The following is a 55,515-nucleotide window of genomic DNA, read 5'->3' as shown; positions in this document are numbered from 1 at the left end:
GTCTTCTGCCGCGGCGGCTGCTGGACCCCGCCCGACATCGTCGGCCTGTCGTCCGACCGTGCGGTCTATGAGCCCGCCCTGCGCCAGATGCGCGAGGCCGGCGCCAACATGGTCCGCGTCGGCGGCACCATGCTGTACGAGGGCGACGCCTTCTTCGAGCTGTGCGACGAGCTGGGCATCCTGGTCTGGCAGGACGCGATGCTCGCCAACTTCGACTACCCGACTGACCCGGCCTTCCTGGAGAGTGTCCGGGCGGAGATCGCCCAGCTGCTCGACCGCACCCAGGCGTCGCCTTCGCTGGCGGTGCTGTGCGGCGGCAGCGAGATGGAGCAGCAGGCGGCCATGCTCGGCCTGCCGCGCGCCTCCCGGACCCAGCCGGCGCTGGAGGCGGTGTGGACCGCGGAGGCGGCGGCGCGGCGGCCCGACCTGGTCCTGGTGCCGAACTCGCCCAGCGGTGGGGCGCTGCCCTTCATCGCCAACGCCGGGGTCAGCCACTATTACGGCGTCGGCGCCTATCTGCGGCCGCTGGACGACGCGCGGCGGGCGGATGTGCGCTTCGCCAGCGAATGCCTCGCCTTCGCCAACGTGCCGGAGGGCGACCCGCTGGGCGTGCCGGCGCTGCATCATCCGCGCTGGAAGGAACGGGTGCCGCGCGACCCCGGCGCCTCCTGGGACTTCGAGGATGTGCGGGACCAATATCTGGAAGACCTCTACCGCGTCGACCCGCGCCGGCTGCGCACCGAGGATCCCGACCGCTATCGCCGCCTGTCGCGCGCGGTGACCGGCGAGGTGATGCAGGCGGTGTTCGACGAGTGGCGCCGGGCGGGATCCTCCTGCGCCGGCGGGCTGGTCTGGCAGTGGCGCGACCTGTGGCCGGGGGCCGGCTGGGGCGTCGTCGCCGCCGACGGCACGCCCAAGCCGGCGTGGCACGCCCTGCAGCGCGCCTTCCGTCCGCAGCGGGTGATCCTGACCGACGAGGGGGTGAACGGGCTGGCGGTGCATCTGGTCAACGACGGCGCCCGGCCGGTGGACGCCCTGCTGCGGCTGACGGCGTGGCGTGACGGGGCGGTGCCGGTGCTGCGGGTGGAGCGGCCGGTGACGCTTCCGGCGCGGGGGGCGGTCGCTCTCCCAATGGCTGAGTTGTCGGACCGCTTCTTTGACGCCACCTATGCCTACCGGTTCGGGCCGTGTCCGCACGACGCGGTGACGGCCCAACTGGTGTCGGCCGATGGTGGTGGGGAACCAATCGATGAGTCACATCATTTCCCTGGCGGACGCTTGCTGCCGCGCGCGGATCTGGGCCTGACGGCCGTGGCCGAGCGGCGGGGAGGGGATTGGGTGCTGCGGCTCGCCACCCGGCGGTTCGCCTGTTCGGTGCATGTCGAGGACGAGCGGTTCCACGCCGAGGAGTCGTGGTTCCACCTGCCCCCCGGCGTCGAACGGACGGTTCGCCTGCGGCCGTGCGCCCGGGCTGGGGGCATTGGGATTGGCCTGGGGGCATCGGATGGGGAAACGCCGGATGGCGAGGTCCACGCGCTGAACGCGCTGGCGCCCGTCCGCTACAGGGGGAACGCATGAAGCCGACACCGGTGGTGTTCGATGGATGTTTCGGTTGGCTGCATCCGGCGCACGGGCTGCGTGGCGTGGTCCTGTGCGGTGCCTACGGGCACGAGGAGCTGTGCGTCCACCGGGCCTGGAAGACCTTCGCCGAGAATCTGGCGGCGGCGGGGCTGCCGACGCTGCGCTTCGACTATCCCGGCTCCGGCGATTCGGCGGGCGACGACAGCGAGCCCGATCGGGTGCGGGCGTGGCTGGACGGCGTCAAGGCGGCGGTCCACCGGCTGCGCGAGGACACCAACGTCACCGAAGTGACGCTGGTCGGTTTCCGCCTGGGTTCGCTGCTCGCCACCGCGGCGGCGGTGGAACTGGCGGAAGCGGGGCAGGGCGTCGACACGCTGGTGCTGATGGCGCCGATCCCGTCCGGCCGCAAGGCGGTGCGCGAGCTGCAGACGCTGGCCAGCATGGTCCTGCGCCCGGTCTGCAACCCGGAACCGCCGGAACGCGCCGCCTGGACCAACGTCGTCGGCATGCCGCTGACGCCGGAAACCATGCTGGCGCTGAACGGCCTGAACCCCTGCGAGCAGCCGACGCTGCCGGCCCGGCGCATCCTGGTCGCCGACCGGCCGGAAGCCAAGGGCTCGGTGGCGCTGGCCGCCCGCTGGCGTGCCCTGGGCGCGCACGTCGAGCCGATGGGCGTCAGCGGCATGATGGAGATGATCCAGCAGCCGCAGCGTGCCAAGGCCGCCGCCACCTTCGATCCCGTCGTCCGCTGGATCGCCGCCGGCCGGGTGGATACCGGCGCCACCCCGCCGCCGGTCCGGCCGGCCGGGCTGATGACGACTGTCGCGGTGGAACGTCCGGTCTTCTTCGGCTCGTCGCCGGAGCTGTTCGGCATCCATTGCTCGCCGGTGCTGGCGGAGCCGACCGGCAACCGGCCGGCGATCCTGTTCCTGAACAGCGGCGCCACCCACCATGTCGGGTCCGGCCGCGCCACCGTGGTCCAGGCCCGGCGGCTGGCGGCGCGCGGCTACACCTCGCTGCGGATCGATTCGGCGGGGATCGGCGACAGCCCCGACCGGCCGGGCTTCCCCGACAACCTGCTTTACAACAAGGAGGTGATCAGCGACGTCCGCGCCGCGCTGAACTGGCTGGAGGAGCAGGGGCACGAGCGCGTGGTGGTCATCGGCCTGTGCGCCGGCGGCACGCCCGCCCTGCACGCCGGCCTGGGCGACCACCGGGTCGTCGGTCAGATCCTGCTGAACCCCGGCCGCTTCGAACTGGGTTCCGGCATCGCCGTGGCCGAGCTGATGCGGACGGTCGCCCACCGCTCCACCACGGAATATCTGCGCGAGGCGCTGAAGCCGGCCCGGCTGCGCGCCACCTTCCGCAACCGTGCCCGGCTGATGGGGCTGGCCAAGCGGCTGACCTCGCGCTTCGTCCGCAAGGTGCTGATCCGCACCGGCCTGACCCGCCACGCGCTGCGCGTCTTCCGCCGCCTGTCGGCGGAGGGCCGGCGGGTGCTGATGGTCTACAGCAGCGGCGACATGACGCTGGCGGAATTCTGGCTGCATCTGGGCGAGGGCGGCCGGGCGCTGCATGGCCTGCCCGGCATCGAGGTGGTCTATCTCGACCGCTCCGACCACAGCCTGACGGTGTGGGAAGCCCGCGACCGGCTGGACATCCTGATCGACCGCCACCTCGCCACGCTGGACTCGCCAACCTCAGCCACCTCATCCGCCACCGGCTTGAGCGGCTGGAACCTCACCCTGCCGTCGGGGGAGCGGGTGGGGTAGCGAACGCCGGGGTCGGCCAGACCCAACCTTCTCCCCAGGCGCAGGGTGATCGCATCTGAGACTCAGAGTCCGTTGAAGGAACTTTCGTCATCCCCGCGAAGGCGGGGATCCAGAAAACTCCGCGGATAAGCCGCTGAGCCGGCTGGATTCCCGCCTTCGCGGGAATGACGGGTTTCGCTGGGTAGGATCATATCTGCCAAAGGCGATCACATCTCCCTCTCCCCGGGGGAGAGAGGGCATTCGGCCCTCAACCCCCCAGCAGCTCCGCCAGCGCCCGCGCGACGACCAGCGTCGCCTTGCGCAGATCCTCCAGCACCAGCTTTTCGTCGGCGCGGTGGCCGTTGGCCTCCAGCAGGTCGCGCGGGCCGGCGCCGTAGAGCACGGTGGGCACGCCGGCCTCGGAATAGTGCCGCGCGTCGGTGTAGAGCGGGATGCCGTTCTGCCCGACCGGCACGCCCAGCACCGCTTCGGCGTGGCGCGCGAACAGGGCGGCCAGCCGCGGCGCGTCGCCGACCGAGCGGAAGGGGCGGGCCAGCAGGATGCGGCGCACCGTCACCCGGATGCCGTCGCGGCCGGCGGCGGCGCCCTCGATCAGGGCGCGCAACTCGGCCTCGACCTCGGCCGGGTTTTCCTCCGGGATCATGCGGCGGTCGAGGCGGAAGGTGACGCGGTCGGGCACCACATTGGTGTTGATGCCGCCCTGGATCAGCCCGACGGTCAGCGACGGGTGGGTGATGCCGACAACGCCCGACCGGCGGGTCGCCAGCTCCGGCCGGTGGGCATAGAGCGCGGCCAGGATGCCGGTCGCCGCCTCCAGCGCGTCATGGCCGGTGTCGGGGCGGGCGGCGTGGGCGGACTTGCCGTCGACCTGGACCTCCAGATGCAGGCAGCCGTTGTGGCCGGTCACCACCGAATAGGCGAAGCTGGCCGACACCGCGTAGTCCGGCTTGGAGATCCCCTGCTCGAGCAGCCATTTCGGCCCGATCTCGCCGCCGGCCTCCTCGTCGTAGGTCAGGTGCAGCTCGACCGTGCCGGCCAGCGGCGCCTTGGTCGCCATCAGCGCCCGCAGGGCGAAGGCGTAGGTGGCGAAGTCCGACTTCGACACCGCCACGCCGCGGCCGTACATCACGCCGTCGCGGATCTCGGCGCCGTAGGGATCGCTCGACCAGCCTTCGCCCGGCGGCACCACGTCGCCATGGGCGTTCAGCGCAACCACTGGGCCGTCGCCGAAGCGGTGGCGGATCACCAGGTTGGTGGCGCTGACCATGCCGTTGGCCCGCACCAGCTCGGCCGGGACCGGGTGGCGTTCGACGGTGAAGCCCATCGCCTCCAGCAGCTCGGCGGCGCGGGCGGCGTGGGGGGCGCAGTCGCCGGGCGGGTTGTCGGACGGCACCTTGACCAGTTCCGCCAGGAAGCGGACCTCGTCGTCGAAGCGGGCGTTCACCGCCTCCTGAAGAGCGTTGCCCAGAGGAGACGGGATGGTGGGGGACTGATCGGTCATGGCAGGCGGTCCGGTGCGGGCTGGAAATGTTCGACGAAGCGGGCGAGCACGCGGGCGCCGGCCTCGGCGTCGGCGGCGGTGATCTTTTCGGCCGGGTTGTGCGAGATGCCGCGGTCGCAGCGCACGAACAGCATGGCGATGTCGGTCAGCGCCGCCACCGCCATGGCGTCGTGGCCGGCGCCGCTCGGCAGCTCCGGCGCGTCCAGCCCTTCGGCGGCGGCCGCCGCGGCGAACTGCGCCATCAGCGCCGGGTGGCAGGCGACGGCCGGGCTGTCGTGCAGCGTCTCGAAGCCGATGGCGACGCCGCGGGCGTCGGCGATGCTCTCCAGCCGGGCGCGGACGGCGCCGACCCGTTCCAGCCGCAGGGGATCGCGGTCGGCGCGCAGGTCGATGGTGAAGCGGACCTTGCCGGCGATCACGTTGGTGGCGCCGGGCGACGCCTCGATCCGGCCGACGGTGCCGACCAGCCGTTCCTGGCCCGAGCACAGCGCCTCCACCGCCAGGATCATCTCGGCCGCCGCGGCCAGCGCGTCGCGGCGCAGCGTCATCGGCACGGTGCCGGCGTGGCCGGCCATGCCCTCCACCGTCACCGCCAGCCGGGTCGCCCCGGCGATGGCGGTGACGATGCCGACCGGACGGCCCAGCGCCTCCAGCACCGGCCCCTGCTCGATGTGCAGCTCGGCGTAGGCCAGCACGTCGTCGCGGCTGTGGGCGGCGGTCGCCCAGGCGGCGGGGTCGAGCCCGAATTGGGCCATGGCGTCGGCCAGCCGCAGCCCGTCGGCGTCGCGGCTGTCCAGCACCGCCGGGTCGAAGCGGCCGGCGATGGCGCGGCTGCCGATCAGGGTCGATTGGAAGCGGGTGCCCTCCTCGTCGCCGAAGCCGATGACCTCGACGGCGAAGGGCAGGCGGCGCCCGCGGGCGTGCAGGTCGGCGACCACCGCGATGCCGGTCAGCACCCCCAGCATGCCGTCGTAGCGCCCGGCGTCACGCACGGTGTCGAGGTGCGAGCCGATCAGCAGCGCCGGCAGCCCGGCCCGTTCCCCCTCGTACCGGCCGATGACGTTGCCGACCGCGTCCTCGCGCACGCTCATCCCGGCCTCGCGCATCCAGCCGCCGACGAGGTCGTTGGCGCGGCGATGCTCCGGCGTCAGGTAGAAGCGCGACAGGCGGTCGGGCTCGGCGCTGATCGCCGCCAGCGCGTCGATGCGGGCGAGAAGGGCCGGTCCGGAAAGCGGGGAAACGGTCATCGGCGGCGGGTCCGAAGGCGGGCCTGGGGGAGGCGAGCGGGGCGGGAACGGTGCCACCCTTGTATAAGCCGAAGCCACCGCCCAGCCCTAGCCCCCGCCGGACGAAGACAGTTTCAAAGAATCCGGAAGCCACAGGCCACGACAACGCTCACCTTGCGGCGCAACATCCGTACCGGGAAAAGGAGAAATGGTGACGAATAATACCGCACGGCCTCTGGAAACAGCTATGCTGATCCATAAATGATGCCGAAGAAACGGCACGAGGCCGGGCGCCCCTTTGCTGCGCCTGCGAAAGAAACCGTGACTGGGAGGTGCGTCCATGACGTCGTTCGATCCCGAAACGCCTTTCGAAAACGCAACGCCGATTGGTGGACCGATCGTTCCCGGCAGCTCGGGCTGTGGGCGCGTGTGGTTCAACGACCGGACCGAACTGGCCCAGGCCCGCACGCTGGCCGGCTGGATCAGCCTGCTGGCCGAGGACCGCGGGCTGGACGACCGGCAACTGGCCGCCGCCACCGGCCTGGATCCGGAGGATGTCCGCGCGGTGCTGGACGGCGCGGTCGCCATGCTGCCGCCCCGCCTGCTCGACGGCGCGCTGCGTCGGCTGGAAGGGCGCCGGCTGTCCTGAGGGGCTGAAAACGCAAAAAGGGCGACCGCAGTGACCGCGGTCGCCCTCTTCATCCGTGTCGTCGTGTCCGGTCCGCAATCGCCTCAGGCGACGGACAGCACGTCGACATACATGTTGGCCGGGGCGGACAGGTGGATGCGGTACAGCATGCCGGCCTGATCGACCAGGATGTCGGCGACCGGGTTCTTGGACGACAGGTCGGTGACCGCGGCGCGGACGTTGCGCGGCAGTTGCTCCAGAGCGATGTCGCGGTAACCGCCCTTGTCGGAAAGCTTGATGGTCTTGTTGCCCATGATGGCAGATGCTCTGAGTGGACTGTGAGGGGATCGAAACGCTGCGGGACAATGGTCCCGCACGGTTAAGCAAGCGTTAAGCCCCCTCGTCCCCCCGCCGGGGAGCCGCGCAGGTCAGCAGCGCTCGCGCTGCAGGTGTCGGCGCGGCTGCCGCCCGGCCTACCGGCGGCGCGTGTCATCCTCCGGCAGCGGCTGCTTGCCCAGCACCATGGAGCTGTTGTCGAGCGCCGCGACCATCGCGTCGCGGGCCGGAGCGCCGGGGCCGGTGACGCTGCCCTCGCCCTGGCGGGCGGCCGGCTCCACCCGTTCGCCCACACCGACCGCCCCCACGCCGGCCGTGGCGCCCGGCTGGGCAACGCGCAGGTCGTTCTGCACATGGCGGACGCCCGAGACGCTTTCGGCGATGTCCTCCGCCCGGCGCCGGGCGGCGCGTTCGGTGACGGTGCCGGACAGCGTCACCTCGCCCTCCTCCACCTTCACGCCGATGTCGGAGGCGTCGATGTGGTGGTCGTCGGTCAGCCGTTCGTTGATGTCCTCCAGGATGCGCTGGTCCGAGCGGCGGTAGTTGCGCGGCCCGACCCCGCGGTAGCGCGGCTCCGGGCTCATCTTGGCGAACTCTTCGCTCCAGGGGTGACGGTGCATGGTCATGGCGGCCTCCTTGTTGGCGGACGGAGTCATTGGCCGTTCAACAGAAGGGGTGTCGTGGTGTTCCGGCCCGGCGCGTTCGGCCGGACAGCCCGCCGGCTGGAATGATGAATTCCCCGTCATGTGCGGACGCATCGCAACCTTGGCCGCGCCCTGCTGTTCGTTCAGGAAAATCTTATGGTCGAGGACGTGTCATGAAACCTTTGGAACGAAGCGTCGCCCTCTGGGCGATGACGATCCTGCTGGCGCTGTTGGGGCTGGCGACCGGCGGCGGCGGTCTGTGGCTGGTCGCGCTGGGCGGGTCCTGGTACTACGCCGTCGCGGGAGTGCTGTTCCTGGTCACCGCGGCCCTGCTGGTGCGGCGGTCGCCGGCGGCGCTGTCGGTCTACGCGCTGCTGGTGATCGGCACCCTGGTCTGGGCGCTGTGGGAGGCCGGGCTGGACTGGTGGCCGCTGGCGGCGCGCGGCGACGTGGTCGCGGTGGTCGGCTTCCTGCTGCTGTTGCCCTGGGTTACCCACCGCCTCGGCGAGCCGGAGCCGACGGCCGGCGTGCCGGCGCCGGGCGCCTATCCGACCGGCGCCTTCCGTGGCACCGGCATTCCGCTGACGGCGTCGCTGGTCGTCGCGCTGCTGGTCGCCGTCGCGTCCTGGTTCACCGACCCCCACCGGATCGACGGCACCGTTCCACCAGACCGGCAAACCGCTTCTGCGGCCGGTGCGGCGTCATCGGCGCCCGCCATCCCCGACGGCGAGTGGCAGGCCTATGGCCGCACCGGCTACGGCCAGCGCTATTCGCCGCTGGCCGCCATCACGCCGGACAACGCCGACCGGCTGCAGGTCGCCTGGACCTACCAGACCGGCGACATGCGCGGCCAGCCCGGCGACCCCAAGGAAACCACCTTCGAGGTGACGCCGCTGAAAATCGGCAACCGCCTGTTCCTCTGCTCGCCGCACCAGGACGTGATCGCGCTCGACGCGACGACCGGCAAGGAGGTCTGGCGCCGCGACTTGAAGATCGACCCGAAGCAACTCGCGCTGCAGCACCTGACCTGCCGCGGCCTGTCCTACCACCCGGCCCCGGCCGCCCCCGCCGCGGTCGCCTCCACCAACCCGGCGGCCGGGAGCGCCTGCCCGGCCAAGCTGTTCATGCCGACCGCCGACGGCCGGCTCGTCGCGCTGAAGCCGGAGGACGGGTCGATCTGCACCGACTTCGGCCGCGACGGCGCGATCAACCTGTGGGCCAACATGCCCAACGTCCGGCCGGGCGCCTACTATTCGACCTCGCCGCCGGTGGTGACGGCCGACCGCATCGTCGTCGGCGGCACCGTGCTCGACAACGTCTCGACCAACGAACAGTCGGGCGTCATCCGCGCCTATGACGTGAACAGCGGCGATCTGGTGTGGAACTGGGACTCCGCCAAGCCGGACGACACCGCGCCGATCCCCGACGGCCAAACCTACACCGCCAACTCACCCAACAGCTGGTCGATCCCCAGCGTCGACGAGGCGCTGGGCATGGTCTATGTGCCGATGGGCAACCAGCCGCCCGACCAGTGGGGCGGCCACCGCAGCCCGGCGGTGGAGCGTTTCTCCTCCTCCGTGACGGCGCTGGATCTCCGGACCGGCAAGGTGCGCTGGGTCTTCCAGACCGTGCATCACGACCTGTGGGACTATGACGTGCCGGCGCAGCCCAGCCTGATCGACCTGACGATCAACGGCCAGACGGTGCCGGCGCTGGTGCAGCCGACCAAGCAGGGCGAGCTGTTCGTCCTCGACCGCCGCACCGGCGCGCCGATCCTGCCGGTGACAGAAAAGCCGGCGCCGCAGGGTGCCGCGGAGGGTGACCACAGCGCGCCCACCCAGCCGGTGTCCGCCCTGTCCTACGATCCGCCGCCGCTCACCGGGCGCGACATGTGGGGGGCGACGATGTTCGACCAGCTCGCCTGCCGCATCGCGCTGAAGCGGCTGCGCTACGACGGCCGTTTCACCCCGCCGTCGCTGCAGGGCTCGCTGATCTATCCCGGCAATTTCGGCGTGTTCAACTGGGGCAGCGTCGCCGTCGATCCCAAGCGGCAGATCGCCTTCACCACCCCGGCCTATCTCGCCTTCGTCTCCCAGCTGGTGCCGCGCCAGAACGACAAGGACCTCTATGTCCAGGGCGGCGAGCGGCCGCAGTTCAGCCTGCCGGCGCTGAACGAGAATTTCGGAGCGCCCTACGCGGTGAAGCTCAGCCCGTTCGTCTCGCTGCTCGGCCTGCCGTGCCAGGCACCGCCCTGGGGCTATGTCGCCGCCGCCGACCTGACGAGCGGCAAGATCCTGTGGAAGCACAAGAACGGCACCACCCGCGACGCCGCGCCGGTCCCGCTGCCCTTCCGCATGGGCGTGCCGAACCTGGGCGGACCGATGGTCACGGCGGGTGGCGTCGCCTTCCTGTCGGGCACCATCGACTATTACGTCCGCGCCTACGACGTTGGCAACGGCAAGCAACTGTGGGAAAGCCGGCTGCCCGCCGGCGGTCAGGCGACGCCGATGACCTACCAGGGCGAGGACGGGCGCCAGTACGTCGTGGTGGTGGCCGGCGGCCACGGCTCGCTCGGCACCAAGGCCGGCGACTCGGTGATCGCGTATGCGCTGCCGAAGTGAGGGAGCGGGGGGCACCTCGGCCCCCTCCCCATCCCTCCCCCGCCCTTGGCGGGAGAGGGGGTAGAAACCTTGCAGGAGTGGGGCGGCAGTTCCCTCTCCCGCCAATAGGCGGGGGAGGGTTAGGGAGGGGGCACCGCCGTAGCCACCTCCCGAAAGCCCAACCCTCAGCGGGTCGGAACCGGCGGGGTCTGCGAGTAGTCGTAGAAGCCGCGGCCGTATTTCTTGCCGATCCAGCCGGCCTCGACATACTTCACCAGCAGCGGGCAAGGGCGGTACTTGCTGTCGGCGAGCCCCTCGTACAGCACCTGCATCACCGCCAGGCAGGTGTCCAGGCCGATGAAGTCGGCCAGCTCCAGCGGGCCCATCGGGTGGTTGGCGCCCAGCTTCAGCGCGGTGTCGATGGCCTCGACGCCGCCGACGCCCTCATACAGGGTGTAGACGGCTTCGTTGATCATCGGCAGCAGGATGCGGTTGACGATGAAGGCCGGGAAATCCTCGGCCACCGCCGCGGTCTTGCCGATGGCCAGCGTCAGTTCGCGGATCGCCTCGAAGGTCGGCTCGTCGGTCGCGATGCCGCGGATCAGCTCGACCAGCTGCATCACCGGCACCGGGTTCATGAAGTGCATGCCCATGAACTTGGCCGGACGGTCGGTCGCCGCGGCAAGGCGGGTGATCGAGATCGACGAGGTGTTCGTCGCGATCAGCGCCTCCGGCTTCAGGTGCGGGACCAGCTTCTTCAGCAGGTCGCGCTTCAGCGCCTCGTTCTCGGTTGCGGCCTCGACCACCAGATCGGAGTCGCCGAAGATCGACAGGTCGGTGCCGGTGACGATGCGGGCCAGCGCCGCCGCCTTCTCGGCCTCGCTCAGCTTGCCCTTCTGGACCTGCCGATCGAAGTTCCGCGAGATGCCGGCGAGCGACTTTTCCAGCGCCGCTTCGCTGATGTCGGACAGGGTGACGTCGTACCCGGCCTGGGCACAGACCTGGGCGATGCCGCTGCCCATCTGGCCCGCACCGATGATGCCAATCTTCTTGATCGTGGTCATTGAGGCTGTCCCGCAAGGATTAGGGTGGAAGGACCGCGGGAGGCGCCGGCCGGGGCCGGTGCACCCCCCGCGCCCAGGTCAGCGCTTGTCCAGTTCGGCCGTCAGCTCCGGCACGGCCTTGAACAGGTCCGCGACGAGGCCGTAATCGGCCACCTGGAAAATGGGCGCTTCCTCATCCTTGTTGATCGCGACGATCACCTTGCTGTCCTTCATGCCGGCCAGGTGCTGGATCGCACCCGAGATGCCGACGGCGATGTACAGCTCGGGCGCCACGATCTTGCCGGTTTGCCCGACCTGGTAATCGTTCGGCACGAAACCCGCGTCGACCGCGGCGCGGCTGGCGCCGACGGCGGCGCCCAGCTTGTCGGCCAGCGCCTCCAGCAGCGGGAAATTCTCGCCCGACTGCATGCCGCGGCCACCCGACACCACGACGCGGGCGGCGGTCAGCTCCGGACGCTCCGACTTGGTCAGCTCGGCCGAGACGAAGCGCGACAGGCTGGCCGCGCCGGCACCCGCGACCGTCTCGACCGCGGCCGAACCGCCTTCGGCGGCGGCGGTTTCGAAGGCGGTGGTGCGGACGGTGATGATCTTCACCGCATCGGACGACTGCACGGTGGCGATGGCGTTGCCGGCGTAGATCGGCCGTTCGAAGGTGTCGGCCGACGCCACGCCGGTGATGTCGGAGATGGCGGCGACGTCCAGCAGGGCCGCGACGCGCGGCAGCAGATTCTTGCCCATCGAGGTGGCGCCGGCCAGCACATGGCCGTAGCCGCTCTTGGCCAGGGACACCACCAGCGGAGCGACGTCCTCCGGCAACTGGTGCTCGTAGGCGGCATCGTCGGCCAGCAGCACCTTGGCGACGCCGGCAACCTTCGCGGCGGCGTCGGCGGCGGCCTGCGCGCCCTTGCCGGCGACCAGGATGTGGATGTCGCCGCCGATTTTGCCGGCGGCGGTGACGGCGTTCAGCGTCGCGGGCTTCAGCGCCGCGTTGTCGTGTTCGGCGATGACGAGAATGTTGGCCATGATCAGATCATTCCCCTCAGATCACGCGGGCTTCGTTCTTGAGCTTGTCGACCAGCGCCGCCACATCGGCGACCTTGACGCCGGCCTTGCGCTTGGCGGGCTCGGTCACCTTCAGCGTCGTCAGGCGCGGGGTCACGTCGACGCCAAGGCTGTCCGGGGTGACGGTCTCCAGCGGCTTCTTCTTCGCCTTCATGATGTTGGGCAGCGATGCGTAGCGCGGCTCGTTCAGCCGCAGGTCGGCCGTCACCACCGCCGGCAGCGCCAGCTCGACCGTCTCCAGGCCGCCGTCGATCTCGCGGGTCACCGTGACCTTGCCGTCGGCCGGCACGACCTTCGAGGCGAAGGTGCCCTGGCCCCAGCCGAGCAGCGCCGCCAGCATCTGGCCGGTCTGGTTGCAGTCGTCGTCGATCGCCTGCTTGCCGAGGATCACCAGCCCGGGGGCTTCCTTCTCGACCAGGGCCTTCAGGACCTTGGCGACGGCCAGCGGCTGGGTCTCCACATCGGTCTGCACCAGGATGGCGCGGTCGGCGCCCATCGCCAGCGCGGTGCGCAGCGTCTCCTGAGCCTGGGCCGGCCCGATGGACACGACGACGATCTCGGTCGCCGTGCCGGCCTCCTTCAGGCGAACCGCTTCCTCGACGGCGATCTCGTCGAAGGGGTTCATCGAGAACTTCACGTTGGACGTCTCGACACCGGACTGGTCGGTCTTCACCCGGATCTTGACGTTGTAGTCGACGACGCGCTTCACGGCGCAGAGGATCTTCATGGCGCGGGTCCCTTTGGAATTGGGCGGCGTGCGGGCATGGAGGGGCGTTGCCCCCACCCCATCCCTCCCCCGCTCTCGGCGGACCTATGGTCCGCCTGTCGCGCCAGCACAAAGCATAGCTTTGTGCGAGAGCGAACGCGGGGGAGGGGGCGGATGCTTGCAAAGACATCGCAAAGGACGGAGGCAGTCCCCTCTCTCGCGTTGGCGGAAGAGGGTTGGCGAGGGGGGCAACGTGCCCCTTACAGCGCCTCGGTCTGCTTGCGCAGGACGTACTTCTGGATCTTGCCGGTGGAGGTCTTCGGCAGCGGGCCGAACACCACCGTGCGCGGGCACTTGAAGTGCGCCATGTGCGAGCGACAGAAGGCGATGATGTCGGCTTCGGTCGCGGTGGAGCCGTCCTTCAGCGTGACGAAGGCGCAGGGCGTCTCGCCCCACTTCTCGTCGTGGCGGGCGACGACGGCGGCCTCCAGCACCTCCGGGTGCTTGTAGAGCACGTCCTCGACCTCGATCGAAGAGATGTTCTCGCCGCCGGAGATGATGATGTCCTTCGAGCGGTCCTTGATCTCGACGTAGCCGTCCTCGTGCCAGACGGCGAGGTCGCCGGTGTGGAACCAGCCGCCGGCGAAGGCCTCTTCCGTCGCCTTGGGGTTCTTCAGGTAGCCCTTCATCACGTTGTTGCCGCGCATCAGGATCTCGCCCATGCTGCGGCCGTCCTTCGGCATCGGTTCCAGCGTGAAGGGATCGGCGACGATCACCGCTTCCAGCATCGGGCCGCGCACACCCTGGCGGGCCTTGATCGCCGCCTTGTCGTCAAGCGACAGCTCGTTCCAGCGGTCGTGCCAGACGCAGACCACGGTCGGGCCGTAGCATTCGGTCAGGCCGTAGACGTGGGTGACTTCCCAGCCCATGCGCTCCATGCCGGCGATGACGGCGGCGGGCGGGGCGGCGCCGGCGACCATCACCTTGACCTTGTGGTCGATGCCCTGCTTCAGCGCGGCGGGCGCGTTGTTCAGCAGGTTGAGCACGATCGGCGCGCCGCAGAAGTTCGTCACCTTCTCGTCGCGGATCAGCGACAGCACGGCGTCGGGACGGACCTGCCGCAGGCAGACGGCGGTGCCGGCGGTGACGGCGATGGTCCAGGGGAAGCACCAGCCGTTGCAGTGGAACATCGGCAGCGTCCACAGATACACCGGCGCGTCGCCCATGTTCCAGGACAGCGCGTTCGACACCGCGTTCAGGTAGGCGCCGCGGTGGTGATAGACGACGCCCTTCGGGTTGCCGGTGGTGCCCGAGGTGTAGTTCAGCGCGATGGCCTGCCATTCGTCGGCCGGCGGGGTCCAGGGATGCTCGGTGCCGACGTCGCTGATGAAGGACTCGTAGTCGCGGTCGCCGATCAGCTCGCCGCCGCTGTAGGTCGGGTCGTCGATGTCCACCACCGGAATCGGCGATTCCAGCAGCGCCAGCGCCTTCTTGGCGACGCCGGAGAACTCGCGGTCGACGATCAGGATCTTCGCCTCGCCATGCTTCAGGATGAAGGCGATGGCCTCGGCGTCGAGCCGGGTGTTGATGGCGTTCAGCACGGCGCCGGCCAGCGGCACGCCGAAATGCGCCTCGAACAGCTCGGGCGTGTTGGCGGCCAGCATGGCGACGGTGTCGCCGGCGCCGATGCCGACATTCGCCAGCGCTGCGGCCAGACGGCGCACGCGGACGAAGGTTTCCGCCCAGTTGCGGCGGACCGGGCCATGGATGACGGCGACCCGGTCCGGCCAGACCGCCGCCGCGCGCTCCAGGAAGGTCAGCGGCGTCAGCGCGACGAAGTTCGCGGCGTTGCGGTCGAGGTCGCGGTCATAGGGGTTGCCGCCGGCAGCGGTGGATGCACTCATCGGACCGTTCTCCCTAGAGGGTTCTTGTTGCGCGCCGTCATCCCCCGGGATCCGGGGGCGCGGCGGTGTTGGCTACAGGCTCTACCCGATCAGCTTTGCGCAACTTTCTCAGGATTATGACCAATTGTTATTGGGGATGTTGCGGGAGTGGCGCATCCCAGGTGCCCCCTCACCGCAACCACGTCACGTCCGCCGCGAACAGGTACCCCGCGCCGTAGACCGTCTTGATCAGCCGCGGCGTTCGCGGGTCGTCCTCGATCTTCTTGCGGATGCGCGAGACGCGGACGTCAATGCTGCGGTCGTAGGGAAAGTCGTCGCGGTCCAGGTCGGAGCCTTGCAGATGCTCGCGCGACAGCACGCGCTTGGGCGCCTTCACCAGGGTCAGCAGCAGCGCCGCCTCCGCCGCGGTCAGGCTTTCCTGCCGGCCGTCGTCGGCGGTCAGCGTCAGGTCGCCGAGGTCGAACACCCAGGGGCCGAAGCGCGCCCGTCCGGTTTCGGCGCCGGCCGGGCCGCCGGCCGTGGCGCTGGCCAGCTGCTCGCGCCGGCGGATGGCGCTGTTGACGCGGGCGACCAGCTCGCGCGGTTCGAACGGCTTCACGATGTAATCGTCGGCGCCCAGCTCCAGCCCCAGCACCCGGTCGGAGGTCCCGCCGCGCCCGGACAGGATGATGACGCCGAAGCGCACGTCCTCCCACAGCTCGCGCACCAGGGTCAGCCCGTCCATGTCCGGCAGCCCGAGGTCGACGAGGCAGAGGTCGGGGGGCTGGCGCTGGATCGCCGCCCGCCCCTCCCGCCCGCTGGCCCAGCACGACACCTCGTAGCCGTAGCCCTCCAGCACCTCGGTCACCAGCCGGCGGATGTCGGCCTCGTCCTCGATCACACAGATGCGCTTCTTCTGTCCCACGCGCGTTTCCTCGTTCGCCCTGTGCTGTCTGATCGCTCAGCGGCCCGTTCGTTCAGGCCGGCGCGGGTTCGGCGGCGTGGCCGATGGCCGCCACCAGGTCCCGCTTGTCCCATGGTTTGCGCAGTATGACGGCATCCGGCGGCATGTCGCCATACTCGACCGCGAAACCGCTGACCAGAACCACCCGCATGGCGGGCCGCAGCCGCCGGGCCCGCCGGGCCAGCTCCACCCCCGACAGGCCGGGCATCACGATGTCGGACACCAGCAGCGACAGCCCGTCGATCTGCTCCACCAGTTCCGCCGCCTCGTCGCCGCTGGCCGCCTCCACCACCGAGAAGCCGAGATCGACCAGTTGCTGGCGCATCACCTGCCGGACGTCGTCGTTGTCCTCCGCCACCAGGGCGAGCTGGCCGGTCCAGGTGCCCTCCGGCTCGGCGGCGACGGCGTCCGGTTCGGCGTGCCGGGCGACCGGCTCGGCGCGCGGCAGCAGCAGGGTGACGGTCGTCCCCTCGCCCGCGGCGCTGTCGATGCGCAGATAGCCGCGCGACTGCTTGACGAAGCCGTAGACCATCGACAGCCCCAGGCCGGAGCCCAGCGCCTTGGTGGTGAAGAAGGGCTCCACCGCGCGGGCCAGCGCCTCGGGCGTGAAGCCGGTGCCGCTGTCGGTGACGCGGATTTCCAGATAATCGTCGGGGCGGACCGGCTCGTCGAAGGATTGGTCGCCCTCCACCTTGCGGAGGCCGACCGCGATGCCGAGCCGCCCGCCGCCGGGCATGGCGTCGCGCGCGTTGATGGCGAGGTTGACCAGCGCGTTCTCCAACTGGGTCTGGTCGGCGATGGTCCAGCATTCCCGCCCCTCCTCCGGCACGCTGATGGCGATGGAACTGGGGAAGGAGCGGCGCAGCAGCACCGCCATGTCGCGCAGCAGGCCGCACAGCTCGATCGGCTCCGGCTTCAGCGGTTGCTGGCGCGAGAAGGCGAGCAGCCGGGCGGTGATGTCGGCGCCGCGGCGGCCGGCGCGCTGGGCCGGCTCCAGATAGGCGTCCAGCCCCTCCACCGCGGCGTAGCGCTCGCGCGCCGCCGACAGGTTGCCGATGATGATCGACAGCAGGTTGTTGAAGTCGTGCGCCAGCCCGCCGGAGAGCTGGCCGACCGCCTTCAGCCGCTGCGCCTCGACCAGTTGGCGTTCGGTTTCCTTCTCGTCGGTGATGTCCAGCGTCAGCACGAACAGGCCGGTGACAACACCCTCTTCCGCTTGGCCCTCGCCACGGTGGGGGATCAGCGTGGTCTTGGTCACCACGCTGCGGCCGTCGCGCGGAAAGGCGTATTCGAAGGTCACCACCTCGCCGGCCAGGCAGCGGTCGAGGTGGGGACGCAGCGCCTCCATCGCCCGGCGGCCGACGATGCCGGCCAGATCGCGGCCGATCACCGCCGCCTTGTCGCGCCCGACCAGTTCGGCCCAGCGCAGGTTGGCGAAGGTCAGCCGGCCGTCGCGGTCCAGCCCGGCGATGCTGGCGGGGATCGCGTCGAGGATCACGCGCTGCCGCGTCTCCACCTCCGCCAGCGCCGCCGTGCGCTCGCGCACCCGGCTGTCGAGCGTCGCGACGGTGTCGCGCACCTGCCCGACCATGCCGTCGAAGGCGGCGGCGAGCAGCCCGATCTCGTCGCCGCGGCGGATGCCGCTGCGGGCGTTGAGGTCGCCGCCGCGCACCTGCGCCGCCGTCTCCGCCAGCCGGCGCAGCGGCCGCACCAGCCGGCCGACGGCGACGTAGCCCAGGATCCCGCCCGCCGCCATCAGCGCCATGCCGATGGCGAGGATGCGGTTGCCCAGCACCACCGACGACCGTCGCAGTTCGTCGACATAGACGGAGGAGGCGATGTACCAGTCGAACCCCTCGAAATGGCGGACCCAGCTGATCTTCTCATAGGCGTAGTTGCCGGGATCGTCGGGCTTGTCCCACAGGTAGGTCAGCGGCTCGCCGCGGCTGGCGGCGACCTTCAGCTCCTCGGCGATCGGGCGGCCGGTGGCGGGGTTGCGCAGGTCGCCGAAGGCCGTGCCCTCGATGTTCGAATTCGGGTGGATGATCATCCGGTTCGCCGAATCGAAGATGTAGAGATAGCCGGTGCGGGCGATGCGCAGCCGGCGCAGCGCCTGGCGCAGATCGTCGGTCGCCTCCGCCTTGCGGCGGTCGACCTCGGCGTCGACGTCGGCCAGATAGGCGCCGGTGCCGACGATGATGCCGCGCTGGCGCAGGTCGCGGAAGAAGCTGAGCTTCGGCGCCCGCTCGTCGCCGTTCGGGCGCCACCAGGGATAGGTGTGGAACCCCTCCCCCTCCCGCCTTGCGGTGGCGATGATGGTGGGCAGGATGTGGCGGCCCAGATTGTCGCGCAGGTCGGATGCCTGCCGCCCCTGATAGTCGGGCGAGGGGTGGGACAGGATCACCGAGTCGTAGTCGGTCGCCCAGACATAGTCGCCGTTGCCGTAGCGGAACGCCTTCAGCCCCTCCATCGCCTCGCGCCGCGCCTCATCGGCGGTGATCTCGCCGCGGTCGGCGCGGGCGTAGACATGCTCGATGTAGCCGACCGCCAGCTCCAGCACGTCGCGCAGGCGGGTCTTGTAGGACTCCACCGTGGTCACCCGCTGCTCTTCCAGGCCGCCGCGGATCTTCCCGACCAGTTCGAACACATTGTCGAGGATGGTGCGGCTGGCGTCGCGTTCGATCTCGTACGCCTTCTCCTCGATGAAGGGGACGGAGAAGACGTAGGCCGCGGCCGAGAACAGGCCCAGCGTGATCAGGATCGCCGAGAACAGCCGGAGGAACAGGGGCGAGCGGACCATGGCGCGGGCGAACGTCGGGGGGAGTGGAGGTGGCGCCATCATCCCAGCTTCGGCAGCGCGGCTCAACGTCTATCGCGTGATATTGTTGCTGAAATTGCGCTGAAACAATTCGTCATATTTCCGGGAAATTTGCGAAACACTGTTTTGTTAGCCGGAAGACATAAACCCCGCGAGGGGGACCAACAAGGACGATGACCGTCTGGAGGAAACATGTCGAGCGCCATCCCCAAGCCAAGCCTCAACCCGGCCTACGAGAGGGTCCGCCGGAACCCGAAATTCCACGAGTTGGTCCGCCGCCGCAGCCGGCTGGCGCTGACGCTGTCGGCCGTGGTGCTGGTCGGCTACTACAGCTTCATGATGGTGGTGGCCTTCGCGCCCGGCCTGCTGCAGAAGCCGCTGTCGGACGACTCGGCGCTGAGCGTCGGCTTCCCCATCGGGGCGGCGATCATCGTGCTGTCCTGGCTGCTGACCGGGGTCTATTCGCACTTCGCCAACGGTGCGTTCCAGGACCTGACCGACGAGATCACGCGGGAGACCCTGCAATGAACGCCCGCAAGATCCTCACCCCCGCGCTGTCCCTGGCCGGCGCCGCCTGCCTGTTCGCCCTGCCGGCGCTGGCCGCCGGCGGCGACCTGGGCGCGGTGGACAAGCAGCCGGTCAACCTGTCGGCCATCGGCATGTTCATCGCCTTCGTCATGATGACGCTGGGCATCACCTACTGGGCGGCGAGCCGGACCAAGTCGACGTCGGACTTCTACACGGCGGGCGGCGGCATCACCGGTTTCCAGAACGGCTTGGCGATCGCCGGCGACTACATGTCGGCGGCGACCCTGCTGGGCCTGTCGAGCCTGGTGTTCGCCAAGGGCTATGACGGCTTCGTCTACACCATCAGCTTCTTCGTCGGCTGGCCGATCATCCTGTTCCTGCTGGCGGAGCGGCTGCGCAACCTCGGCCACTTCACCTTCGCCGACATCGCGTCCTACCGGCTGGACCAGGGCAAGATCCGCACCTTCGCCGCCATCGGCTCGCTGACGGTGGTGTGCTTCTACCTGATCGTCCAGATGGTCGGCGCCGGCCAGCTGATCAAGCTGCTGTTCGGGCTGGACTACAACGTCGCGGTGATCGTGGTCGGCGTGCTGATGGTGGTCTACGTCACCTTCGGCGGCATGATCGCCACCACCTGGGTGCAGATCATCAAGGCGGTGCTGCTGCTGGGCGGCGGCGTCGTGCTGACCTTCCTCGCCCTGTCGCGCTTCGGCTTCAGCCTGGAGGCCATCGCCAAGAGCGCCATCGCCTCGCACAAGGACGGCGTCAAGATCATGGGGCCGGGCACGCTGCTGGCCGACCCGGTGTCGGCGGTGTCGCTGTCGCTGGGCCTGCTGTTCGGCACGGCGGCGCTGCCGCACATCATGATGCGCTTCTTCACCGTGCCCAACGCGCGCGAGGCCCGCAAGTCGGTGTTCTACGCCTCCGGCTTCATCGGTTTCTTCTTCCTGCTCGTCTGCATCCTGGGCATGGCGGCGATCACCATCGTCGGCACCGACCCGCAGTTCTTCGAAGGCGGCAAGGTCGGCGGCAAGCTGATCGGCGGCGGCAACATGCCGGTGATGCATCTGGCCAAGGCGCTGGGCGGCGACCTGTTCCTGGGCTTCCTGTCGGCGGTCGCCTTCGCCACCATCCTGGCGGTGGTGTCGGGCCTGGCGCTGGCCGGCGCGTCCGCCATCGCCCACGACCTCTACGCCCGCGTCATCCGCAAGGGCGAGGCGACGGAGCGCGAGGAGATGCGCGTCTCCAAGATGGCGTCGCTGGTGCTGGGCGTGCTGGCGGTGGTGCTGGGCATCGCCTTTGAGAAGCAGAACGTCGCCTTCCTGGTCGGCCTGACCTTCGGCGTGGCGGCGTCGGTGAACTTCCCGGTGCTGATCCTGTCGATGTACTGGAAGGGCCTGACCACCCGCGGCGCGCTGGCCGGCGGCATCGCCGGCCTGATCTCGGCGGTGACGATGGTGGTGCTGTCGAACGCCGTGTGGGTGGTGGTGCTGAACAACCCGGCGCCGATCTTCCCCTACGAGCAGCCGGCCCTGTTCTCGATGACGCTGGCCTTCCTGGTGACGATCATCGTGTCGAAGCTGGACCGCAGCGCGTCCGCCCGCGCCGAACGCGCCGCCTTCGACGACCAGTTCGTCCGCTCGCAGACCGGCATCGGTGCCGCCGCGGCGGCGAAGCACTGAGACCGAACGCCCTCCCCGCCCTTGTCGGGGAGGGCGTTTTCCTCACCCCGCCTGGACGCTGTTGTCCTTGCGGCGGGACAGTTGCACTTGGCCGTCCAGGCATTTCACGTAGCCGGTCTTGCCCGGCTTCAGCCCGTCGAGGATCGTCACCAGGGCGCGTGGGATCGCCGCGAACTCCTTGGAGCCGCGCGACTGGCTGTTGTAGGCGGCGATGTGGGCGCGCAGCGCCTCTTTCGACACCGGCTTCCCGTCGTTCCCGATCATCTCTGCTGCATCCCGCTTGCGGCTTCACCGGCCACAGGCTTACGCCGGCAACCCGGCCGCCGCAACCGGCGGGGCGACGCGGGCGGCGGGAAAGCGGATGACGACGCGGGTGCCGCGGCCGAGCTCGCTGTCGATCGACAGGCTGCCGTCATGGATCGCCATCAGGTCGCGGCAGATCGACAGGCCGAGGCCGGTGCCGCCGAACCGCCGGGCGATCGAGTTGTCGGCCTGCTGGAACGGCTCGACGATCCGCACCAGCGCGTCGGGCGGAATGCCGATGCCGGTGTCGCGCACGGTGATCGCCAGCCCGCCGTCGGCCTCCACCGCCGCGCTCACCACCACCCGGCCGCCGCGCGGGGTGAACTTCACCGCGTTGGACAGCAGGTTCAGCAACACCTGACGCAGCGCGCGTTCGTCGGCCATCAGGTCCGGCAGGCCATCCGGGCACTCCACCGTCAGCGTCACGCCGCCGGCATCGGCCGGCACCGCCGCCAGCGCCCGGCCGCTCTCCAGCGCCTCGGCCGGGGACAGCCGGGATTCCTCCAGCGTGTAGCGCCCGGCCTCCAGCTTCGACATGTCCAGCACGTCGTTGATGAGCGTCAGCAGATGGCGGCCGCTGTCCTGCACATGGCGGGCGTAATCATGGTAGCGCGGGCTGCCCAGCGGGCCGAACAGCTCGTGCAGCATGATCTCCGAAAAGCCGATGATGGCGTTCAGCGGCGTGCGCAGTTCATGGCTCATCGTCGCCAGGAAGGCGCTCTTGGCCCGGTTGGCGGCCTCCGCCTGGTCCTTGGCGGCGGCCAGCCGCTCGGCCGCCTCGACCCGTTCGGTGATGTCGCGCGCCTCGATCACCAGCAGCACGACCGCCCCGGCCTCGTCGAAGACCGGCTTGATCGACACGTCCATGATCTGGATGGCGCCGCCGCTGACCACGTCGGTTTCGTAGCGGACGAAGCGGCCCGACGCCGCCTTGTCGATGGAGTTGCGGAAGGCCGCCGCCAGCTCGTCGGTGCGCGCCCAGCCGCGGAACTCCCAGGCGCGGCGCCCGACCAGGGCGTCGGCCGGCAGCCCGGCCATCGCGCAGGCCGGCTGGTTCAGCGCCAGGATCCGGCCATCCGGCGTCAGCAGCCCCATGATCTGGAAACTGCTGTCGAACAGCGCCTGCGACCGCCGCTCGCTCTCGCGCAGTGCCTGGGTGGTCGTCTCCAGCCGGGTGAGCTGCCGCAACGCCAGCAGGGCCAGCAGCCCCAGCACCACCGACACCGCCGCGGTTTCCAGCACGCGTTTCCACAGGTCGTTGTACCAGCCGGCCAGGACGTCGTCGGCCCCGACCCGGACATAGAGGTACAGCGGCCAGCCCGCCACCCGGCGCACGGTGCCGACGCGCTCCCGCTTCTCCGACGGGTCGATCCCGGACAGGGTGCGCGCCATCTCGCCGGGGGCCAGCCGGGGCACGACCTTCGCGAAGACGGCGCGGTCGGGATCCAGGAACGCGCTGGGCCGCGAATAGGCGAGCACCACCCCGTCCTCGCCATACAGCATGATGATGCTGCGGGTGCCGATGTCCTGGGTGGCGTAGAGCCGGGCGAAGCGGTCGAGGTCGATCACCACGGCGGCGATGCGCCCGCTCTCCCCCGCCAGCCGCTGGACCAGCGCGGCGCGCCAGCCACCGTCGACCGGGTCGCGGTAGGGGGCGGACAGGGCCGGCTGCCCGGACTCCACCCCGGCCATCAGGGATCGCGCGGTGTCGAACAGGGCGGTGTCGGCGACCGACTCCGGGGTGCCGACGCCCGCCGTCTGCCACACCCGCCCGTCGGCGTCCGCGATCAGCAGGGTCCGCAACACCGACTGCGATTCCGGCGAGCGCCCGCTCAGGCCGGCCACAGCGTCGGACGGCACAGCCCCGGCCTCCACCATCCTCGCCAGGATGTGGCCGGCCAGGGCCAGGCTGTTGCGGGCGTCCTCCGCCAGCAGGTTGGCCAGGTTGCCGGTCTGGCGCAGGCCATCCTGGATGGCGCGGCCGCGAGCACGGTCGAGGTCGGCGTAGGCCACCAGCCAGAAGGCGGCGATCACCGCCAGCAGCAGGGCGAAGCGCAGGCCGGCGACCGGTCCCGGAAACGAAAAGCGCCGACGGTCCGGAGAGGTGCCGCTGTCCGGTTCGGAAAGATCCGCCAAGAGAGGTCCGCCGCTGCTTCATCGAGGATGACGTCAAGCCGAAACGGCCGCGCGCGGCGAAGTGTAGCACGCGGGAGCGGTCAATTTCACCGCTCGCGGTTCCCCATCCGGACCGATCCGCCGGGGACCGCGCGGCCGGGCCACGGATCGGCGCGGGGGCGTGGTGAAAACTTTGGCTCGACAAAGCGGGCCGGCCGCGCTTCTCTGCCCGGCGGCGTCGAAGAGGTTCCGTACCGGCCATGCTTCAGGATTTCGTCAACAGCCCCCTGCTCGGGCTTCTGCTGTTCAACGTGGCCATCGTCTGGCCGCTGTGGCGCATCCTGCGCCGCGCCGGTCTGGCGCCCGGATGGGCGTTGCTGGCGCTGATCCCCTTCGGGCTGGTGCCGGTGATCGGTGTGCTGGCGCACAGCCGCTGGCCGGTGCTGCCGGAGCGTGAAAAACGCACGCCCAAGGCGCGGAGGACCGCATGAGCGACCTCGTCAACGGCCTGGAACCCTGGCAGTTCTATCTGATCATCTCGCTGGTCCTGACCTACACGATGGTCGCCGGCGGCTGGGTGCTGGCCAAGGCGGGACGCAGCCCGCTGTGGATCCTGCTGCTGCTGTTCCCCTATGTGAACATCATCGCCGTCTGGGTCTTCGCCTACATCCGCTGGCCCTTCGTCGACCGGACGGCGGCACCGGCGCCGCCGCCCACCGACGACCGGGACGCCTGACCGCTTACGCGAAATCCCCGGCCAGCGCCGCCCGCACCGCCTCCGGCATCACCGCGAGGTGGCCGTAGTTCGGGTGGCCGATGCCGACCAGCACCTGGGCGCCGGGCTGGCGGAACGCCGCGACCTGCGCGTCGGTGAAGTCGAAATGCAGGAAGTGGACGGACGAGGTCTTGCCGTCGGCGTTGGTGCGCTCGATGTCGCCTTCCGGCCGGCCGGCGATGGTGTCGCCGCCGACCTGCAGCGTCATATGCTCCTCCACCCCGCCCAGGCCGCTCAGCACGCGGTGGCGCTGAACCGGGTCGTCGATCTCGAACATCACGGTCGCCACCAGCTCCCGTCCCTTGGGAATCAGCGGGTTGTAGGCGCGCAGCTCGTCGGCGATCTGCTCCTCGCCACCCTTTTCAATGTGCAGCATCTCGTGGATCTGCTGCCACATCGTCTCGTAATTCTCGAAATAGAAGGTGGCGTGCGGGCCGACGGCGACCCGGCGGTTCCGCTTGACCTCCACCACCGCCTTGCGGCGTGCGGCACGTTCTTGGGCGTAGCGCTCCATCGGCAGGATGTCGGCGCGGGTGATCTCCGTCTTGTGCGGCATGGAAGGTCCCTCAAAACAGCGAACGGCTAAACCATGATCCCGTAGGCGCGGGCGAACAGCACGACCGGGTGGAGCTGCTCGGGACCCGGACCGGCCTCGTCGCCCTTCAGCCGCTCGATGCCCTGCATGATGTGCGGACCGGCGATCGGGCATTCCGACGCGACGAAGGCCTTGCCGGACTTCAGCGCCTGGGTCGCCACCGGCTTGCCCACCTTCAGCGCCACCGGGAAATTCTCGGTCAGCACGCCCCAGGAGCCGCCATGGCCCGAACAGCGCTCGATCACCTTCAGGTCGGCCTTGGGGATCAGCCGCAGCATCTCCGCCGCCTTCTGGCCCATGTTCTGGGCGCGGGCGTGGCAGGCGATGTGCAGCGCGACGCCGCCCGGCAGCGGCTGCAACCCCTCAGCCAGCCCGTCGCGGCGGGCGAGGTCGACGATGTACTCGCTGACGTCGAAGGTCGCCTGCGCCAGCTTGTCCACCGCGGCCCGGTGCGGCGCGTCCGGCGGCACGATCAGCGGCCATTCCAGCTTCAGCATCAGGGCGCAGCTCGGCACCAGCGCCACGATGTCATAGCCCTTGTCGATCCAGGGGCCGAGCGCCTGGGCCACCTTTGCCGCCTTGGCGTCGACGGCGGCGAGGTCGCCCTGCTCCAGTTGCGGCATGCCGCAGCAGGACGGATAGACCACCTCGGTCTCCACCCCGTTGCGGGCCAGGATCGCGCGGGCGGCCATGCCGATCGCCGGGTTGTTGTAGTTGGCGAAGCAGGTGGCGTAGAGCACCACCTTGTGCTTGCCGTAGGCCGGGGCGTCGCGGTTCAGCTCCAGCGGCTCGGCCTTGGCCCGCATCACCAGGGTCTTGCCGTTGAACTGCGGCAAGTGCGCCTCGGCGTGGACGCCGGCGATCTTTTGCAGGATCGGCCGGGTGACGCTGTTGGTTTCCGCCGAGGCCCAGTTGGCGATGGCGGCGACCGGGCGCGCCAGCTCGCCGTTGCGGTCGGTCTGGGTCAGCTGCTTCAGCGCGAAGGGCACCCCGGCCGTCTTCGCCTCCGCCGCCCGGTGGCGCACCATCAGATGGGGAAAGTCGACCGCCCACGGGTGCGGCGGCACGTAGGGGCATTTGGTCATGAAGCACAGGTCGCACAGCGTGCAGGCGTCGACCACGCTCTTGAACGCCTCGGACGGCACCCCGTGCAGCTCGGCGTCGCCGGCGTTGTCGACCAGATCGAACAGGCGGGGGAAGCTGTCGCACAGGTTGAAGCAGCGGCGGCAGCCGTGGCAGATGTCGAAGACGCGGCGCATCTCGGCGTCGAGCTTGGCCTCGTCGTAGAAGTCGGGATTGCGCCAGTCGAGCGGATGGCGGACCGGCGGCTCCAGGCTGCCTTCGCGCATGGGCGTGTCTCCCTGCTGACGGGGATGGGGAGGTTTGGAAAGGGAAGCGCCGGATGCCCTTCCCTTTCCAGGCCGCGCGTCTTACAGCGCGTCCAGCGCCTTCTGGAAGCGGCCGGCGTGGCTCTTTTCCGCCTTCGCCAGTGTTTCGAACCAGTCGGCGATCTCGTCGAAGCCTTCATCGCGGGCCGATTTGGCCATGCCCGGATACATGTCGGTGTATTCGTGGGTTTCGCCGGCGATGGCGGCTTTCAGGTTGCTGCCGGTTTCGCCGATCGGCAGGCCGGTGGCCGGGTCGCCGACCTCCTCCAGGAATTCCAGATGGCCGTGGGCGTGCCCGGTCTCGCCCTCCGCGGTGGAGCGGAAGACGGCGGCGACGTCGTTGTAGCCTTCGATGTCGGCCTTCTGTGCGAAATAGAGGTAGCGCCGGTTGGCTTGGCTTTCGCCGGCAAAGGCGGCCTTCAGGTTTTCTTCGGTCTTGCTGCCCTTCAACGACATGACGGGGTCCTCCGGACGGTTGCGCCGGGCGTCACTTCGCCGTTGGCGCGATGCGCCGGCGTGACAAGGATCTTCGCACCAACTGTTGGCCCCGTCAACAGTCTGGAGTTTTTCTAAAGACCCCGGCAAAGCGCCGCACAGCAACCGCTTTTGCGAACAGCTCGCAATCGGAAAGGCCGGCGCTCGAAAGGGCCGCAGCTCAAATGACCAAGGTCAGGATGGCGCGATCAGGGCGCCCGGTCGTCCTCGATCAGCCGCACGATCACGTCGACGCGGGCGATGCGGGTGCCGCCGGGGGCGGTCGGCAGGTTTTGCACCGCCAGGCGATCGCCGGGGATGTCTTCCAGCCGGCCGGTGTTCTCGACGAAGAAATGGTGATGGTCGCTGGTGTTGGTGTCGAAATAGGACTTGCCCGCCTCCACCACCACCTCGCGCAGCAGGCCGGCGGCGGTGAACTGGTTCAGCGTGTTGTAGACGGTGGCCAGCGACACCGGCAGATCGGCCGACAGCGCCTCGCCATGCAGCTGTTCGGCGGTGACGTGGCGGTCGCAGCCTTCGAACAGCAGGCGGGCGAGGCCCAGGCGCTGACGGGTCGGACGCAGCCCGGCGCCGTTCAGACGGTCGAGGGCTCGCTTGAAGGGGCGTTCGGCGGTCATCATGGGCGCGGCACCCGTTCGGTCATCGCAAAAGTAAACTGCAGGAAGACAACACGCCCGATGACCCGAAGTCACGGGCAAACCGCGACGCCAGACCGCAGTTTGTTCTACTGTAAAACCATTCCACAAAGGGATGCAAGGCGCGTGGTCATAGGCCGGTGCGCCGATGGCCCCCTTGGGGGGCCGCCCTTGGGGACGGAACGCGGCCGGGACGGGCCACCGGACGACATGGCCGCCGGCGGCAGCGCCGACGGCCATCCGCCCCTCCGGCTCAATAGCCGGTGGCGATGCGCTCGAACAACTGCTTCACCGTCGGGATGAAGCCGTCATTGTAGTAGGGATCGCTGGCGAAGCGATAGGCGTTGTGCCCCGCGAACATCAGCTGGTTTTCGCAGTCGTCGGTGTGGCTGACCGCCTGGAGCGTCTTCTGGATGCAGAAGGACCGCGGGTCGGCGCGCTTGCCGGTCGTCCCCTGCTCGTTCTCCATCCAGTTGGAGAAGCCGCAGGCGGACAGGCAGCCCATGCAGTCGACCTGATCGCGCAGGATGCGGTCGGACTGTTCGGGCGTGACGAAGACCAGCGTGCTGTCCGGCGTCTTCAGCCCGGTGGTGAAGCCCTGGGACAGCCAGCCTTCGGCCCGGACCTTGTCGCTTTCGGTCAGATAGACCGGACGGCCGCGCGGACCGACCGGGAATTCCGCCGAATGCTCGCCCACCGGCTTGGACAGGTAGGCGACCTGCCGTTCGGAACGCGCCATCAGGTCGAGCAGGAACGGGTTCTTCACCGCCGACGAATAGAAGCCGGTGGGGGAGAAACGGTTCAGGAAGACGTCGCCCGGCTGCAGCGCGACCAGCTTGCGCTTCCACGCCATCGAGATCGGGCTTTCCTGGGTCAGCAGCGGCCGGGTGCCGAACTGGAAGGCGACCGGACCCAGGTCGGGGTTGTCGATCCAGTCCTCCCACTCCGACAGCCACCAGACGCCGCCCGCCATCACGATGGGGGTGTCGTTCAGGCCGAAGCTGTTCATCATCTGGCGCAGCGCCAGGACGCGGGGGAACGGATCCTCCGGCTTCTGCGGATCTTCGGAGTTGGACAGGCCGTTGTGGCCGCCGGCCAGCCACGGATCCTCGTAGACCACGCCGCCCAGATTGTCGCGGAACTTGTGGTAGGCGCGCAGCCACAGCGCGCGGAAGGCGCGCGCCGACGACACGATCGGGTAGTAGTGGACGCCGTAGCGCACCGCGATCTCGGCGACCTTGTAGGGCATGCCGGCGCCGCAGGTGACGCCGTGGATCAGGCCCTGGGCCCCTTCCAGCACGCCGTGCAGGATGTGCTCGGCCCCGCCCATTTCCCACAGGACGTTCATGTGGATGCGGCCCTGGCCGTTCGACGCCTCGTGCGCGATGCGCGCCTGGTCGATGCCGCCCTGGATGCCGAAGGCGATCAGCTCGTCGTGGCGCTCGCGCCGCGTCTTGCCCCGGTAGATTTGGGGCAGGAGATTGCCGTTCTCATCGTAGCTGTCAGCGTTGACACCCGAAAAGGTGCCAATTCCGCCGGCCGCCGCCCAGGCGCCGGAGCTTTCACCGTTGGACACGGCAATACCCTTGCCACCCTCGACGAGCGGCAAAACATCCCGGCCGGACATCGGCAACGGCTTCAACGCCTTCAACGAACCCTCCAAAGACCGAACGGGGCACCCCGCGGGATGCCCGACCATATGTGGCGGACGACCAGACGACGAAAAGCTCCGTCGGAATCCAATCAGGTTCCGGCGGCATCGCCATGCGGTTCTATATATGAGGAATTGGTCCGCCCTACGAGTGGATTCAGCCCCTCACGCAAAAAACGTTCACGATTTACCGCAGTTGCGAACGGAAGCGTCAGCGTGGATCCGGCCCCTGGGGCGCCTCCCCGGCCAGTTCGGCGCCCAGTTCGGCGGCCAGCCGGCCGGGGGCGTCGGTGAACACCGCCGCCACGCCCCAGCCGAACAGCTCGCGGGCGCGGGCGGCGTCGTTGACGGTGTAGGTCAGCACCGGACGGCCGGTGGCGCGGTAGGCCGCCACGCTCTCCGCCGTCTGGCGCGACTGGTCGACGTTCAGCGTCGCCGCACCGACACGGTCGGCGATGGCGGCCCAATCGGCCGGCGGCTCCCACAGCAGGTAACCGCGCGGGATCTCCGGCCACAGCCGCTGCGCCACCTCCAGGCAGGGCACCTCGAAGCTGGACAGCAGCAGCGGCCGGCCGGCCGGCCACAGCGGGCGCAGGGTGGCCAGCGCCACCTCCCCGGTGATCTCCTCCTGGCCTGGATAAGGCTTGATCTCCAGGTTCAGGCCGAGGCCGAGCTCGCCGATCAGCGCCACCGCCTGTTCCAGCGTCGGTACCGGCTCGCCGACAAAGCGGGGGTCGAACCAGGTGCCGGCGTCGAGCGCCTGCAGCTCCGCCAGATCGAGCAGCGGCACGGCGCCGGTGCCGGTGGTGGTGCGGTCCAGCGTGTCGTCGTGGATCAGCACCGGGCGGTGGTCACGGGTCAGCATGACGTCGACCTCGACCCAGCGGGCGCCCTGGTGGGCGGCTTCGCGGATCGAGGCGAGCGTGTTCTCCGGGGCGCTTTCCTTGGCGCCGCGGTGGCCGATCAGGCGGGGAAGAGTCGACAGCATGGGTCTCGCGGGAGTAAGAGCGGTCGCTTTCCTACATGACCCATTCCGTCGAGCCGGGAAAGAGCGATGAAGGCCCTGCACAGCGTTTCCGATCTGGTGGCCGCCGGGCTGATGACTCCCGACGCGGCCGACGCCGTGCGGTCGGTCGCCGACCGTTACGCCGTCGCCCTGACCCCGTACCTGCGCGAGACGCTGGCCGGACGTACGGACGCCGCCGACCCGCAGAGGGATCCGCTGTACGCGCAGTACGTCCCCTCCCCGGCCGAGGCGTACACCGCGCCGGAGGAGCGCGAGGACCCGATCGGCGACGTCGTGCGCAGCCCGGTGAAGGGCATCGTCCACCGCTATCCCGACCGGGTGCTGCTGAAGCCGCTGCACGCCTGCGCCGTCTATTGCCGCTTCTGCTTCCGCCGCGAGATGGTCGGCCCCGGCGGCGAGGCGCTGACCGCCGAGGAACTCGACGCCGCCCTGGCGTACGTCCGCGACCATCCGGAGGTCTGGGAAGTCGTCGTCACCGGCGGCGACCCGCTGCTGCTGTCGCCGCGCCGGCTGCGCGGCATCGTGCAGGCGCTGTCGGACATGCCGCATGTCGGCGTCGTCCGCCTGCACAGCCGCATCCCCGCCGCCGATCCCGAGCGGGTGACGCCCGAACTGGTCGAGGCGCTGACCGCCCCCGGCCTCGCCACCTGGGTCGCCGTCCATGTCAACCACGCCGACGAGCTGACCCCGCCAGTGCGCGCCGCGCTGGCCCGGCTGGTCGAGGCCGGCATCCCGCTGGTCGGCCAGACCGTTCTGCTGAAGGGCATCAACGACAACGCCGAGGCGCTGGAGGCGCTGTTCCGCGGTCTGGTGCGCAACCGGGTCAAGCCCTACTACCTCCACCACCCCGACCTCGCCGCCGGCACCAGCCACTTCCGCCCGACCCTGGCCGAGGGACAGGCGCTGGTGAAAGGGCTGCGTGGGCGGGTGTCCGGCCTGTGCCAGCCGACCTACGTGCTCGACATCCCCGGCGGCCACGGCAAGGCGCCAGCCGCTCCGGCCTGGATCGAGGAGCAGGATGGTGAGGGTGAATACCGGGTGACGGACTTCACCGGACGGCTGCACGACTACCGGGGCTGACGGTCGGCGGCTTCAGATCGCCTCGGCCCCCAGCGCCGCGGCCCAATGGGCGGTCCGCGCCTTCAGGGCCGCGGTGCGGGCGAAGGCCAACTCTTCCTCCTCCAGTCGCTCCACCACCTCGAAGGCCAGCGAGTCGGCGCCGTGGGCGTTCCACGCCACCTGGAGGCTGCGGTGCGGACAGCCGCCCATCTTCAACTGGAACCAGATGCGGTTCTGGATTTTGTCGAGGTCCGGCGCACCGCCCACCCACACCGCACCGGCCGGTCCGCAACGGACCGCAAAGATTCCGGCGACGCTCTTGCGTTCCTTGTAGGCCGCAAGGGCCGCCTTGCGGCCGTTCTTCCCACCCGCGTTCATCACACCCGCTCCCTGGTCTTCCATCATCTCGCCCGGTTTATACCCGGGTGATATCGGAGGCAAGGGTTTTATCCGGGTTTTATCCCCAGAGCGCCGCCGTGCCAAACAGTGGGTCAGGGTTGATCAGGGCGTTGTGGATGCCGACGACCGACGCGAAGCCGGTCCACAGGATCAGCGGCGTCCAGATCAGCGCAATGCTGCGGTCGTCCCGCGCCACCAGCGCGATGCAGACCGACGTGATGAGGAAGAACAGCACCGTCCAGGCCGCGGCGAGAATGGAGCTGCCCAGCGTGAAGTAGACGAAGCTGAAGGTGGCGTAGATCACCCAGGTCACCGCCTGGAGCCCGATCAGCAGGCCGCGGCCGCGGATGCGCCGCGCCGGGTCGAGCAGGCGGATGTCGCCCCAGATCTGGAAGACGTTCAGCGAGAACCACATCACCGGGAAGACCCAGCCCGGCGGCTGGAGCGGCGAGGGATGATGCCCGGCGAAGGGCTGGGCGCCGCGTTCGACGAAGCCCCAGGCGTTGACGATCAGCCAGAACAGGACGGGCTGCCACCAGCGCACGCGGAAGGCGGCCGGCGGCGGTGAGGCGGGGGTTGCGGTCGTGTCGGTCATGCACCGCGACATAGCGCGCCGACCTCGACGGTCAAGTCCAAGCCGCTCCGGCCCACGCCAATCCGGCCGCTCACCGCCGTCCCAGCGAGGCGAGCTGGAACAGCACGCGGGCGCAGATGGTCTGGTCGGGCATGTTGGTGCGCTTGCAGTCGGCCTCGGCGTCGACCAGCCGTTCCAGCGCCTGACGGACCAGCGGCGGCGACCAGCGGCGGGCCTGCTTGGCCATCCGGGTCTTCAGCTTGAAGAAGACCGGCGGGCGCAGCGACTCGACGGCCATTTCCGGCGACTTGCCGGCGGCGACCTGGGCGCAGAGCAGTTGCAGGCGCTGGAAATGACGCTGGGCCCCGCGCAGGATCGGCACAGGCGACGTGCCTTCGGCGAACAGCCGGGCCAGCGCGCGGTCGAGCGTGGCGAAGTCGCCCTCCGCCGCCGCCCACACCGGTTCGTCCATCGACAGGGCGGCGCTGTCGCCGATGCAGGCCTGCGCGTCCTCCAGCCGCACGCGCGTCTCACGCCCCATGTAGAGCGCCAGCTTTTCCGCCTCGCCGCGCGCAACCATGCGGTCGCCGACCAGATTGGCCGACAGGAAGCTCAGCGCGTCGGGGTCGGCGGTCAGCCCATGGCCGTGCAGGATGTCGGCGATGACACGGCCGAGCGACGCCTCCTCCTCGACGTAGCAGGGGATGGCGACGGCGCCGTCGGCCCCTTCGAACAGAAGCCGCAGCTTCGAACGGGCGCCGAGGTCGCCCGACTCGACGACGATCAGGCTGTCGCCCGGCGGCGGGGTGTCGAGAAAGGCGGTGAAGGCGGCGGTGGCGTTGTCCTCGGCGTCGCGGACGCGGATCAGCCGGCGCCCGCCAGTGAAGGACAGCGCCGCCGCCTCGTCGGCCAGCCGCGCCGGGTCGTCGGCCAGGGCGCGTCCCAGGAACTCGGCGACCCGGAAGGGATCCGACAGGTCGGCCACCACCGTCTTGCCGAGGTTCTGGGCGCGGTCGCGCACCAGCCCCGAATCGGGGCCATAAAGCAGCACCGCCCGGACCTTGGGGTCCGGGCTGCGCAGGAAACCGTCGACCGCCCTGGGCTGGAGCTTCACCGGCGTCCTCCGGGCGGGGTCAGGACCCGCGGCCCAGATGCATGGCGACGCGGGTGGTGATGTCGTTGGAGATGTCGTCGAGCGCGCGGTCGTAGGCGTTCTGCTGGGTCACGATGGCGGCGTAATGCTGTTCCAGCGTGTTGTAGCTGATCATCGACCGCGAACTGGACTGGAACACCACCGCGCCGGTCTGGGTGTCGATCAGTCGGTAGGGGGCGTTCACCAGCAGCTGGGCGCGCACCGCGGTGGCGTCCTTCTGCAGCGCCAGCTTCTGCTCCACCGCCGTCACCGAAACGTCCAGGCGATAGCGCGGGTTGCTGGGCCGGGCCGAGGGGTAGAAGCGGTCGATCAGCAGATTGCGGAGCTTCTGCCCTTCCCGGTTGGGAATCGACGCGATCTCCACATCGTTCAGCCGCTCCGCCGCCCCGGCGCCGATGCCGCGCTCGCCGTAGAGCGGCTGGAAGCCGCATCCCGACAGGGCCAGGGCGGACAGGCCGAACGCGAGGGCGGCGAGCCCCCGCGTCACACCGCGACGACGCGCGCCATGGCGGCAGGCGTTTGGATCAGACGACGACATTGATCACCCGGTTCGGGACGACGATGACCTTGCGCACCGGCTTGCCCTCCAGCGCGCGCTGGACGTTGGCGTCGGCCAGGGCCGCCTGTTCGGCGGCGGCCTTGTCCATGTCGCGCGGCAGCTCCAGCGTCGCACGCAGCTTGCCGTTGACCTGGACCGCCATGGTGACGCTGTCCTCCACCACCAGGGCCGGGTCGGCGGCGGGCCAGGGCTGGTCGGTCAGCAGGGTGGTGTGCCCCAGCTGCGTCCACAGCTCCTCGCCCAGATGCGGCATCATCGGAGCGACCAGACGGACCAGCGACTCGAAGCCCTCGCGCAGGACCCAGGCCTCGCCCTCGCCCTCGCCGTCCAGTTCGCCCAGCGCGTTGGACAGCTCGCGGGCGCGGGCGACCGCCTTGTTGAAGCGGAACTTGTCGAGGTCTTCCGACATCCCGGCGATGGTCTTGTGGATCAGGCGCCGGGTCACCTCGGCCTTGCCGCTGAAGGCGGCGGGCTTGGGCGTGCCGTCGGCGGGCAGTTCCACCGGCGCCTCGGTCACCATCCGCCACAGGCGGTTGATGTAGCGCCAGGCGCCGTCGATGCCGGCCTCGGTCCATTCCAGATCGCGCTCCGGCGGGCTGTCCGACAGCATGAACAGGCGGGCGGCGTCGGCGCCGTAGGTGCCGATGATGTGCGCCGGGTCCACCACGTTCTTCTTGGACTTCGACATCTTCTCGACGCGGCCGACGTTGACCGGCAGGCCGCTGTCGGCGCGGACCCACTGGCCCGCCTCGTCCTTCTTGAGGTCGGTCGGGGCCAGCCAAGCGCCGGTGTCGGCGTCCTTGTAGGTCTCGTGGTTGACCATGCCCTGGGTGAACAGGCCGGTGAAGGGCTCGTCCAGGTTCAGGTAGCCGCAGGTCTTCAGCGCCCGGGTCCAGAAGCGGCTGTAGAGCAGGTGCAGGACCGCGTGCTCGATGCCGCCGATGTACTGGTCGACGCCCAGCCAATAGTCGACCGCCGAGCGGGTGAAGGCCTGATCCTCGGTCTTCGGCGAGCAGAAGCGGGCGAAATACCACGACGACTCGATGAAGGTGTCGAAGGTGTCCGTCTCGCGCAGCGCCGGCTTGCCGCAGGTCGGGCAGCTCGTGTGCTTCCAGGTCGGATGGTGGTCCAGCGGGTTGCCGGGCTTGTCGAAGGTCACGTCCTCCGGCAGCACGACCGGCAACTGGTCGGCCGGGACCGGAACGATGCCGCAGTCGTCGCAATGGACGACCGGAATCGGGCAGCCCCAATAGCGCTGGCGCGACACGCCCCAGTCGCGCAGACGGTACTGGGTGGTGCGCTCGCCCTGGCCGGCGGCCTCCAGCCGCTTGCCGGCCTCCTCCTTCGCCGACTCGGTGTCGAGCCCGTCGAGGAAGGAGGAGTTCCGCAGCACGCCGGGGCCGGTGTAGGCCTCGGTCCCGACGTCGAAGGTCGCCGGGTCGGCGTCGGCCGGGATCACCACCGGACGGACCGGCAGATCGTACTTGCGGGCGAAATCGAGGTCGCGCTGGTCATGCGCCGGGCAGGCGAAGATCGCGCCGGTGCCGTATTCCATCAGCACGAAGTTGGCGACGTAGACCGGCAGCTCCCACGACGGATCGAAGGGATGCACGACCTTGAGGCCGGTGTCGAAGCCGCGCTTCTCCGCCGTCTCGATCGCTTCCTCGCTGGTGCCCAGCCGGTTGCACTCGGCGATGAACTCGGCCAGCTCCGGATTGGCCGCGGCCAGTTCGGCGGCCAGCGGGTGATTCGGCGAGATGGCGGCGAAGGAGGCGCCGAACAGCGTGTCCGGCCGAGTCGTGAAGACCTCCAGCGCCTCGGCACGGCCCTTGATGGCGAAGCGGAACCGCACGCCGGTCGACTTGCCGATCCAGTTTTCCTGCATGATGCGGACGCGGTCCGGCCAGCGGTCCAGCGTCTCCAGCCCCTTCAGCAGGTCCTCGGCGTAGGCGGTGATCTTCAGGAACCACTGGGACAGCTTGCGCTTTTCCACCAGCGCGCCGGTGCGCCAGCCGCGGCCGTCGATCACCTGCTCGTTGGCCAGCACGGTGTTGTCCACCGGGTCCCAGTTCACCCAGGATTCCTTGCGGTAGGCGAGGCCGGCCTGCAGGAAATCCAGGAACATCTTCTGCTCGTGGCGGTAATACTCCACGTCGCAGGTGGCGATCTCGCGGTCCCAGTCGATCGACAGGCCCATGGTCTTCAGCTGGCCGCGCATGGCCGCGATGTTCTCGCGCGTCCAGGTGGCCGGGTGGACCTTCTTCTCCAGCGCCGCGTTCTCCGCCGGCAGGCCGAAGGCGTCCCAGCCCATCGGGTGCAGGACGTTGAAGCCCTTGGCGCGCTTGAAGCGCGCGATCACGTCGCCGATGGTGTAGTTGCGGACATGGCCCATGTGGATGCGCCCCGAGGGATAGGGGAACATCTCCAGCACATAGTATTTGGGCCGCGAAGCGTCCTCGCGCGCGGTGAAACAGCCCTTGCCGTCCCACACGCCCTGCCACTTCGCCTCGGTTTCCTTGACATTGTAACGCGACATGAGCGCGGCGCCGTTTCCGTTGGATCAGATCGGGATGCGTAATGATGTGGAGCGCGTCAGCGCGCCGAGGCGTTCTGCGCGACGCGGAGCTGGCGGGCGCGGGTCAGCACCGCATCCTCCAGCGTGCCGGCGGTTTCCGGACCGACGGACACGTCGCGCCAGTCGTTGCCGTTGCGCTGCTGCTTGAACACCGACACCCGGACGCCGTCGGCGCGGAGCTGGCGGTCGAGGATGTAGAGGTTGACCTTGAACCGCTCCGCCGGCGAATCGGGCGGGGTGTACCAGTCGGTCAGGATCACGCCACCGAACGGGTCGGCCGAGGCGATCGGCATGAAGGAGAGCGTGTCGAGCGAGGCGCGCCACAGGAAGCTGTTCACGCCGATGCCGCCGGCGCTGTCCTGGTCGCCGCCGCGCTTGTTCTTGCCGAACAGGTTCAGGCCGCCGTCCGTCCCGAGCAGGCTGCCGAACTTGTAATCCTTGTTCTTCATCTGCTCTTCGACGGTTTCGGTCTTGCCGCCCCAGCTGGCGCAGCCGGCAACCGAAACGGATGCTGCGATCAGGACTGGGACAAGGCGAAGGGCGGTCGAACGGCGCATGGTCGGGAACCCGGTTCAGAAAAGGGGTTGCCGCGCGCGAGTCACGCGCGGAATGCCGGTGAACAGACCATAAGTGGACGGCCCCACGCAACAGCGGAAGCGTCTTTGCGCACCTGCACGACAACAGGTGCGGACCCCCAGGTTCAACTGTGGCAGAGGCGTAAGCCCGGCGGTTCTTAGTGTGCCCCGTGCGACACACTGTCCCCTCAATGCAGCAATCGGCGAGATTTGCCGCTTGCTGGCAACGGCGTGGGTGCGTACGAAAGTCTCAGCCAGGACGTCAACCAGGCTGAAACATCTGCTGCCAGGATGGAGGCAACAATCATGACCCGTTATCTGCTGGCCGGCGCTGCCGCTGCCGCTCTCGCTCTCGGCGCTGGTGCCGCCAACGCTCAGGCCAAGTTCGAAGTCAAGGTCGGCGGCGACGCCTACTTCGAAGCCGGCTATGTCGATCAGGATCTCGACTCCGGCCTGCGCTCGACCGAATTCCGCAACCGCATGCGCATCAACATCATCCCGTCCGCCAAGGCCGACAACGGCCTGGAGTACGGTGCGCGCCTGCGTTTCCGCGCCAACAGCGGCGCTTCGAATGCCCGCACGACCGATGCTGACCGCGCCTATATCTTCGCGCAGGGCACCTTCGGTCAGGTCCGCATGGGCGTGACCAACTCGTTCAACGACGAGACCTACGTCACGGCCCCGCTCGACTACCTGCCGCTGGGCATCTATGACGCCCTGCCGACCTGGATCGGTGGCAACAACGGCATCACCAGCGGTGCCGCCAGCGTCGTCACCAACGGCAACACGATCATCACCCAGTCGCTGGTTGCCGAAGGCAACGCGACCAAGATCGTGTACTTCTCGCCGCGCTTCGCCGGCCTGCAGGTTGGCGCGAGCTACACCCCGCGCAACGACAGCTCGCACAACGACGTCAACCGCGTTAAGCCGGTCGGCACGCTCGCCGGCACCGCCAACGGCATCTACCAGGACATGGTCGAAGTCGGCGCCAACTACAACAACACCTTCGGTGGTGTGACGTTGAAGGCCAGCGCTGGTTACTTCTGGGGCCGTGCCGTCGACGACGTCGCCGGTTCGAACTACAAGGACCTGAACTCCTGGCAGGCCGGCGCCTCGGTCGGCTACGCCGGCTTCAGCCTGGGCGGCGGCTACGTCGACTACGGCAAGTCGGGCCAGAACAAGCGCCCCGGTGTCTTCACCGAGAACACCCGCAACTGGGTTGTCGGCGCTCAGTACACCACCGGCCCGATCGTGGTTGGTGCCAACTACAAGAACGGCAAGGATGCCGGTTCGCTCCTCGCCGCCGGCGACCGCGAACTGCAGGTCTACGAGCTGGGCGTCGGCTACACCGTTGCCCCGGGTCTGACCCTGCAGGCCCAGTACGACTACTTCAAGATCAACAACGACACTGCGGTTGCCGACGACAAGGGCAACGTGGTGCTCGTTCGCTCGATCCTGGCGTTCTAATCGGGTTTCCGATCGAACGTCCGGTGACGGACAGGAAGGGCGGTGGCTTCGGCCACCGCTCTTTTTTTATGCCTATTCTTTGAGCGATCTGCTTGCACTGCGGGCTGGAAACAAGTCAAAAAAGCGGCAATTAAGAATATCTCTTATATTCCAATGACTTACGTATGTGCTTTTGTTGCAACTGTGTGTCGGCGACGATGTTTAGACCGCAGTTTGCCTCTTGTCGGCAGCCGCGCCGCACGGTTAAGTCAAAGTCACAAGGACAACTGTTCGCCCCCCTGAAGGGGTGCACGCCATTAAGGATGGACAATCCATGAAGCGTTCTCTCGTCATCGGCAGCGCCGCCGTTGCCCTCGCCGCCGGTTGCGGCACCGCCTCTGCTCAGTCCAAGTCGCACTTCGATATCCTGATGGGTGGCGATGCCTTCTTCCAGGGCGCCTACGTCGATCAGGACAACGACAACGGCCTGCGCAAGACCGAGTTCGCCAACCGCTTCCGCCTGACGATCACCCCGACCGCCAAGGCCGACAACGGTCTGGAATACGGTGCCCGCCTGCGCCTGCGCGCCGCCAACGGCACCAGCAACGCCCGCAGCACCGACGCCGACCGCGCCTTCATCTTCGCCAACGGCACGTTCGGCACCATCCAGGCCGGCCAGATCAACGGCCTGTCGGACGAGTACGGTGTCATCGGCCCGAACGTCGAAGGCATCGAAGGGTCGCCGGACGCCCAGTACCTGAACTACTACGTCAACGCCACCGGCGCACCCTACGTCCTGGGCAGCCTGCGCACGCTGGAGTCGGGCGACGCCAGCACCAAGTTGATCTACCTGACGCCGAGCTTTGCCGGCTTCCAGGTCGGCGCCGCCTACACCCCGGTGTACGGCAGCAGCAACACCGACGTGAACCGTCGCAAGAACAGCACCGCCTATCGCGACATGGGCGAGGTCCAGGCGACCTATAAGGGCGAGTTCAGCGGCGTCGGCGTCGAGGCGAGCGCGGCCTACCAGTTCGCCAAGGCGGCGTCGGGCCTGGAGGATCTGTCGTCGGTGCATGTCGGCGCCAATGTGTCCTACGCCGGCTTCAAGATCGGCGGCAGCTACGCCTTCAGCGGCGACAGCGGCTACGTCAAGGGCACCACGGGTGTGGACGACCAGCAGATCTGGATCGTCGGCGCCAACTACACCCTGGGCCCGGTCATCCTGGCCGCGACCTACACCGATGCCAAGGGCGTCGACAGCAACTTCAGCGGCCTGAACTCCCGCGCCCATGTCTGGCAGGCCGGCGTGACCTACACCGTCGCCCCGGGCCTGACCACCGGCCTGGAATACAGCTACCTCGACAACAAGGTCGGCACCGTCAACAACGATGCCAACATCGTCCTGTGGGACACCCGATTCGCGTTCTGAGCGACGGGCAGCCGACAGCGGATACCAAGGCGGCGGAGCGATCCGCCGCCTTTTTCTGTGGGCGTCCTACTTCCTGGGACCGGCCTTGGGGGCGTCCTTGCCCTCCTCCTTGGCGTCCTTGGCGGCGGTTTCGCACATCATGAACAGCACCGACGACTCCAGCGGCGTCCAGACCAGCAGCAGCCGGCGCTTGTCCAGATCGGCCAGGAAGGCGATGGTCTCCGGGTCGGTCACCGCCTTGGGATGGACTTCGCCCAGCAGATAGCCGGCGCGGCCGAAATTCTCCATGGTGCCCTGGAAGACGTAATCCAGCCTTTCCTGGTCATCCTTGGCGATCTCCCAGCCGAACTGCTCCTGCCGCACGCAGCGGCGGTCGTACTCGTCCAGGATCTTGCCCATGAAGCCGCGGTAGGTGCCGTCGTCGGTCAGCGGATAGGCCGGCTCGCTGAACTTGACCTTGGCCAGCGGCGACCCGATCATCATCGTGGCCTTTCCCGATGGCGCGCCCGGCTTGGCCGCCGCCTTGGCGCCCGGCTTGTCCGATGCGGCGGCCTTCGGCGCGCTTTTTCCATGATCCTCGGCCAGGGCGGGTGCGGCGACCAGGGCGGCGGCGAGCACGGCCGGAATCAGGGCGGAGAGCAGGGAACGAAACGGACTCCGCATGCGGAGATCTCCTCGATGTGCAAGCGATGGTGATGCCGGCGCCTTGGGGCGCTTGCGTTTCCGCGGACCGTCCGCTAACACGCCGCGGAAGCGCTGTACACCCGCAGCGACCGGATTGGGGGCCGCCATGACGACGACGCAGGGCACTGGCAAAGATACGCAAACCGGCGCCGAATCAGGCGCTTCCACGACGGCGGACACCGTCACGGCGCGGCTGGACACGGTGCGCCGCGCCATCGCCGACACCGCCGCCGCCTGCGGGCGCGGCGCGGGGACGGTGACGCTGGTCGCGGTGTCCAAGACCCACCCGGCCGAAGCGGTGGAGGAAGCGCTGGCGGCCGGCCAGCGCGTGTTCGGCGAGAACCGGGTGCAGGAGGCGAAGGGCAAGTTCCCGGCGCTGAAGGAGCGTTTCCCCGACCTGGAACTGCATCTGATCGGGCCGTTGCAGACCAACAAGGTCAAGGACGCGGTCGCGCTGTTCGACGTCATCCAGACGCTGGACCGGCCCAAGCTGGCCGAGGCGCTGGCCGAGGAGATGGCGAAGTCCGGCCGCCGGCCGCGCTGCCTGATCGAGGTCAACACCGGCGAGGAGCCGCAGAAGGCCGGCATCGCCCCGGCGGAGGTCGACGCGTTCCTGGCCGACTGCCGCGACCGTCTGGGCCTGCCGGTGACCGGCCTGATGTGCATCCCGCCGGTGGACGAGGAACCGGCGATGCATTTCGCCCTGCTGGCGGAGATGGCACGGCGGCTGGGGCTGGCCGAGGTCAGCATGGGCATGAGCGGCGATTACGAGACGGCGGTCCGCTTCGGCGCCACCCATGTCCGGGTCGGCACCGCGATCTTCGGCGCCCGGCCCTACCCGGCGGCCTGAGGCACAGACTCAAGGGGCCCCAGGACTCAAGGCCGCGCCGCTGGATCGGCCACGCTCAGCGCGCTGCCCGGCCCGCAATCCTTCAGCAGCCGCAGCATGTCGTCGGGCGCCAGCGCGACGCAGCCGGCGGTCGGCCGGCGGTCGGGCTGGACAAGGTGCAGGAACACGGCGCTGCCCATCCCCGGCACCACCGGGTCGTCGTTGTGCCCCATCACCACGATGATGTCGTAGACATGGTCGTCCCGCCACAGCGCCTCGTGGCTGGCGGGATAGGGCCGCGTCACCGGCCGGTTGTAGGCCGGATCCTCGGGCGCGTCGCACCAGCCGTCGGTCTCGGCGATCGGATCGACCGGCAGGCCGGTGTCCGGGCGGGGCAGACGGTCGGCACGCCACAACACCCGGCGCAGCGGGAAGCGTCCGACCGGCGTGCCGCCGTCGCCCTCCCGCTTGTCGGCCCGCACCCCGCCACGGCCGAGCACGCAGGCGACGGCGCCACCGGGCCAGCTCAGGACCCCGGTGGTCGGCCGGTCGCCGGCCGCGCTTCCGGACCGATCCACGGTGACGGTGATTTCGATGGCCGCGCCGCTCATCCCGTCACCCGGGTCGTGCTGGCGGTCTGCGCGGCCCTCCGCGACTGCTCATACTTCGCCAGATTGCGCATCATCGTCTCCGACAGCATGTCGGGCGACACCGGCCCCGACTCGGCGCCCGCCTGGCCGGCGGCCGGCTGGCCCTGGGCGGCGCCCCCTTGCGCGCCGTTGGGTGTCGCGGCGGCATTCCGCGCGTTGGCATAGACCGAGCCGGGTGGCGGCGCCGCAAAGCGCGGAACGCTGTGCTTGGCCAGGGCGGAACTGGCCAGCGGCGTGTCGCGCGCCGGCATCTTGCTGGGGTGCGGCACCGTTCCGCCGGCCGCCAGTTGAGCGGTCAGCGCCGGCGGCGCCGAAACGGCGGTGGCCGCGGCGGGGCCGGCGGCAGCAGGGGCGGCTGCGGCGGCGAGCTTGATCGGCTGACCGGCGGCGGCCGGCATCCCGCCCGCCGGGGCGGGGGGGGTGGCCAGCACCGTCGGTTTTCCGGCGGCCAGCGCCGCGGCGAGTCCCCCCGCCGCCGGCGCCGCGCCGGACGCTTTCGGCGGCTCCGCGGGGGAACCGGACGCGGCCGGCTCCCCCGAGGCGGCCGCCACGGCGACGGAGTCGGCGGGATGGTCGCCGTCCCCGAAGCCGAGCGAGGCCAGGACATGCTGCCCGACGTCCTTGCCCGTCCCTTCCTCGATCACCGCGTTGGCGATGGAGGCCATGCCCCCGATCACGCCGCCATACAGCATGTCGCCCATGATCCGCATGGCGGGCTGGATGGTGTCGCCGGTGATCTCGCGGTAGATGGTGCTGACGATCGGGATGTGCTGAAGCGGGTTGATGACGTCCAGGAAGTCCCAGAACGACATGTCGCCCCTGATCTCGACCGGTCCGCCGTTGTGGCCGTCGCTGATGACCGGCGACGCCTTCTCGCGCGCGGCGGCCGTCGGGCGTTGGACGGCGCTGCTGTCGATGGTGGTGGCGTCGATGGCCATGGGCGGTCTCCCGGCTCGGTGGTCAGGGAACGTGGTACGCAAGCCCCGTGCCAGAACGCCCGCCGCCGCCGGACCCGTGTTTCGCGAGGTTCGGACGGCTCTCCACCCGGAATCCGATTCCCACCCGCTGGTTGTCGGCAAGAACTGCCGGGTCCGTGGGGCGATTCCTGCCCCGCCCCACCGCGACGCGCCGCCGGGCGGCCCGGACCAGGCCGCCGGACACCGGCCGCTCAGAACATGTGGCCGCTGCGTTCCGCCTTGGTGCGGAGATAGCCTTCGTTGTGGCCGTTGGCCGGGAAGATGTGGGCGACCCGCTCCACCACCGCGATGCCGCAGCGGGCGAGCTGGCGCAGCTTCTCCGGGTTGTTGGTCATCAGCCGCACCGCGGAGAAGCCCAACTGCCGCAGCATCTCCGCCGCCGGCAGATAGACCCGCTCGTCGGCCTCGAAACCCAGGATCTCGTTGGCGTCGACAGTGTCGAAGCCGCGGTCCTGGATGCGGTAGGCGCGCAGCTTGTTGACCAGCCCGATGCCGCGCCCCTCCTGCGCCAGATACAGCAGCACGCCGCTGCCCTGGCGGGCGATCTCGGCGATGGCGCCGCGGAGCTGGTCGCCACAATCGCAGCGCAGGCTGCCCAGCAGATCGCCGGTGAAGCATTCCGAATGCAGACGCGCCAGCACCGGCCGGGCGGGGTCGGGCTCGCCGATGACGATGGCGAGATGCTCCGGCCCGCCGTCGGCCGGGCGGAAGGCGTAGATGCGCGTGTTCTCCGCCCCGGCCAGCGGCACCCGCGCATCGGCGACACGGCGCAGCGTGCGCACGACATGGACGCGGTAATCGGCGACGTCGGCCGCCCGCACCAGCAGCAGGTCGTGCGCCGCCGCCCAATCGGCGGCGTTGGTGATGGTGGTGGCGAGACCGCCGGCGATGTCGGCGGTGATGGCGGCGGGCAGCAGGCGGGCCAGCCGGGCGAGGTCGACGGCCGCCGTCTCGCGGCTGTCGGGGGCCGCCTCCGCCGCGGTCAGGCCGGTGGGCCGATGGCCCTGGGCTTCCGGATGCTGTTCGGGATCGGCCAGCGCGTGGGCCTGGTCGGCGGTCAGCCCGCCGCGGCGGTCGAGCACCATGGCGCCGAAGCCCTCGGTCGACTCCACCGCGGCCTGGTCGTCCGCAAGGTCGCCCGCCGGCTGCGCCACGCGCGGCGTGGCCAGCCCCAGCACGACGGCGCGGCGGCGGGTGACCACCAGCCGCGGCGTGCCGCCGGTCAGCGCCTTCAGCCGCTCCACCGCGTCGAGCGCCACCGATTCCACCGACACCGCGGCGCCGACCGTACCGTCGGCGGTTTCGATCGCCACCACCTCGCCCCGGCGCAGCGCGGCCAGCGCGCGGTCCACGGCGCGCACGGCGGCCTCGTCGATCGGGGTTCCGGCCGTGGAACCAAGGGCGGCGGAGAAGGGGGCGGAGCGGTGTTCGGCGTGCATCGTCAGGCGGCTTTGCAAGATCGGGGCGCCTGGATCGGCGCAGGAGCGGGACATGGTGCGTCGGGCGGTCGAAGCAAAGCGCAGGTGGCGCGCCCCTGTCCAGCAATTCCCGCGCGTCACACCGTTGCCGGCGGCGCAACGATCGCCGCGGAGACACGTGCGGGGACCGTTGCCGAGCGTCCGCGGGGCTGCCACCACCAACGGCCAGTCCACGCCATGGCCAAAGCCGCGCTAGGATGGCGGCGGTATTCAACCGGACCATCCTTCGGGAGCCTTTCCCCCGTGACGACGCCCCCTTCGACACCAGAGCGGACCGCAACGCCGATCATCGACCCGCCGGCCCTGCATGTGGTGATGCCGGCCGGGCTGCCCGCCACCGCCTACAGCGCCCGCATGATCGAGGCTCTGCGGCGGACCGGGACCGGCATGACCGTGCACGCGCTGCCCGGCCCCCATCCCGGGGTCGATCCCTCGGCGATCCTGGCGGCCGACGTCGCGCTGTCGCGGATGCCCGACGGCGCCCCGGTGCTGCTGGACGGCAACGCGCTGTTCAACCTCGCCGCCAGCCTGCCGGCCGAAGACCGCCGCCTGCGCTTCATCGTGCTGCTGGAGCGCGTCCGCTGGACCGACCCGGCGCTGACGCCCGAGGAGGCCGCCGTGCACCGCAACCTGGAGCAGGGGGCGCTGGCGCTGGTGCGCCGCGTCGTGGTGCCGGACGATGCCGTCGCCGCCGAGGTGCAGGCGCTGGGCGTGCGGCCGGAGCGGCTGGTCCGCGCCGCCGACGACGATGCCGGCGCCCGGGCTTTGGCGGACGCGTTGACGGCGGCGTAGGCGCCCGACGGCAGCGGTTGCGGCCCCGCGACATGCCATTGGGACAAGTCGTCGGCGCCATGCTAGTAAGGCGCGGCCCCGGCCGTGCCGCCAGGGTGCCTGTTCCCCGCTTTGGGTCCGCAACCGCATGACGTCCGCGAAACGCATCCTTCTGGTCGACGACGACACCGCCCTGCGCCAGTCGCTGGCGGAACAGCTTCGGCTGCTGGAGGAGTTCGAGACGGAAGAGGCGGGCGACGGCGCCGCGGCGCTTGCCGCGGTGCGGGCGGATGTGGGAGCGGGGGGCGCGCCGGGCGCCGGCTTTTCCGCCATCCTGCTCGACGTCGGTCTGCCGGACATGGACGGGCGCGACGTCTGCAAGCTGCTGCGGCGCGCGGGCGTGCGCTGCCCGGTCATCATGCTGACGGCGTCCGCCAGCGACGCCGACACCATCCTGGGGCTGGAATCGGGCGCCAACGACTATGTCACCAAGCCGTTCCGGCTGGGGGTGCTGATCGCCCGGCTGCGCGCCCAGCTGCGCCAGTTCGAGCAGACCGAGGACGCGGTCTTCGCCATCGGCCCCTACAGCTTTCGCCCCGGCTCCAAGCTGCTGCTGGACGAGGCGGCGAAGCGCCGGATCCGCCTGACCGAGAAGGAAACGGCGATCCTGAAATACCTGTACCGGGCCGGCGACCGGGTGGTCGGGCGCGAGACGCTGCTGGGCGAGGTCTGGGGCTACAACGCCGCCGTCACCACCCACACGCTGGAAACCCACGTCTACCGGCTGCGCCAGAAGATCGAGGTCGATCCGTCCAACGCCCGCATCCTGGTGACGGAGCCCGGCGGCTACCGGCTGGTGCCATAAGGACGGGAAAAACCGTTCAGCCCCGACCGCCGTAGCGGGTCACCTCTTGCCGGCCGCCGCGCTCGGCGATGGTGATCTCGGCGCTGAAGCCCAGCCAGCGGCGGCGTTCCAGCGCCGGCGGCCGCTTGGCCAGCCCGATCGCCGAGGGGCCGCCCCACAGGCCGCGGCCGCGCGGCACCACCGGCAGCAGCCGCAGCTTGCGCCCGACGATGGCGAGCCGGCGGCGCCAATGGGTGACGTCGTGCGCCGACACGCCGACGCGGCGCGCGATCTCACGGTCCGACAGCAGCGCGCTGCCGGGGTCCTGCAACAGCTCCAGCACGGCGCGGCGCTTGTCGGTGTCGGCGTGGTGGGAATGCTTGCGCTCCAGCGCCTTGCCCATGTCCCACAGCTTTTCCGCAGTGTCGCGCGCCAGCGTCCGCCAGCGGTCGGCCTCCTCGCGCTGGCGGTCGGCGTCGCCCGCGGCCTTGTCGAGCTGCCGGCGCAGGGTGGCGAGTTCCAGTTCCAGGTCCTTCACCTGCCGGCGCAGGCCGCGGACCACCTCGTCCGGCGGCGGCGGCTGGGCCGGGGCGCCGGGAGAGGCGGCCGCGGGCGGCGCTTCCGGCATGGCTGGCGAGCGGGCGCGTTCGGCGAGGTCGCGAAAGGACAGGCCGGCCCGCGACAGCATGATTCGCGCAGCGCGCAGCGCGGACAGCGCCTCGCCCTGGTGCTCCGACTCGGCCATGGCGAGAACTTTGGCGAGCTTGTCAGGATCCATCCGCGTCGGGTTCCGCCGGAGCCGGCCCCCGCCGCCGGCGGGGACCTCGGGAGAGGTGCCGCGCAATGCGCGACGAAGAGCAAACTACCACATCTTATGGCTTTGGACAGGTGCCCTTCGTAGGCTGTCGGGTTGGGAGCGGTCCTGACCGGACGGGTGGGATTTCGCTCGACTTGCCGAAGCGGGGCCGCCACCATGGCGGCCGTCATGACCGTTCGTTCTACGATCAATTCCGCACCCCATTCCGCCTGGGCAGAGGCCGGCGGCGGGGCGGCCTTCACCGTCCGCTTCTGGGGGGTGCGGGGCAGCATTGCGGCCCCCGGGCCGGGAACCATCCGCTATGGCGGCAACACCGCCTGCATCGAGGTGCGCTGCGGCGGTGCCCACATCGTCTTCGACTGCGGCACCGGAATCCGCCCACTGGGCGAGGCGCTGGTGCGGAGCGGCGAGCCGCTGGACATCGACCTGCTGCTGACCCACAGCCATCTCGACCACATCTGCGGCCTGCCCTTCTTCGCGCCGGCCTTCGACCCGGCCAGCCGGCTGCGGCTGTGGGCGGGACACCTGCCGCCGGAGCGTCCGTTCCGCACCGTGCTGTCCGACATGATGACGGCGCCGCTGTTTCCGGTGCCGGTCGAGATTTTCCGCGCCCAATGCGAGTACCGCGACTTCAGCGCCGGCCAGACGCTGGAGCCGAAGCCGGGCGTGGTGGTGCGCACCTGCCGCCTGAACCACCCCGACGGCGCCACCGGCTACCGGGTGGAGTTCGGCGGACGCAGCCTGTGCGTCCTGACCGACACCGAACACTTGGCCGAGGGCCGTGATCCGGTGATCCTGGACCTGCTGCGCGGTGCCGACCTGATGGTCTACGACAGCACCTACACCGACGCCGAATACCCGGCGCGGATCGGCTGGGGCCATTCGACCTGGCAGGAATGCCTGCGTCTGGCCGAGGCGGCGGGTGTCGGCCGCGCCGTGATCTTCCACCACGACCCCGCCCGCACCGACGCGGAGCTGGACGTCATCGCGGCGGAGGCGGAGGCGATGCGTCCAGGATCGCTGGTCGCCCGCGAGGGAATGGAACTGACCCTGCAGGCGGCGGCTCCGCCCTTCCCTGCGGTTGACCGGAATTCATCGACTCCCTCATGACAAAGCGTTTGGGCGTGTCGTATGCGCCACAGGTTGCTTTGTCACACTGGCCTCTTGTGACATTCTTGGTATTAGATCGGCGTGCAACCCTGTCACGTGTGGGGCGTGCGGGGTGTTGCGGCGTGCAAAGCTTGGGGGAAAGCGATGCGCAAGACCGGTCGTGCCTTGGCGATTCTCGGCGTCCTGTTCACCGCATCGCAGCTCGCCGGCTGCGCCACCGCGCCGATGGAAAGCGCCCGGCTGGATGGTGGACCGCGATCGGTGGTGCTGTCCCACCCCGCCAGCGGAGAGACGGTGTCCGTCACCTACTGGCGCCCCGACGGCTACGACCAGGCCGCCCTGCGCGAGATTTCCATCCTGTTCCGCGACCGCCGCAGCGACGAGGTAGTCCCGATCGATCCGGCGCTGGTCGAGATGCTGGTGGAACTGCGCCAGCGCACCGGTGCGCCGCCGGACGCGCCGATCCGCATCACCTCCGGCTACCGGTCGAGCGCCACCAACGCCAGCCTGTCCCGGACCAACCCGAACGTCGCCGAGAACTCATACCACATTCGCGGACAGGCGGCGGATTTCTCCATCGCCGGTGTTCCGCCCGCCCGTCTGGCGGAAGAGGCGGCGGCGATGCAGCGCGGCGGCTACGCGCTCTATCCCCACACCGGCCATGTCCATGTCGACACCGGCCCCTTCCGCACCTGGACGCCGAAGACCGGCGAGCCGCGGGCCCCGCAGATCCTAGAGGCGCAGGCCCGTGCCCGCGCCAAGGCCCGGGCGACGGCCCTGGCGCAGGCGACCTCGCACGCGCCGGTGCAGGTGGCCGAGGCGGCCAAGCCGGGAAAGAGCTCCGGCAAATCTCCCGCCAAGGCGCCGGCCGCCCCCGATCTGGCGCGCGTCCGGCTGGCCCTGGCCCAAATCAAGGACCTGCCGGCGCAGAAGCCGGCGAAGCGCTGACCAACGCCGCCGCCCGCCGATCTCTCGTCGGTTGACGGGAAACGGGGTTGAGGCAATATAGGGGGTAGACGTGCCGAGGATACGACCCCCGGCACGTCCACCCGATCCTAGTGCAGGAGGTCAAGCAGCCGCTTGACGATCTCCAGCAGCAGGATCAGGAGAGTGAGGATCTTGTCCATCCTCTTGCCCTCCGTGATTGCGGCGGCGGTGGCGGCCAGTCCGCCACCGCGTCCGCGCCGCCACCGTAGCGAGAGCGGGGCGGGCCGTCTTCTCCAAAATTTCCCTGATTTGTGCCGCATGACGACGCTGCTGATTCTCCGCCACGGCCCGACCGCCTGGAACGCCGAAGGGCGCATCCAGGGCAGCATCGACCAGCCGCTGTCCGACGCCGGGCGTGCCCGCGTGTCCCTTTACCGCCTGCCGCCCGAGTCGGCGTCCCTGCGCTGGGTCGCCAGCCCGAAGCGCCGGGCGTGGGAGACGGCGACGCTGCTCGGCCTCGACCCGACGCCGGAGCCGCGCATCGTCGAAATGGACTGGGGCGAGTGGGAGGGCCACCGCACCCAGGACCTGCGCGTCGACGGCCGCATGCCCGACCGCCACGACCGGCTGGGGCTCGACTTCAAGGCGCCGGGCGGCGAAAGCCCGCGCGAGGTGCAGGCCCGCCTGCGTTCCTGGCTGGCCGATGTCGCGGCGGACGGCCGCCCGACCGGCGCGGTCGCCCACAACGGCATCCTGCGCGCGCTCTACGCGCTCGCCACCGGCTGGGACATGCGCGGCGATCCGGCCGAAGAACTGGTCGACGGCTGCGCCCACCGCTTCACCCTGGCGGAGGATGGAACGCCGTCGGTGGCGAGGATGAACATTCCGCTGGTGGGGTGAACGGCCACGCGCTTGCCCCGCCCCGGTCCCCCTCTCCCGCTCGCGCGCAACAGGGGGACCGGGGCGACGGCTCACACGTCGAGGTCGACGATCACCGGCACATGGTCGGACGGCTTGGGTTCCCAGCCGCGGGCGTCGCGCAGCACCTTAACGCCCTTCAGCGACCCGGCCAGCGGCGGCGTGACCCAGACATGGTCCAGGCGCCGGCCGCGGTTGGACGCCGCCCAGTCCTTCGCCCGGTAGCTCCACCAAGTGTAGAGCTTCTCGTTCGCCGGCACGAAGTGGCGCATGGCGTCGACCCAGCCGGCCGAACCCTGCATCGCCGCCAGCTTTTCCACCTCGACCGGCGTGTGCGAGACGACGGACAGCAGTTCCTTGTGGCTCCAGACGTCCTGTTCCAGCGGCGCGATGTTCAGGTCGCCGACCAGCACCATGGGGCGGTCGGCGGACCGCTCGCTGCCGAACCAGTGCGTCATCTCGTCGAGGAACTGGAGCTTGTGGGCGAACTTGTCGTTCACCGCCGGGTCGGGGATGTCGCCGCCGGCGGGGATGTAGACACAGTGCAGTTCCACCCCGCCCGGCAGGCTGGCGAGCGCGTGGCGGCAATCCTGCTTGCCGCACCAGTGCTGGACGTCGTGGGACGAGAACGGCAGGCGCGACAGGATGGCGACGCCGTTGTAGCTCTTCATGCCGTGGATGTGGGTGTGGACATAACCGCGCTCCACCAGGGGCTGGAGCGGGAAGTCGGGGTCCACCACCTTGGTTTCCTGCAGGCAGATCACGTCCGGCGCCTCCTCCTCCATCAGGCGGAAGAGGAGGTCCAGACGCATGCGGACCGAATTGATGTTCCAGGTCGCGATGCGCATGCGGCGGCTCAGGCGATGGTCAGGGTCAGGGTGCCGACGCCCTCGACCGCGCCGGTCAGCACGTCGCCGGCCACCACCGGGCCGACGCCCTCCGGCGTGCCGGTGTAGATCAGGTCGCCCGGCTGCAGCTCGACCAGGCCCGACAGGTAGGAGATCGTCTCCGCCACCGACCAGATCAGGTCCGACAGGTCACCCGTCTGGCGCGTCTGGCCGTTGACCGCCAGGGTGACGGCGCCCTTGGCCGGGTGGCCGATGTCGGCGACGGTGCGCAGCACGCCGCACGGCGCCGACTGGTCGAAGCCCTTGCCCATGTCCCAGGGCTTGCCTTCCTTCTTCGCCGCGTTCTGCAGGTCGCGTCGCGTCATGTCCAGCCCGACGGCATAGCCGAACACATGGTCCAGCGCCGAGTCGACCGGGATGTCGCGCCCGCCGGCGCCGATGGCCACCACCAGCTCGATCTCGTGGTGCAGGTTGGCGGTCTTGGGCGGGTAGGGGACGGTGGCACCGTCGGGAACGATGGCGTCGGCCGGCTTCATGAAGAAGAACGGCGGCTCGCGGTCGGGATCGGCCCCCATTTCACGCGCATGGGCGGCGTAGTTGCGGCCGACGCAATAGATGCGGCGCACCGGGAACGGATCGCCGCCCGCGACGGGAACGGCCGGTTGGGACCACAGGGGAATGGCGAAGGCCATGGCATCGGCTCATGCGTTGGGACAGTCGCCAACAGCTAACCCGAAAGCCGCCGACGGACCAAGCGCCCAACATCCATCCTGCCATCCGCCCTGCCCTGCACTTCGGATCGCCAACCCCGAGTCGGGCCCCGGTCGGCCGATGGCGACTCGGAAACGGCGGAGCCCGGAGACGAAGACGCCCGGTCTGGGGGGGACCGGGCGTCGGAAGCTCCGATTCGGGAACCCGCTCACGGCAGGGGAAACCGCTTTGCGGGCGATCGGCGCCCCATTGGGGTCGATCACTTCTTGACTCTTGAAGATGGAATTCGTAGGAGCGCCAACCAATACGTTTCATGCATGCCTGATATGCATAGCCCCTGCGGCCTGCGGTTCTTGCTGACAAATCGGGGGCTTGCCCGCATTTTATCCGTTCACCCGATAATTCATCCAATCATGGCATCCACGGTGACTGACAACGAGCGCTCCACCCCAGCCGACCGGCGGTCGCGGCTGCGTCCAGGCAAGAACGGCAAGCTCGCGCTTGGCCCGCTTCCCGACCTTGTGGGCTACAACCTGCGCAAGGCTCAGGTCGCGGTGTTCCAGAGCTTCCAGAACGCCGTCGCTCCGCATGACATCACGCCCGGCCAGTTCGGCGTGCTGATCATGATCCGGGAAAACGAAGGCCTGTCCCAGTCCGATCTGGGCACGGCGGTCGGCATCGACCGATCGACCATGGTGGCGGTGATCGACCGGCTCGAGTCGCGCGGGCTTGTCGTCCGCGCCCCTTCGCCGAACGACCGCCGCTCCTACGCGTTGCGACTGTCGCCGGAAGGCCAGTCGCTGATGGACGACCTGATCCCCCGCGTGCAGGCCCATGACCAGGGTATGGTCAAGGACCTGTCGCCGGACGAGCAGGTGCAGTTCATCGAGTTCCTGCGCCGCGTGTCGCGGGCGAAGTGATGTAGGGGACGGTCATCCGACCGTCCCCGCGGACGGCGAAAAGCCCGCCCTCCACCGGTGTATCCGCCGGGCGAGGGCGGGCTTTTTTGCGTCCAAAGACGTTCCTGCGCCCAGGGGAGGCCACCCTTCTGCGGCGAGAGTCTGTCAGGTTCTTGCTGAAGCACCTGGCAGACTCTGGCTCTTTGGTTTTCCGTGCGATTCACGGTTCAAGCGACTCCGCTTGAACCGATCGCACTCTAGACGGTTTCCGTCGCCGCCCCCCGGACGCAGGAGAGCAGTTGCTCCGGCCGGAACGGTTTGATGAGCAACCGCCAGCCGCAGGCCTCGATCAGTTCCCGCGTCTCCGGCGAGGTGTCGCCCGTCGTCACCACCACCTCGGCGCCGGGGCCGGCCGCCGCGGCCACCGCCGGCACCTCGTCGACCGCCGTCATCATGCCGAGCCGGTAGTCGGCAACGATCAGCGACGGTCGCGTGCCGCTTGCCGCAATCACCGCGGCGAGTTCCGACCCGGACGCACCGGACACGACGTGAAGCCCGTTCGCTTGGAGCAGCAGCGTCATGGCCGTCCGTACCGCCTCGTCGTCTTCCAGGAGAGCGATGACCCTGTTTCCGGGGCTTGGCATGTTCATGGGGTGAACTCCACGTTCGACAAGGCCGGGCGCAACATATCCGGGTCGGTCATCGTTCAAATCCCAGGGACAGGTCTGTCCGCTGCCGTACAGAAGGCCGCGCACACAGACCGTGCCGGCGGCGGTTTTCACCTGTTGGAATCGTTATCAACCGCTGAACGGCCGCCGGAGGGCAGCGATGGACAGCCGCAACTACATCCTGCGCAGCCTCTCACCCGCCGAGGAGGCGCTGATCCGCCCGCATCTGACCGCCGTTCCCCTGCCGCAGAGGATGACCTTCTTCCACAGCGACGAGCCGATCACCCAGGTGTGGTTCATCGAGCGCGGCGGCGCCTCCCTGATCAACACCCTGCCGGACGGCAACGCGATCGAAGTCGGGACCATCGGCAACGAGGGGCTGGTCGGCACGCCCATCCTGCTGGAAACCGACCGGATGCCCTGCGAGTGCGACATGCAGATCCCGGGCGACGGCTGGCAGATGCCGGCCCAGGCGCTCAAGAGCGTGCTTCATCAAAGCGACACGCTGCGGGTCAAGCTGCTGCGCTTCGCCCAGGCACACTTCGCCCAGATGGCGCAGTCGGCGGCCTGCAACCGCCTCCACACCATCGAGGAGCGTTGCGCCCGCTGGCTGCTGATGACCCGGGACCGGGTGGGCGACGACTTCCCCCTGACCCACGAGTATCTCGCCCTGATGCTGGGCGTCCGCCGCGCCGGCGTGACGGTGACCGCCAACATTCTCCAGAACGCCGGCCTGATCCGCCACGCGCGCGGACACATCACGATCACCGACCCTGTGGGGCTGGAAGAGGCCGCCTGCGACTGCTACCGCATCATCCGCGACGAATTCCGCCGCCTGCTGCCACAGGGCGACTCCTATCCGGGAGACGTGCCGTAAATCGGCTGTGCAAGACGGGAAAAGCCGTGGGGAAATGAAAAAGGCCAGAGCGGATTTCCTACAGAAATCAACGCTCTGGCCCGAAACTTAGTGGCGGAGGGAGAGGGACACTCCACCAAACACCCTGTAAGCCCATGAAAGCCTTGATCTTCATGGGTTCTTAAGGTCCAACGTGTACCCCACACGTGTGCCCTATCGGCTTGGGAGTGGGTGTTGGATACGCGATATTTGGTGCAGCGTCGGCAGACTTGGTATGTCCGGGTAACGGTGCCGCCGCGGCTTCGGGAGGCCGTAGGCAACACGCATATCGTGCGGACCCTGAAGACACGAGATTTGGCAGAAGCCCAACGCCTGCGGCATGTGGCAGTTGCCCAGATCAAGGCGGAGCTAGACGCCATCGGGAAGGGCGAAGATGGTCGGGCCGTTGCCGCTGCCCTCATCTGGCGCGATGCCTGGATCAACGCCGACAACGACACCCAGGACCCTGACCATGAGCACACCGCCCAACAGGGCGTGGAATTCGCTATCGAAAGCCGGGCGGAAGAGATTGAAGCCACTCAGGGACCGGAAGCCGCCAAGGACTTCTACCGGATCGCTACGAGCAAATCCCCGCTGCTATCCGAGACGCGCGACAGGTGGCTTCCCGAAGCAAGCCGCACCATCACCAAGCAGACCGCCCGGCAGTATAACTCGGACACGAACCGCTTCCTTGAATGGGCGACGAAGAAACGGGTTCTGCTGGTGTCGGATGTGAACAAGCGTCTAGCCGGCAGCTATGTGAGCGAGGCATTCCCGGACGTGGCGGCCAAGACGATCAACCGGCACATTTCCTCCCTGTCGATGTGGTGGCGTTGGCAGGAACAGAAAGGCTTTGTCGAAGCTAACCCGTGGCAAGGGCAGGTTCTGCGGGTGAAGGGCAAACGCGCAGGCAAGGACGAGAAGAGGCGCCCATACACTGCCGACGAAATCTGCACCCTCCTTACCGGATTGGAAGGCCGGCCACTGGATGCGCTTTTCCGACTTGGCTTGTTCACGGGCGCCCGACTGGATGAACTTTGTTCGCTTCAGGCAAAGGACGTGCAGGAGCAGGAAGGCAGTTGGTGGCTGTCCATCACCGAAGGGAAGACGGAAAACGCCGTCCGCATGATCCCGGTCCATTCAGCGATTGAGCCGCTGGTGTTGACCCTGAAGAACGAGGCATCCAGCGCCAAGGGCAACCCCGACGGTTGGCTCTTTCCCAGCATCACACCGGGCGGCCCCGACAATAAGCGGTCGTGGAACGTCTCGAAGAAGTTCACCAGGGAGCGGCGAAAGCTTGGTGTGGACACGCCCCAGACGGTGTTCCATTCCACCCGGAAGAACCTTGCCGAAGCACTGGAAGCCGGTGAAGTGCCGCTATCGACCGCAAAGCTGATTGTCGGGCACGAGCGCGGGGACATGACCTTCGGCGTCTACTCCAAGGGCCAGTTTGTCGATCTAAAGTCAGCCATTGAGAAGGCCATCTTTCCGGTAAATGTCCTCTCGCTGGTCTGAGGCGGAGCGCCGCACCTCCCCCCGGTTGGGACAAATAACGAAACAATCCCCCTCTCTGAAGGGACGGGCTGAACAACACCTAATCAACAGCGGTTTAGCCCCAATCCGTGAACTGCGGTTTTCAAGGCAGTAGGGGGTGGACAAGAGTGTCTTCCGGTCCCTTGGGAGTCCCACCACCCTGCCCCCTCAAAATAAATTCCCGCCGGAAAATTGTTTAAAAGAAAAT

General features: G+C 69.3%; 52 protein-coding genes (1 of these 52 running past the window's edge). 20 read left to right on the top strand and 32 right to left on the bottom strand.

Annotation, left to right across the window (positions count from 1 at the left end):
• Both TSO352_RS14270 and TSO352_RS14265 read left to right on the top strand, forming a co-directional pair.
• On the top strand, positions 1-1,578 hold the 3' portion of the coding sequence (locus TSO352_RS14270) for a glycoside hydrolase family 2 protein (RefSeq protein WP_247872098.1). Its footprint begins 846 nt before the window's first position; 1,578 of the gene's 2,424 nt are visible here — the last part of the coding sequence; its start codon lies beyond the left edge, outside the window; its stop codon occupies positions 1,576-1,578.
• Entirely contained in the window at positions 1,575-3,353 is a 1,779-nt protein-coding gene (locus TSO352_RS14265; RefSeq protein ID WP_109107968.1) for an alpha/beta fold hydrolase, read from the top strand. The genes TSO352_RS14270 and TSO352_RS14265 overlap by 4 nt, the downstream gene beginning before the upstream one ends.
• A 247-nt stretch (positions 3,354-3,600) precedes the next feature.
• Here the strand turns inward: TSO352_RS14265 and TSO352_RS14260 are convergent, their stop codons facing one another.
• Positions 3,601-4,854 carry a M20/M25/M40 family metallo-hydrolase gene (locus tag TSO352_RS14260; RefSeq protein WP_109107967.1) on the bottom strand — a complete coding sequence of 418 codons (1,254 nt, stop codon included), beginning with the start codon at positions 4,852-4,854 and terminating at the stop codon, positions 3,601-3,603.
• Complete coding sequence (locus tag TSO352_RS14255; RefSeq protein ID WP_109107966.1) at positions 4,851-6,101, bottom strand: allantoate amidohydrolase; 1,251 nt, start codon at positions 6,099-6,101, stop codon at positions 4,851-4,853. Before TSO352_RS14255 ends, TSO352_RS14260 begins: the two co-directional genes overlap by 4 nt.
• Before the next feature lie 319 nt (positions 6,102-6,420).
• Between TSO352_RS14255 and TSO352_RS14250 the strand changes: the two genes are divergently transcribed.
• A complete protein-coding gene (locus TSO352_RS14250; RefSeq protein ID WP_109107965.1) occupies positions 6,421-6,729 on the top strand; it encodes a hypothetical protein in 309 nt (102 codons plus the stop codon).
• Between the two features lie 83 nt (positions 6,730-6,812).
• Here the strand turns inward: TSO352_RS14250 and TSO352_RS14245 are convergent, their stop codons facing one another.
• Together TSO352_RS14245 and TSO352_RS14240 are read right to left on the bottom strand one after the other, a co-directional pair.
• Positions 6,813-7,022: a hypothetical protein gene (locus TSO352_RS14245; RefSeq protein ID WP_109107964.1), complete on the bottom strand. Its 210-nt coding sequence runs from the start codon at positions 7,020-7,022 to the stop codon at positions 6,813-6,815.
• Between the two features lie 159 nt (positions 7,023-7,181).
• Positions 7,182-7,670 (bottom strand): BON domain-containing protein, encoded by a 489-nt coding sequence (locus tag TSO352_RS14240; RefSeq protein ID WP_247872097.1) that lies wholly within the window; start codon positions 7,668-7,670, stop codon positions 7,182-7,184.
• Positions 7,671-7,861: 191 nt separating this feature from the next.
• Between TSO352_RS14240 and TSO352_RS14235 the strand changes: the two genes are divergently transcribed.
• Positions 7,862-10,309 carry a glucose/quinate/shikimate family membrane-bound PQQ-dependent dehydrogenase gene (locus tag TSO352_RS14235; RefSeq protein ID WP_109107962.1) on the top strand — a complete coding sequence of 816 codons (2,448 nt, stop codon included), beginning with the start codon at positions 7,862-7,864 and terminating at the stop codon, positions 10,307-10,309.
• Between the two features lie 164 nt (positions 10,310-10,473).
• Here the strand turns inward: TSO352_RS14235 and TSO352_RS14230 are convergent, their stop codons facing one another.
• The 6 genes from TSO352_RS14230 to TSO352_RS14205 all read right to left on the bottom strand — a co-directional run bounded on the left by TSO352_RS14230 (position 10,474) and on the right by TSO352_RS14205 (position 18,767).
• The gene (locus TSO352_RS14230; RefSeq protein WP_109107961.1) at positions 10,474-11,352 is read right to left on the bottom strand and encodes a 3-hydroxybutyryl-CoA dehydrogenase; all 879 of its coding nucleotides are present in this window, start codon (positions 11,350-11,352) and stop codon (positions 10,474-10,476) included.
• Between the two features lie 78 nt (positions 11,353-11,430).
• On the bottom strand, positions 11,431-12,375 hold the full coding sequence (locus TSO352_RS14225) for an FAD-binding protein (RefSeq protein WP_109107960.1): 945 nt from the start codon (positions 12,373-12,375) through the stop codon (positions 11,431-11,433).
• A gap of 16 nt (positions 12,376-12,391) precedes the next feature.
• Positions 12,392-13,141: an electron transfer flavoprotein subunit beta/FixA family protein gene (locus TSO352_RS14220; RefSeq protein WP_109107959.1), complete on the bottom strand. Its 750-nt coding sequence runs from the start codon at positions 13,139-13,141 to the stop codon at positions 12,392-12,394.
• Between the two features lie 239 nt (positions 13,142-13,380).
• Positions 13,381-15,024: an acyl-CoA synthetase gene (locus tag TSO352_RS14215; RefSeq protein WP_109107958.1), complete on the bottom strand. Its 1,644-nt coding sequence runs from the start codon at positions 15,022-15,024 to the stop codon at positions 13,381-13,383.
• 169 nt (positions 15,025-15,193) lie between these two features.
• Complete coding sequence (locus TSO352_RS14210) at positions 15,194-15,928, bottom strand: response regulator transcription factor (RefSeq protein ID WP_109107957.1); 735 nt, start codon at positions 15,926-15,928, stop codon at positions 15,194-15,196.
• A 52-nt stretch (positions 15,929-15,980) separates the two neighbouring features.
• Complete coding sequence (locus TSO352_RS14205) at positions 15,981-18,767, bottom strand: cache domain-containing protein (protein ID WP_109107956.1); 2,787 nt, start codon at positions 18,765-18,767, stop codon at positions 15,981-15,983.
• Positions 18,768-18,977: 210 nt separating this feature from the next.
• On the opposite strand from TSO352_RS14205, the gene TSO352_RS14200 reads away from it, so the two are divergent.
• On the top strand, positions 18,978-19,313 hold the full coding sequence (locus tag TSO352_RS14200) for a DUF485 domain-containing protein (protein ID WP_109107955.1): 336 nt from the start codon (positions 18,978-18,980) through the stop codon (positions 19,311-19,313).
• Entirely contained in the window at positions 19,310-20,995 is a 1,686-nt protein-coding gene (locus TSO352_RS14195; RefSeq protein WP_109107954.1) for a cation acetate symporter, read from the top strand. The genes TSO352_RS14200 and TSO352_RS14195 overlap by 4 nt, the downstream gene beginning before the upstream one ends.
• A 42-nt stretch (positions 20,996-21,037) precedes the next feature.
• Here TSO352_RS14195 and TSO352_RS14190 read toward each other — a convergent pair whose 3' ends face one another.
• Together TSO352_RS14190 and TSO352_RS14185 are read right to left on the bottom strand one after the other, a co-directional pair.
• Positions 21,038-21,259 carry a hypothetical protein gene (locus TSO352_RS14190; RefSeq protein WP_109107953.1) on the bottom strand — a complete coding sequence of 74 codons (222 nt, stop codon included), beginning with the start codon at positions 21,257-21,259 and terminating at the stop codon, positions 21,038-21,040.
• A gap of 39 nt (positions 21,260-21,298) precedes the next feature.
• Positions 21,299-23,434 carry an ATP-binding protein gene (locus tag TSO352_RS14185; RefSeq protein ID WP_247872096.1) on the bottom strand — a complete coding sequence of 712 codons (2,136 nt, stop codon included), beginning with the start codon at positions 23,432-23,434 and terminating at the stop codon, positions 21,299-21,301.
• 239 nt (positions 23,435-23,673) lie between these two features.
• Here TSO352_RS14185 and TSO352_RS14180 point away from each other — a divergent pair, with 239 nt between their 5' ends.
• Entirely contained in the window at positions 23,674-23,904 is a 231-nt protein-coding gene (locus TSO352_RS14180) for a hypothetical protein (protein WP_109107952.1), read from the top strand.
• Positions 23,901-24,149: a hypothetical protein gene (locus TSO352_RS14175; protein WP_109107951.1), complete on the top strand. Its 249-nt coding sequence runs from the start codon at positions 23,901-23,903 to the stop codon at positions 24,147-24,149. The genes TSO352_RS14180 and TSO352_RS14175 overlap by 4 nt, the downstream gene beginning before the upstream one ends.
• Before the next feature lie 4 nt (positions 24,150-24,153).
• On the opposite strand, the gene TSO352_RS14170 is transcribed toward TSO352_RS14175, so the two are convergent.
• The 6 genes from TSO352_RS14170 to TSO352_RS14145 form a co-directional block, all read right to left on the bottom strand.
• Positions 24,154-24,744: a DUF3501 family protein gene (locus TSO352_RS14170; RefSeq protein WP_109107950.1), complete on the bottom strand. Its 591-nt coding sequence runs from the start codon at positions 24,742-24,744 to the stop codon at positions 24,154-24,156.
• Between the two features lie 26 nt (positions 24,745-24,770).
• Positions 24,771-26,132 (bottom strand): heterodisulfide reductase-related iron-sulfur binding cluster, encoded by a 1,362-nt coding sequence (locus TSO352_RS14165; protein WP_109107949.1) that lies wholly within the window; start codon positions 26,130-26,132, stop codon positions 24,771-24,773.
• 81 nt (positions 26,133-26,213) lie between these two features.
• Positions 26,214-26,627 carry a rubrerythrin family protein gene (locus TSO352_RS14160; protein WP_109107948.1) on the bottom strand — a complete coding sequence of 138 codons (414 nt, stop codon included), beginning with the start codon at positions 26,625-26,627 and terminating at the stop codon, positions 26,214-26,216.
• Positions 26,628-26,854: 227 nt separating this feature from the next.
• Positions 26,855-27,286 carry an iron response transcriptional regulator IrrA gene (gene irrA, locus TSO352_RS14155; RefSeq protein ID WP_109107947.1) on the bottom strand — a complete coding sequence of 144 codons (432 nt, stop codon included), beginning with the start codon at positions 27,284-27,286 and terminating at the stop codon, positions 26,855-26,857.
• A gap of 268 nt (positions 27,287-27,554) precedes the next feature.
• A complete protein-coding gene (locus TSO352_RS14150) occupies positions 27,555-28,928 on the bottom strand; it encodes a nitronate monooxygenase (protein ID WP_109107946.1) in 1,374 nt (457 codons plus the stop codon).
• A gap of 235 nt (positions 28,929-29,163) precedes the next feature.
• Positions 29,164-29,940, bottom strand: a complete 777-nt coding sequence (locus tag TSO352_RS14145) for a glycerophosphoryl diester phosphodiesterase (protein ID WP_109107945.1) — start codon at positions 29,938-29,940, stop codon at positions 29,164-29,166.
• 66 nt (positions 29,941-30,006) lie between these two features.
• On the opposite strand from TSO352_RS14145, the gene TSO352_RS14140 reads away from it, so the two are divergent.
• Positions 30,007-31,059: a lysine-2,3-aminomutase-like protein gene (locus TSO352_RS14140; RefSeq protein WP_109107944.1), complete on the top strand. Its 1,053-nt coding sequence runs from the start codon at positions 30,007-30,009 to the stop codon at positions 31,057-31,059.
• Positions 31,060-31,071: 12 nt separating this feature from the next.
• Here TSO352_RS14140 and TSO352_RS14135 read toward each other — a convergent pair whose 3' ends face one another.
• From TSO352_RS14135 to TSO352_RS14110, 6 genes are all read right to left on the bottom strand, one after another.
• Complete coding sequence (locus TSO352_RS14135; protein ID WP_109107943.1) at positions 31,072-31,416, bottom strand: GIY-YIG nuclease family protein; 345 nt, start codon at positions 31,414-31,416, stop codon at positions 31,072-31,074.
• Positions 31,417-31,495: 79 nt separating this feature from the next.
• Positions 31,496-32,032, bottom strand: a complete 537-nt coding sequence (locus TSO352_RS14130) for a TspO/MBR family protein (RefSeq protein ID WP_109108327.1) — start codon at positions 32,030-32,032, stop codon at positions 31,496-31,498.
• 70 nt (positions 32,033-32,102) lie between these two features.
• On the bottom strand, positions 32,103-33,125 hold the full coding sequence (holA, locus tag TSO352_RS14125) for a DNA polymerase III subunit delta (RefSeq protein ID WP_109107942.1): 1,023 nt from the start codon (positions 33,123-33,125) through the stop codon (positions 32,103-32,105).
• Positions 33,126-33,144: 19 nt separating this feature from the next.
• Entirely contained in the window at positions 33,145-33,651 is a 507-nt protein-coding gene (gene lptE, locus TSO352_RS14120; protein WP_247872095.1) for an LPS assembly lipoprotein LptE, read from the bottom strand.
• 37 nt (positions 33,652-33,688) lie between these two features.
• Entirely contained in the window at positions 33,689-36,259 is a 2,571-nt protein-coding gene (gene leuS / locus TSO352_RS14115) for a leucine--tRNA ligase (RefSeq protein WP_109107940.1), read from the bottom strand.
• Positions 36,260-36,315: 56 nt separating this feature from the next.
• Positions 36,316-36,855: a DUF3576 domain-containing protein gene (locus TSO352_RS14110; RefSeq protein WP_109107939.1), complete on the bottom strand. Its 540-nt coding sequence runs from the start codon at positions 36,853-36,855 to the stop codon at positions 36,316-36,318.
• A 324-nt stretch (positions 36,856-37,179) separates the two neighbouring features.
• Here TSO352_RS14110 and TSO352_RS14105 point away from each other — a divergent pair, with 324 nt between their 5' ends.
• Together TSO352_RS14105 and TSO352_RS14100 are read left to right on the top strand one after the other, a co-directional pair.
• A complete protein-coding gene (locus TSO352_RS14105; RefSeq protein WP_109107938.1) occupies positions 37,180-38,340 on the top strand; it encodes a porin in 1,161 nt (386 codons plus the stop codon).
• Positions 38,341-38,653: 313 nt separating this feature from the next.
• A complete protein-coding gene (locus TSO352_RS14100) occupies positions 38,654-39,748 on the top strand; it encodes a porin (RefSeq protein ID WP_109107937.1) in 1,095 nt (364 codons plus the stop codon).
• A 66-nt stretch (positions 39,749-39,814) separates the two neighbouring features.
• Here TSO352_RS14100 and TSO352_RS14095 read toward each other — a convergent pair whose 3' ends face one another.
• Positions 39,815-40,411, bottom strand: a complete 597-nt coding sequence (locus TSO352_RS14095; protein WP_109107936.1) for a hypothetical protein — start codon at positions 40,409-40,411, stop codon at positions 39,815-39,817.
• 127 nt (positions 40,412-40,538) lie between these two features.
• Between TSO352_RS14095 and TSO352_RS14090 the strand changes: the two genes are divergently transcribed.
• Positions 40,539-41,282, top strand: coding sequence for a YggS family pyridoxal phosphate-dependent enzyme (locus TSO352_RS14090; RefSeq protein ID WP_247872094.1), 744 nt, complete (start codon positions 40,539-40,541; stop codon positions 41,280-41,282).
• 26 nt (positions 41,283-41,308) lie between these two features.
• On the opposite strand, the gene TSO352_RS14085 is transcribed toward TSO352_RS14090, so the two are convergent.
• From TSO352_RS14085 to ribA, 3 genes are all read right to left on the bottom strand, one after another.
• Entirely contained in the window at positions 41,309-41,872 is a 564-nt protein-coding gene (locus TSO352_RS14085; protein WP_109107935.1) for a L,D-transpeptidase family protein, read from the bottom strand.
• Entirely contained in the window at positions 41,869-42,849 is a 981-nt protein-coding gene (locus tag TSO352_RS14080) for a hypothetical protein (protein WP_109107934.1), read from the bottom strand. The genes TSO352_RS14085 and TSO352_RS14080 overlap by 4 nt, the downstream gene beginning before the upstream one ends.
• A gap of 230 nt (positions 42,850-43,079) precedes the next feature.
• Positions 43,080-44,345, bottom strand: a complete 1,266-nt coding sequence (gene ribA, locus TSO352_RS14075) for a GTP cyclohydrolase II (protein ID WP_247872093.1) — start codon at positions 44,343-44,345, stop codon at positions 43,080-43,082.
• A gap of 264 nt (positions 44,346-44,609) precedes the next feature.
• On the opposite strand from ribA, the gene TSO352_RS14070 reads away from it, so the two are divergent.
• Complete coding sequence (locus TSO352_RS14070) at positions 44,610-45,158, top strand: glycosyl transferase (protein ID WP_247872092.1); 549 nt, start codon at positions 44,610-44,612, stop codon at positions 45,156-45,158.
• Positions 45,159-45,285: 127 nt separating this feature from the next.
• Positions 45,286-46,002, top strand: a complete 717-nt coding sequence (locus tag TSO352_RS14065) for a response regulator transcription factor (RefSeq protein WP_109107931.1) — start codon at positions 45,286-45,288, stop codon at positions 46,000-46,002.
• A 16-nt stretch (positions 46,003-46,018) separates the two neighbouring features.
• Here TSO352_RS14065 and TSO352_RS14060 read toward each other — a convergent pair whose 3' ends face one another.
• The gene (locus tag TSO352_RS14060; protein ID WP_109107930.1) at positions 46,019-46,759 is read right to left on the bottom strand and encodes a hypothetical protein; all 741 of its coding nucleotides are present in this window, start codon (positions 46,757-46,759) and stop codon (positions 46,019-46,021) included.
• A 207-nt stretch (positions 46,760-46,966) separates the two neighbouring features.
• Here TSO352_RS14060 and TSO352_RS14055 point away from each other — a divergent pair, with 207 nt between their 5' ends.
• From TSO352_RS14055 to TSO352_RS14040, 3 genes are all read left to right on the top strand, one after another.
• The gene (locus TSO352_RS14055) at positions 46,967-47,908 is read left to right on the top strand and encodes an MBL fold metallo-hydrolase (protein ID WP_109108325.1); all 942 of its coding nucleotides are present in this window, start codon (positions 46,967-46,969) and stop codon (positions 47,906-47,908) included.
• 144 nt (positions 47,909-48,052) lie between these two features.
• On the top strand, positions 48,053-48,856 hold the full coding sequence (locus tag TSO352_RS14050) for a DUF882 domain-containing protein (RefSeq protein ID WP_109107929.1): 804 nt from the start codon (positions 48,053-48,055) through the stop codon (positions 48,854-48,856).
• 297 nt (positions 48,857-49,153) lie between these two features.
• On the top strand, positions 49,154-49,735 hold the full coding sequence (locus tag TSO352_RS14040; protein ID WP_109107927.1) for a histidine phosphatase family protein: 582 nt from the start codon (positions 49,154-49,156) through the stop codon (positions 49,733-49,735).
• Positions 49,736-49,806: 71 nt separating this feature from the next.
• Here TSO352_RS14040 and xth read toward each other — a convergent pair whose 3' ends face one another.
• Both xth and TSO352_RS14030 read right to left on the bottom strand, forming a co-directional pair.
• Positions 49,807-50,601, bottom strand: a complete 795-nt coding sequence (gene xth / locus TSO352_RS14035) for an exodeoxyribonuclease III (protein ID WP_109107926.1) — start codon at positions 50,599-50,601, stop codon at positions 49,807-49,809.
• Between the two features lie 8 nt (positions 50,602-50,609).
• Positions 50,610-51,293 (bottom strand): fumarylacetoacetate hydrolase family protein, encoded by a 684-nt coding sequence (locus TSO352_RS14030; protein ID WP_109107925.1) that lies wholly within the window; start codon positions 51,291-51,293, stop codon positions 50,610-50,612.
• A gap of 444 nt (positions 51,294-51,737) precedes the next feature.
• Between TSO352_RS14030 and TSO352_RS14025 the strand changes: the two genes are divergently transcribed.
• Complete coding sequence (locus TSO352_RS14025) at positions 51,738-52,232, top strand: MarR family transcriptional regulator (protein WP_247872091.1); 495 nt, start codon at positions 51,738-51,740, stop codon at positions 52,230-52,232.
• Positions 52,233-52,468: 236 nt separating this feature from the next.
• Here the strand turns inward: TSO352_RS14025 and TSO352_RS14020 are convergent, their stop codons facing one another.
• Positions 52,469-52,861: a response regulator gene (locus TSO352_RS14020; RefSeq protein ID WP_109107923.1), complete on the bottom strand. Its 393-nt coding sequence runs from the start codon at positions 52,859-52,861 to the stop codon at positions 52,469-52,471.
• A gap of 178 nt (positions 52,862-53,039) precedes the next feature.
• Between TSO352_RS14020 and TSO352_RS14015 the strand changes: the two genes are divergently transcribed.
• Both TSO352_RS14015 and TSO352_RS14010 read left to right on the top strand, forming a co-directional pair.
• Complete coding sequence (locus TSO352_RS14015; RefSeq protein WP_109107922.1) at positions 53,040-53,756, top strand: Crp/Fnr family transcriptional regulator; 717 nt, start codon at positions 53,040-53,042, stop codon at positions 53,754-53,756.
• A gap of 213 nt (positions 53,757-53,969) precedes the next feature.
• Positions 53,970-55,289, top strand: coding sequence for a DUF6538 domain-containing protein (locus TSO352_RS14010; protein ID WP_158284591.1), 1,320 nt, complete (start codon positions 53,970-53,972; stop codon positions 55,287-55,289).
• The last annotated feature ends 226 nt before the right edge of the window (positions 55,290-55,515 follow it).

It is taken from the genome of Azospirillum sp. TSO35-2 (assembly GCF_003116095.1).
Classification (GTDB): Bacteria; Pseudomonadota; Alphaproteobacteria; order Azospirillales; family Azospirillaceae; genus Azospirillum.
The sequence above is the reverse complement of the archived record's forward strand: the minus strand, read 5'-3'. Positions and strand labels throughout refer to the sequence as shown.

Excerpts from the sequence above, each read along its gene's own strand:
- TSO352_RS14265 (WP_109107968.1), top strand. The coding sequence starts at position 1,575 with ATGAAGCCGACACCGGTGGTGTTCGATGGATGTTTCGGTTGGCTGCAT.
- TSO352_RS14260 (WP_109107967.1), bottom strand. The coding sequence starts at position 4,854 with ATGACCGATCAGTCCCCCACCATCCCGTCTCCTCTGGGCAACGCTCTT.
- TSO352_RS14255 (WP_109107966.1), bottom strand. The coding sequence starts at position 6,101 with ATGACCGTTTCCCCGCTTTCCGGACCGGCCCTTCTCGCCCGCATCGAC.
- TSO352_RS14250 (WP_109107965.1), top strand. The coding sequence starts at position 6,421 with ATGACGTCGTTCGATCCCGAAACGCCTTTCGAAAACGCAACGCCGATT.
- TSO352_RS14245 (WP_109107964.1), bottom strand. The coding sequence starts at position 7,022 with ATGGGCAACAAGACCATCAAGCTTTCCGACAAGGGCGGTTACCGCGAC.
- TSO352_RS14240 (WP_247872097.1), bottom strand. The coding sequence starts at position 7,670 with ATGACCATGCACCGTCACCCCTGGAGCGAAGAGTTCGCCAAGATGAGC.
- TSO352_RS14235 (WP_109107962.1), top strand. The coding sequence starts at position 7,862 with ATGAAACCTTTGGAACGAAGCGTCGCCCTCTGGGCGATGACGATCCTG.
- TSO352_RS14230 (WP_109107961.1), bottom strand. The coding sequence starts at position 11,352 with ATGACCACGATCAAGAAGATTGGCATCATCGGTGCGGGCCAGATGGGC.
- TSO352_RS14225 (WP_109107960.1), bottom strand. The coding sequence starts at position 12,375 with ATGGCCAACATTCTCGTCATCGCCGAACACGACAACGCGGCGCTGAAG.
- TSO352_RS14220 (WP_109107959.1), bottom strand. The coding sequence starts at position 13,141 with ATGAAGATCCTCTGCGCCGTGAAGCGCGTCGTCGACTACAACGTCAAG.
- TSO352_RS14215 (WP_109107958.1), bottom strand. The coding sequence starts at position 15,024 with ATGAGTGCATCCACCGCTGCCGGCGGCAACCCCTATGACCGCGACCTC.
- TSO352_RS14205 (WP_109107956.1), bottom strand. The coding sequence starts at position 18,767 with ATGGTCCGCTCGCCCCTGTTCCTCCGGCTGTTCTCGGCGATCCTGATC.
- TSO352_RS14200 (WP_109107955.1), top strand. The coding sequence starts at position 18,978 with ATGTCGAGCGCCATCCCCAAGCCAAGCCTCAACCCGGCCTACGAGAGG.
- TSO352_RS14195 (WP_109107954.1), top strand. The coding sequence starts at position 19,310 with ATGAACGCCCGCAAGATCCTCACCCCCGCGCTGTCCCTGGCCGGCGCC.
- TSO352_RS14190 (WP_109107953.1), bottom strand. The coding sequence starts at position 21,259 with ATGATCGGGAACGACGGGAAGCCGGTGTCGAAAGAGGCGCTGCGCGCC.
- TSO352_RS14180 (WP_109107952.1), top strand. The coding sequence starts at position 23,674 with ATGCTTCAGGATTTCGTCAACAGCCCCCTGCTCGGGCTTCTGCTGTTC.
- TSO352_RS14175 (WP_109107951.1), top strand. The coding sequence starts at position 23,901 with ATGAGCGACCTCGTCAACGGCCTGGAACCCTGGCAGTTCTATCTGATC.
- TSO352_RS14170 (WP_109107950.1), bottom strand. The coding sequence starts at position 24,744 with ATGCCGCACAAGACGGAGATCACCCGCGCCGACATCCTGCCGATGGAG.
- TSO352_RS14165 (WP_109107949.1), bottom strand. The coding sequence starts at position 26,132 with ATGCGCGAAGGCAGCCTGGAGCCGCCGGTCCGCCATCCGCTCGACTGG.
- TSO352_RS14160 (WP_109107948.1), bottom strand. The coding sequence starts at position 26,627 with ATGTCGTTGAAGGGCAGCAAGACCGAAGAAAACCTGAAGGCCGCCTTT.
- irrA (WP_109107947.1), bottom strand. The coding sequence starts at position 27,286 with ATGATGACCGCCGAACGCCCCTTCAAGCGAGCCCTCGACCGTCTGAAC.
- TSO352_RS14150 (WP_109107946.1), bottom strand. The coding sequence starts at position 28,928 with ATGTCCGGCCGGGATGTTTTGCCGCTCGTCGAGGGTGGCAAGGGTATT.
- TSO352_RS14145 (WP_109107945.1), bottom strand. The coding sequence starts at position 29,940 with ATGCTGTCGACTCTTCCCCGCCTGATCGGCCACCGCGGCGCCAAGGAA.
- TSO352_RS14140 (WP_109107944.1), top strand. The coding sequence starts at position 30,007 with ATGAAGGCCCTGCACAGCGTTTCCGATCTGGTGGCCGCCGGGCTGATG.
- TSO352_RS14135 (WP_109107943.1), bottom strand. The coding sequence starts at position 31,416 with ATGAACGCGGGTGGGAAGAACGGCCGCAAGGCGGCCCTTGCGGCCTAC.
- TSO352_RS14130 (WP_109108327.1), bottom strand. The coding sequence starts at position 32,032 with ATGACCGACACGACCGCAACCCCCGCCTCACCGCCGCCGGCCGCCTTC.
- leuS (WP_109107940.1), bottom strand. The coding sequence starts at position 36,259 with ATGTCGCGTTACAATGTCAAGGAAACCGAGGCGAAGTGGCAGGGCGTG.
- TSO352_RS14110 (WP_109107939.1), bottom strand. The coding sequence starts at position 36,855 with ATGCGCCGTTCGACCGCCCTTCGCCTTGTCCCAGTCCTGATCGCAGCA.
- TSO352_RS14105 (WP_109107938.1), top strand. The coding sequence starts at position 37,180 with ATGACCCGTTATCTGCTGGCCGGCGCTGCCGCTGCCGCTCTCGCTCTC.
- TSO352_RS14100 (WP_109107937.1), top strand. The coding sequence starts at position 38,654 with ATGAAGCGTTCTCTCGTCATCGGCAGCGCCGCCGTTGCCCTCGCCGCC.
- TSO352_RS14095 (WP_109107936.1), bottom strand. The coding sequence starts at position 40,411 with ATGCGGAGTCCGTTTCGTTCCCTGCTCTCCGCCCTGATTCCGGCCGTG.
- TSO352_RS14090 (WP_247872094.1), top strand. The coding sequence starts at position 40,539 with ATGACGACGACGCAGGGCACTGGCAAAGATACGCAAACCGGCGCCGAA.
- TSO352_RS14085 (WP_109107935.1), bottom strand. The coding sequence starts at position 41,872 with ATGAGCGGCGCGGCCATCGAAATCACCGTCACCGTGGATCGGTCCGGA.
- TSO352_RS14080 (WP_109107934.1), bottom strand. The coding sequence starts at position 42,849 with ATGGCCATCGACGCCACCACCATCGACAGCAGCGCCGTCCAACGCCCG.
- TSO352_RS14065 (WP_109107931.1), top strand. The coding sequence starts at position 45,286 with ATGACGTCCGCGAAACGCATCCTTCTGGTCGACGACGACACCGCCCTG.
- TSO352_RS14060 (WP_109107930.1), bottom strand. The coding sequence starts at position 46,759 with ATGGATCCTGACAAGCTCGCCAAAGTTCTCGCCATGGCCGAGTCGGAG.
- TSO352_RS14055 (WP_109108325.1), top strand. The coding sequence starts at position 46,967 with ATGACCGTTCGTTCTACGATCAATTCCGCACCCCATTCCGCCTGGGCA.
- TSO352_RS14050 (WP_109107929.1), top strand. The coding sequence starts at position 48,053 with ATGCGCAAGACCGGTCGTGCCTTGGCGATTCTCGGCGTCCTGTTCACC.
- TSO352_RS14040 (WP_109107927.1), top strand. The coding sequence starts at position 49,154 with ATGACGACGCTGCTGATTCTCCGCCACGGCCCGACCGCCTGGAACGCC.
- xth (WP_109107926.1), bottom strand. The coding sequence starts at position 50,601 with ATGCGCATCGCGACCTGGAACATCAATTCGGTCCGCATGCGTCTGGAC.
- TSO352_RS14030 (WP_109107925.1), bottom strand. The coding sequence starts at position 51,293 with ATGGCCTTCGCCATTCCCCTGTGGTCCCAACCGGCCGTTCCCGTCGCG.
- TSO352_RS14020 (WP_109107923.1), bottom strand. The coding sequence starts at position 52,861 with ATGAACATGCCAAGCCCCGGAAACAGGGTCATCGCTCTCCTGGAAGAC.
- TSO352_RS14015 (WP_109107922.1), top strand. The coding sequence starts at position 53,040 with ATGGACAGCCGCAACTACATCCTGCGCAGCCTCTCACCCGCCGAGGAG.